The organism is Rhizobium sp. BK538, from assembly GCF_014197575.1.
GTDB lineage: Bacteria > Pseudomonadota > Alphaproteobacteria > Rhizobiales > Rhizobiaceae > Rhizobium.
Map to the genome: position 1 here is coordinate 223,794 of NZ_JACIFT010000006.1, position 54,569 is coordinate 278,362.

Genomic DNA, 54,569 nt, shown 5'->3' on the forward strand with positions numbered 1-54,569 from the left:
AGACTCTTTTTCTCGACAAGCCCGCTGTTCGCTCCGTTAGTCAGAGTGTCGCATCCACGCGCGTAATCGGCGTGCGTGCAAGCACGACAACGGGAGCGACGCTGCGCGAGGCGCTGGCAACCCAGGTGTCGAAGACGAGGCTTGCCGATTTCGAGACGCACGAGGACGGGCTTACGGCGCTGGAGGATCACAAGATCGATGCCTATATCGCCGATCAGGTGCTGCTCATCAGCCTGGCCAAGCGGGCGCGCGATCCGTCCTCGCTCGAGATCGGCGATCGGCTGTTTACGCACGAACCCTATGCGATAGCGCTACGTCGCGACGACGCCAACTTCCGCCTGCTGGCCGATCGTGCACTGACGTATTTCTATCTGTCGGACGATTTTCTGCCGCTGCTGGAAACCTATTTCGGAGCGGAGGCGCCGATGCTGCACACGCAGATCATTATGGAGCATGTGCCCTATTGATATTGGCCAGATCAAGTCAAAGTCGCTGGGCGGCCTGCACCGTAATCTCGCGATATGCATCCGCTACGGGTTTAATGCTGCAACCGCGCTGGTAGCGCCTGCCAAATCCGCAAAAAGCACCTTGGCTTCTTCGTGTCGTGTTCCTATTTTGACGGCATGCGCTTTCTTGCAATCATAGCGATGGTGTTCGCCTGGCTTGCTTACGGCACCATGTCCGCCTGGGCTGGCTGTCCGACATGCCTGTCCATACAAACCGTCGCTTCGAATGCCAGCGTCGAGCATCAGCACATAAGCGGGATGGATATGGGCGAGAAAGCCAAATCGCCGGCGCCACAACAGGATCCCTGCTCAGCCAGCGGCATGGTGCACATGCCTTTCTGCTCGGCCTGTCTTGTCGTGCCGCCGTCGATGACTTTCGCCGCAACCGGCAAGCAACTATTTTCCTATCCTGCTCCCGGACCCGCTCATGCCATGCGGGATGCGCGACCCGCGCCGCTGGCGCCGCCTCCCCGGCTCATCTGACAGGCTTTCATGGACCGCTGCGGTTTCGACCGCGCATTGAATTCCAGTATCAGACAGAGGAAGGAAATCCCATGTCTCTGAAAGTTATCGTCATCGCCACGGCTCTTGCACTCTCGGCCACGTTCGCCGCCGCCGAGGACATGCAAATGGACATGAGCAAGCCGATGGGCGACCACAGCGCAGCAAGCCATGCTTTTGCTGAAGCCAACGCCAAGATGCACAAGGATATGGCGATCACCTATAGCGGTGATGCCGATGTCGATTTTGTCCGCGGTATGATTCCGCATCATCAGGGCGCGATCGACATGGCGAAGATCGAGCTGCAGTACGGCAAGGATCCGGAAATTCGCAAGCTCGCCGAAGCGGTGATCAAGGCCCAGGAGGCGGAGATCGCCGACATGCAGGCTTGGCTCAAGGCACACGGCAAGTAATCGCAAAGGACGCCGGGGTATAAAGCTCCGGCGTCCGCTTCACTAGACTTCGATCAGGCTCTTGGTTCAAATGGTTCCGGTCGGCGACCGGCTCCCTGTCGCGCAAGCATCCAGCCCGGATATTCAGGCGCGAGTTCGCTGACGTCGTCCAGTTTCTTCAGGTCGCCGGCATCGAGTTTCAAATTGACGGCCGCCAGGTTCTGGTCGAGCTGCTCGACGCGCTTGGCCCCGATGATGACAGTCGTCACGAATGGCTTGGCGAGGATATAGGCAAGCGCCACGGTCGCGACGCTCGTGCCGTGCTTCTCGGCGATCTCGCGCATGACGGCAACGCAGGCCCAGGCGCGATCCTTGTCTACCGGCGGGAAGTCGAACGAGGCGCGGCGCCCTTCCCCATTGCCTGGGGTTCCCGGCCCATACTTGCCGGAGAGGAGGCCACCAGCCAGCGGCGACCAGACCATCAGCCCGAGCTTCTCTTCCTGCATCATTGGCACGATGTCACGTTCCAGATCGCGCCCGGCGATCGAATAGTAGGCCTGTACCGTCTCGAAGCGCGCGAAGCCGCGGCGTTCGGAGATGCCGAGCGCCTTGGCGATGCGCCATGCCTGCCAGTTGGAGACGCCGACATAGCGCACCAGACCGCGAGACACGAGATCGTCCAAGGCGCGCAGCGTCTCGTCGATCGGCGTGGCCGTATCGGTGGCGTGGATCTGATAGAGATCGATATGATCGGCCTGCAGGCGCTTCAGGCTCGCCTCGACCGAATCCATGATGTGGCCACGTGAGGCGCCGCGGTCGTTTGGCTTGTCGCCCATGACGCCGTAGACCTTCGTGGCGATGACGACGTCCTTGCGAGGAACGCCCAGGTTCTTCAGGGCCTGGCCGAGCAGCTTCTCGGATTCGCCGAAGGAATAGACGTCGGCCGTGTCAATGAAATTCACGCCAGCGGCAAGCGACCTTTCGACGATCTGGTCAGCTGCCTTCTGATCAACATCAGCAATGGACCCCCAGATATTGCCCTCGCCGGCGGCTCCAAAGGTCATGGTGCCGAGGCAGATTTCGGAGACGAATAGTCCCGTATTTCCAAGTTGATTGTAACGCATGGTCGAAGATTTCCTTGTGTCGACCGCGGGCACTGCCCACGGACAGATGAATTCATTTTTTGGTTATTGGCCTGCGCATGACGGGAACAGCCGGAATACGGCTGCGCGGGAGGCACTATCGATGTAAGGCGAGACAGCGGCATTTCAACATGCCGTGTACTCGCCTCACGGCTTTGCGATCCCCTTGTTTCGCGTCAGTCTTTCAATAGATTCCAATCAGATCACTCGGAGATGGGCGATGACGACTCGCGCGCTGACAACCATCGGCTTCGATGCCGACGACACGCTCTGGCAGAATGAGCAATACTACCGGCTGACCGAGGCGCACTTCACCGAGTTGCTGGCCGATTATGCAGACGGCCCGAGGATCTCGGAGCGCTTGCTGGAGGCCGAGAAGCGCAATCTCCGCCACTACGGCTTCGGCATCAAGGGATTTACCCTGTCGATGATCGAGACGGCGATCGAAGTCACCGAAGGCAAGGTGCCTGCCAGCGTCATTGCCGGCATCCTCGACACCGGCCGCGACCTGCTTTCCCACCCGGTCGAGACCCTGCCACACGTACAGGAGACGCTCGCGGCGCTCTCGGAGAATTATCTGCTGGTAATGATCACCAAGGGCGACCTGTTCGATCAGGAGCGCAAGCTGGCGCAATCCGGCCTCGGCGACTTCTTTCACGCCGTTGAGATTGTTTCCGACAAAACCGCCGTGACGTATCGGCGGATCTTCTCCAAGGTCGGCGGCGGCCCGGAACGGGCCATGATGGTCGGCAACTCGCTGAAATCAGACATTGTCCCGGCAATCGCCGCCGGCAGCTACGGTGTCTTCGTGCCACATGAACTCACCTGGGTGATCGAGCATGTCGAGGAACCGAAGGACGCACCGCGCTTTCGCAAGATCGAACATCTCGGCGAACTGCGTGGGCTGATCGAAGATCTTGGCTAAACCCGTTGTCACTGCCTTGAGGGAAAGAGTGGCGACGGCGATTGCTTCTCGGACGGAGCGGTTGGTTGCGGCGCTGTCGCCTGAGGCTCGACGAGAATGCTGTAGGGTGCGCCAAGGCCGCGGCGCGGCGATACCTTGGAATAGTAAGGCCGCAGCAGCCAGGTGGTGTTGTCCTTCACGGTGATATTGTAGCTGCTGCCATCCTCGTCGGTACCAAAGATTGCCTCCTCATCGGGCGTCGCGAGATCGAATATCGAGAGGAAGGCAAACTTGCTCTTCGTCGAAAAGCTGACCTTCACATGCTGGCCCGCCTTGACCGGAAGCGTGTAGACGCGCCCGTTGCCGAACTTCGTCCAGCCCTTGAGCTCCATGGTTGCGGCCGGAAACTGTAGCTTTTCCAGTCGCTCGCCAGGCTGCAGCTCCGGTGACTGGGCGAATGCCATGGACGCTACCAGGCAGAAGGCGACGGTTGCCGCGAGCGCCTTCATGGGCGCACCAGCGCATCGCGCATCGCCTCTACCTCGACGCGGCAGAAACAACCTTCAACATGATCGTTGACGAGACCCATTGCCTGCATGAAGGCATAAACTGTGGTCGGGCCGACAAACGTCCACCCGCGTTTCTTCAGATTCTTGGAAATGACGACCGATGTCGGCGTTGTCGGGTTGGCCATAACAGCGGCACGGTCGACCACCTTCGGCCGCTCGTTGTGACCGGGTTCAAAGCTCCAGAAATAGCGGCCAAGCGAGCCGAATTCCTGCCGCAATTCAATCGCACGTCGGGCATTGTTGATCGTCGAAACGATCTTGCCGCGATGGCGCACGATGCCGGGATCGGCAAGGCAGCGCTCGATATCGCTGTCGTCGAAAAGCGCAACCTTCTCGAAATCGAAGCCGGCGAAGGCAGCGCGGAAATTGTCGCGCTTGCGCAGGATGGTGAGCCAGGACAAGCCGGACTGGAACCCCTCCAGGCAGATCTTCTCGAAGAGGCGGGTATCATCCGTTACCGGGCGTCCCCATTCCTCATCGTGATATCTAAGATAATCCGGGAGGTTGGCATGCCAGTGACAGCGGCTCTTGCCGTCTTCGCCGATAATAATGCCCGTATCGCTCATGATCCCGCTTCGCTTTCGTGCTGCGAATCCGGCTTTACCATTTGCAAACTCTGTTTCCAAACCGAACGATAACCCTGACGAAAAGTTTATCTCGCGCTTCAGACTTGAATGAACTCAAATTTACTATTCGCTGGCGGGAACGATGGCAGCGTGAAGGCAGGCGGCCGCTGCCGTCCGCGCATTTCGGCCATTTGTAGAGAGTCCGTCCGATGATGAAATCCCTTATGCTCGCCGCAGCGATGCTCGGCGTCTTTTCCACGGCCGCGCTTGGCGACGACCGCTACGCGACACGCCCGCCGGTCGTGCTGAGCCCGGATCTTGCAGCCCCGTGGATCATGCAGCTCGGCGGCAAGGTTCGTCCCGTCGTCTACCAGCGACCGGTCGCCGCGCAGCGCGGTCTGTTCACGTCCGGCGCCTTCGGCCGCGCTCCTGCGGCCAAGGCGCAGCCGGTATCCGCCATCAATCCTGGTGTTCCCGTCATCCGTCGTCAGCTTGAGCCGCAATACCTGCCGCAGATCGTCACCTACGACACCAAGGAACAGCCCGGCACGATCGTCATCGATACCAACAGCCGCTTCCTTTATCTGGTCATGGACGGCGGCAAGGCGCGGCGTTACGGCGTCGGCGTCGGCAAGCCGGGCTTCGAATGGGCCGGCGTGCACAAGATCACCCGCAAGTCCGAATGGCCGGACTGGACGCCGCCTTCGGAAATGATCGGTCGCGAAGCTGCGAAGGGCCACTATCTTCCCGCGCGCATGGACGGCGGTCCCGGCAACCCGCTCGGCGCGCGTGCCATGTATCTCGGTTCGACGCTCTATCGCATTCATGGAACCAATGCGCCGTGGACGATCGGCAACGCCGTGTCCTCCGGCTGCATCAGGCTGCGCAATGAAGACGTTGTTGACCTTTACGAACGCGTAAAGGTTGGAACCCGCGTCATCGTCATGTAAGGGCCTATCAATACCGGCGCGGAGCCGGGAATAGTTGAAATTAGACACCGCAGCTGTTTCATTCCGCGCCCAACATCTTGAACTGGACCGAAGTTCGGGTAGCTTCGGTCCGGTTTTGCTTTGAGGGAATCAACCATGCTGAAATTCGCGACGGCTCTTGCGGCCGCCGGCCTTCTCGTCTCCTCCATGTCCACATCGGTTTCGGCGCAGCCGACTACGCCTGTTCACGATGGCGCACCTGTCGTTCGGGTTGCCTCGCCGCCGAAATCGGTCAAGCCGCAGTTCAAGCGCCAGCGCGTGCGCCTCGTCACGAACGAAACGCCCGGCACGATCATCATCGATACCAACAACAAGTTCCTGTATCTCGTCGAAACCAAGAACCGCGCGACGCGCTACGGCATCGGCGTCGGCCGCGAGGGCTTCGGCTGGTCAGGTGTGGTCAAGATCGGCCGCAAGGCAGAGTGGCCGACCTGGACGCCGCCGGCTGAGATGCGCGTTCGCGAAGCGGCGAAGGGTCATATCATCCCGGCCTTCCAGGAAGGCGGCGAGGACAATCCGCTCGGTGCCCGCGCGATGTATCTCTACAAGGGCGGCCGCGACACGATCTTCCGCATCCATGGCACCAACCAGCCATGGACGATCGGCCTGAACATGTCGTCCGGCTGCATCCGCATGATGAACAAGGATGTGATCGAACTCTACGATCGCGCGCCGGTCGGCACCAAGGTCATCGTCATCGGTCCCGGCAACAAGCAGGGCGAGATCAGCTTCGAGGATCGTGGCATCGACGTGTTGCGGACGCTGTTCGGCGGCTGAGACAAGTAATTAGGCGGCCGGACAACCGGTCGCCTATTTTGATCCGCAGCTGACCTTGCCGGTGGCTGTGAATGGTTTCGCGCCACCTTCGAGAGCGAGTTCATAGGTCCCCGAGAATGCGTTCATGGATTTGCCGAGCTGGCCGGCAATCACGATCAGGCTGATTCCCTGACCATTCGCATCGTCGCCAGCTTCATAGAACACCTCCAGCCGCAATTCGCCGTCATACGACCAATGGTGCGTCAGGTTTTCTGAAGTGACGGCAATCTTCTTAAGCGCTTGCGTGATGTCGCCGCTCTTAATCACCAGTGCGCCGCGAAAATGATTGAGCTTGTGGCCGCCTCCGGCCTCGAAGCCGCTTTCCACCGTGAAGCGCACATCCTTGTCATCCGCCGAGCAGAAAAAGCGAGTGTCTGCATGGGCGGCACTGGCCGCACCACAGAAAACCGTAAGCGCGAGGATGGTGCGATACATGGCGGGCTCCTGAGATCGCCGGACGATCCGGCGCCGCTAAGCTAAGTGCAAACCCTTTAATTTTTCCGGTATGTCCCCGCCATAGGCCCAATCCAGCAGCTGGATCGTGTGGACGATCGGAACGGCGGTCCCGGTCGCAATCTGCATCATGCAGCCAATGTTGCCAGTGGCGATTACATGCGACTTGGTTGCCTCGAGATTCTTGACCTTGCGGGCCTTGAGCGTATCGGAAATATCAGACTGCAGGATGTTGTAGGTGCCAGCGGAGCCACAACACAGGTGACCTTCGGCAGGATCCCGGACATTGAAGCCCGCAGCCTTCAACAGCTGCTTCGGCGCCATTGTGATTTTCTGGCCGTGCTGCATCGAACAGGCCGAATGGTAGGCGACGGTGATGCCCTTCGGCACCTGCGCGGGGAGCTCGAGGGATACGAGAAAATCTGTAATGTCCTTCGCCAGGGACGAGACGCGCGCCGCCTTTTCGGCATAGGCAGCATCAAGCCGCAGCATATGGCCATAGTCCTTGATCGTTGTGCCGCAGCCGGAGGCGGTGATGATAATTGCCTCGAGCCCGCCCCTCTCGATTTCCCGCGTCCACACATCGATGTTGGCACGTGCGCTCGCCAATGCCTGCTCCTCGCGTCCCATGTGATGGACGAGCGAGCCGCAGCAGCTCTCTCCCTTCGGAACGACGACTTCGACTCCGAACCGCGTGAGGAGGCTGATCGTCGCTTCGTTGATGCCGGGATCCAACACCGGCTGCGCGCAACCGGTCAGGATCGCCACGCGGCCACGCTTCTCACCGACCGCCGGGTGGCTCGCCGGCACGGCATAGGCGGAAGCCGGAGGAATGTGGCGCGGCGCCAGCGCCAGCATCGCGGCAAATGGTTTCAATGCGGGCGCACGCTGCAAAAGGCCAGCCAACGGACGGCCCGCCGACGACAGCTTGAGCGCCAGGCGAAATCGATCGGGATAAGGCAGAACGGCGGCAAGGATGGCGCGCACCAGCCGGTTCATGAACGGACGCTTGTAGGTCTTTTCGATATGCGCCCGTGCGTGGTCGACCAGGTGCATGTAATCGACGCCGGAAGGACAGGTCGTCACGCAGGCGAGACAGGACAGACAACGGTCGATATGGGTGACGACCTCGGCGTCCGCCGGGCGCCCGTTTTCCAGCATGTCCTTGATCAGGTAGATGCGCCCGCGCGGGCTGTCTAGCTCGTTGCCGAGCGTCACATAGGTCGGACAGGTCGCGGTGCAGAAGCCGCAATGCACGCATTTGCGCAGGATCTTCTCGGATTCGGCAACATCAGGGTCGGCAAGCTGGGCCGGCGTGAAATTGGTCTGCATTGCCCTATGCTCCTGCCATCTTCCCGGGATTGAAGATGCCGGCGGGATCGAATTTCAGTTTCAGCCGCTGCGACAGCAAGGCTACAGCTTCCTGCTGTGGCTGAAAGGCAGCCGTCATTGATCGCATCTGTTCGGATGCGCGGATGAGCGTGGCGTGACCGCCGCCCAGCGCCTTGATGAAACGACGCAGGAGGTCGGCATCGGCATCTGCCTCCATCCGCATCCAGATCAGCCCACCTTGCCAGTCGTAGAATGCATCGACCCCAGCCTCAAGCCGAAGTGCCGCGACTAGCTGGTGACCGACGCTTGGGGCTACCGAGACACGCCAGACCGGTCGCGGCGTGCCGTCGGCATAAGGAGCAACGTCGCGGATGTCTTTCCAGAGGCGGACACTCTCGCTTTGTTCCAGCCGCGCGACGGATCCGAACCTTGCCATGGCCGCGGCGAGCTTGGTTGCCCTGGCATCGACAGAGCTGGGCAGGCCCTCGATCCGCAGACAGGTCGCCTCGCCTTCAGAGAGCGTGCTGTCGAGAAATTTCCAGGAGACGGTCATCGGCAGGTGCGCGGCGCCGGAGACTTCGACCGGCAAGGCCGTCGCCGCCGCCATGGCGTTGGCGGCTTCGGCATCGTTCAACCCGGAGACGACGATCGTCGCTTCGGTTCGTGGTCGCGGTGGCACGCGGAACGTCACTTCCGTCAGGAACCCCAGCGTGCCGTGTGAGCCGGCCATCAACTTGACGAGGTCCAGCCCGGTGACATTCTTCATCACGCGGCCGCCGGCCTTGATCACCTCGCCCCTGCCGTTGATGAAGCTGACGCCAAGCAGGCTGTCGCGCGCCGCCCCTGCAACGAAACGGCGCGGGCCCGAGACGTTGGCGGCAAAAACGCCACCGATCGTCGGTTCGCCTGCCGTTCCCATGATCGGCCGATGGTCCATCGGCTCGAATGCCATCATCTGACCGTTCTCCGCCAGTGCGGCTTCGATCTCGGACAACGGTGTTCCCGAGCGGGCCGTCAAAACCATCTCGCCCGGATTATAGGCCGTGATCCCGCCGAGATTGGACGACCGCAGGCGGCTTTCCGCAACCACGGCGTTTCCGAAACCGGACCGGGTGTTGCCGCCGCAGATCGCGAGCGGCTTGCCTTCCCGCGCATGGCTGCGGACGATTGCCGCAGCCTCTTCGTCCGCCATAGGCAATAGGTCGATCATGCGGCTGGGCGCCCCTCGAGCGGGAAGACTTTGGACGGATTCAGGAGCCAGGCCGGATCGAAGGCTGCACGTGCTGCCATCTGCTGCGCCAAATCCGCTTCGGAATACTGATGGCGCATCAGGTCGCGCTTTTCGATGCCGACGCCATGCTCGCCGGTCAGACAACCACCGGCATCGACGCACAGCTTCAGGATTTCCATGCCCGCCGCTTCCGCGCGGGCGGCATCTTCCGGATCGTTGGCATTGAAGAGGATCAGCGGATGCATGTTGCCATCGCCGGCATGGAACACGTTGGCGACGCGAAGCCCATAGCGATCGATGATTTCAGAGGTTTTCTTCAGCACATAAGACAGCTGGCTGAGCGGAACGGTTCCGTCCATGCAGATATAGTCCGCAATACGGCCGGTTGCGCCGAAGGCCGACTTGCGGCCCTTCCAGATCAGCGCCGCCTCGGTTGCCGACTGGCACTCACGGACGGTTTTCACGCTGTGCCTGCGCGCGATTTCGACAATGCTCTTCAGCATGTCGTCCATTTGCGCTTCCGACCCTTCAACCTCCACGATCAATAGCGCGCCGACATCAAGGGGATATCCGGCCTTGGCAAAGGCTTCGCAGATTTCGATTGCTGGCTTGTCCATGAATTCGATGGCGACGGGAATGATCCCTGCCGCGATGATGTCGGCGACGCAGGACCCCGCCTCTTCGGAGGTATCGAAACCGAAGAGAACCGGGCGCGCGCCCTCGGGCTTGGCGATCAGCCGAACGGTCGCTTCCGTGACGATCCCAAGCTGGCCCTCATGTCCGCAAACGAGGCCGAGCAAGTCGTAGCCCGCCGCATCGAGTGCCTTGCCCCCAAGATCGATCACGATACCATCCATCAGCACCATCCTTACGCCGAGCAGATTGTTCGTCGTCACTCCGTATTTCAGACAGTGCGCGCCGCCGGAATTCATCCCGATATTGCCCCCGATCGTACAGGCCAGCTGGGAGCTCGGGTCGGGAGCGTAAAAGAAACCATCCGCCGAGACGGATTCCGAGATATTCAGATTGGTGACGCCTGCCTCGACCACCGCCACGCGGTTGGGCAGATCAATTTCGAGAATGCGGTTCATCTTGGATACGCAAACCACCACCGCATCCTCCTGCGGAATCGCTCCGCCCGAGAGCGACGTTCCCGCACCGCGCGGCACCACCGGGACGCCATAGCGATGACAGTATTTCATGACTGCGGCCACTTCCGCGGTGGTCCGCGGCAAGGCAACTGCCAATGGCATCCGGCGATAGGAAACGAAGGCATCGGTCTCGAACGGCATCAGCTCGCGCGCCTCATGCACCAGGCATTCCGGCGGCAGCAGGTCGATGAGATCGGCGACGATCTGCCGGCGGCGGGCAAGCACATCGGCACGCGGGGCGAGAAACGAAATAGTGTCGGACATGGCTCTCTCCCTTCGCTGGCGGCAGCGAAAACCGGACGCCTCCTCCGCGCTGCCGGCTCAATCGGGCTTAGCACTTTCCCCATTATGGCGCAAATGCTAAGCACTTATTCCAAAAGGACAAACAATCAAAGCACATGACCAATCTGGGTGACCTCGAAATTTTCGCAAAAGTCGTTTTGATGGGGAGCATGTCGCTCGCCGGCAGGGCGCTCGGTTTTTCGCCGGCCGTGGTCTCCAAACGCATCAAACGCCTGGAGGACCGGTTAGGCACGCGGCTCCTGCAGCGCACGACGCGGCAGATTTCGCTGACCGAGGCCGGCCAGGGTTTCTACGACCGCGTGCTCGGCATTCTCGCTGGCATCGAGGAGGCCGAATACTACATTTCCGGACGCTCGGCGCAGATGCAGGGAACGCTGAAGGTGACGGCGCCGACCTCGTTCGGACGCACGCATGTCGCCCCGCATCTGAAGTCCTTCATGGACATGCATCCCGGGCTTGCGATCCATCTCGTGCTCAGTGATGAATTCACCGACATCGTCGGCGAAGGCTTCGACCTTGCGATCCGCATCGCGGAACTGACGGACTCAAGCCTAGTCGCGCGGCGACTTGCGCCCGTGCGGCGCCTGCTTTGCGCATCGCCGGATTACCTTGCCGCCAACGGCACACCGCAGACGCTCGAAGACCTCAAGCAACATCGCTGCCTGCCCGCGCACAACAACGATGCCTGGCGGCTCGAAGGACCGGAAGGGCCGCTTTCTCTGCGGCCAGAGGGGATGCTTGTGACGAATTCCAGCGAGGTGGTGCGAGAGGCTGTCATATCGGGGCTTGGCATCGCGCTGCGCTCCACGTGGGACATCAGCCGTGAGCTCAAGGACGGCCGGTTGGTGCACATCCTTCCCGCCTATGAAGGATCGCGCTATGTGGCGCTTTCCGCGGTCTATCCGAGCCGCCAGTTCCTGCCAGCCAAGGTGCGGTTGTTCATCGACTATCTCGCCGAAATTTACGGACCGGTCCCCTATTGGGAACGCTAGAGCCTTCAGGGTTCAATTCGCCAGTCTCTCGATTACGAGATCGAGAAGTGCCCGCAGGCGCGCCTGCCGCTTCATGTCCCGGTGATAGCCGACCCAGGTGTCGCGTCCCGGCGGAGCTTCCCCGAGGTCGACCGGCTCGATGTCAGGGATTGAATCGCCAAGAGGTCGCGGCAGAACCGCCAGGCCGGCGCCGTTTCTGCAAAGAGTCGCCTGCACATCGCGATTGTTGCTACGCATGGCGATCTCCGCCTTCGGCAGAAGGCGCGTCAGCCATGCGACATCTGGCGTGCCGCCAAAGGCCTCGTCCATCGTTACCAGACGCGCGCCTGTGCCGTCGCCTGCTTTTGGATGCTCCCCGCCTCGGCCGACATACAGCCGGTAGTCAATGTGGAGCAGCTTGCGCGATATCACCTCCGGCTCGGTAAAAGGTGCGATCCGAAAAACGACATCCGCTTCTCGCCGGGAAAGGCTCAGCAGGCGGCTATCGGTCAGCAATTCAACGACGATATTCGGGTAGCTCAGCGAGAATTCCGCAAGCACCGGTGAAAGCACGTGTGCACCGAACCAATCCGATGAGGACAGGCGCAGGAAGCCACTCAGTTGGCGGTTCTGCCCGGCGAGTTCTCGCTCAAGGCCAAGTGCTTCCTCTTCCATGCGCTCGGCACGTGCGAAGACGGTGGCGCCCTCATCCGTCAGAACGAAGCCGTCCGCCGTCCGCTGAAAGAGCGTCTGGCCGAGCGAGATTTCCAGCGCACGCAGGCGACGACCCATCGTCGGCTGCGTCAGGCCGAGGCTGCGGGCGGCAGCACCGAGAGTGCCTTGGCGCGCAATCGCCAGGAACAGCTTGAGATCACTCCATTCCACCATCTATCTTCCAAACACAAATGCATGAACTTTATGCAATCTCTTTCATTTCCATTCGCATATCAACGGCGCATTTTCCGTCCCATACAGACGAAAGGAAAGTTGCATGTCTGCGACTACAACGATGAAGGCGCTGCTGATTGACACGCCGAAAGCCGATTTCCGTGCAGCAGAGATCGCCAGGCCGACGCCGCGTGAAGGTGAAGTGCTGGTCCGGATCAAGGCGAGCGGCGTCAATCCGCTGGACACAAAGATCCGCGCCGGCAATGCCGCCCATGCGCGCCATCCGTTTCCGGCCGTTCTCGGCATAGATGTGGCTGGTGTCGTCGAGCAGGTCGGCCCCGGCGTCACCGCGTTCCATCGCGGCGACGAGGTCTATGGCATGACCGGTGGCGTCGGCGGCATCCAGGGCTCGCTGGCTGAATTCGCAGCGGTCGACGCCAGGCTGATTGCGCCGAAGCCCCACAACCTCTCGATGCGGGAAGCAGCAGCCCTGCCGCTGATCGCAATTGCCGCCTGGGAAGGGTTGGTCGATCGCGCCAACGTCGGCAAAGGCCAGCAGGTTCTTGTCCTCGGTGCCGGCGGCGGCGTGGGGCACATTGTCGTACAGGTGGCGAAAGCCGCGGGCGCCAATGTGTTTGCCGTCGATGGTGCCGCCAAGGCTGACTACCTCGCAAGCCTCGGTGCAATGCCGATCGACTACAGGGTAGAGACCGTGACGGACTATGTCGGCAATCACACGGGCGGCAAGGGCTTCGACATCGTCTACGATACCGTCGGCGGCCCCGACCTCGATACTGCCTTCCAGGCGGTCGGCCGGTTCGGTCACGTCGTCAGCGCACTCGGATGGGGCACACACGCGCTTGCCCCGCTATCGTTCAAAGCGGCGACCTATTCGGGCGTATTCACGCTGCTGCCGCTTCTGACCGGCGAAGGGCGAAGCCACCACGGCGAGATCCTGCGTGAGGTCGGCAAGCTCGTCGAGGCCGGAAGGCTGATGCCGAGGCTGGACGCGCGCCGCTTCGGACTTTCCGATGTCGCGGAAGCGCATGCGTTGATCGAAAACCGTCAGGCAAACGGCAAGCTGGTGGTGGAGATCGCTTGAATTCACAAGGTGCGGCGTATGCTCGCCGCACCCGTCTTACCGCGCCAGATCGAGATAGGCGCTTGCCACCATGGCATCGATATCTTTCGGCACCGGAACAATGCAGCTCTCGGCGCCGACCTCGCACCTGGCAACACGTTCGAGGCAGCGCGCCTGCAGCGTGAAGCCCAGGTCCATCGACTCCACGGAATTGCCGAGCGGACGGGGACCGGCGAGGTTCGCCATATGCCCGCCGCCCAGAATATGGAAGCAGCGACCATCCTTCAGGTGCAAAGTCTCGATATGGTCAGCCTCGTAACGATCGATCCGCACTACGTCGGGGTAGTGCCGGAACGCGGCGACGTCGATCTCATGCGGGAAATGTCCGCCATTCATCAGGATGGCACCATCCTTGATCAATGGAAGATCCGCTGCGGTGACGATACCGGGGAGGCCGGTGACGGTGATGAGCACGTCGGCGGAGGCAATCGCCTCGTTGCGCAGCGGCGTGGAAAACCCGTCGAGATGAGCCTCCAGCGCTGTCACCGGATCGATATCGACGACGCTGACGCTTGAGAACGCGTTGCGGAAGTAGGCTGCGGTTCCCTTCCCGCAGGCGCCGTAACCGAAGACCGTCACGCGCTTGCCGTTGGTGGAGCGGTTGGTGAAGCGCATGTAGCTTTCGAAAAGGCTCTGGCCGACGGCATGTCTGTTTTCGGCATACTGCTTGATCGGGCTATCATTGATGACGAGGATCGGCATGTTCAACTTCGCCCGCATCGGCAACAGGCGCGTGCGGCCCGACGTCGTCTCCTCGGTGCCGCCGAGGAGACTGGCGTAAGGGGCCTCGGCCGCGATGGCGAAGAGGTCGCCGCCATTGTCGAGCAGCAGATCCGGCCTTTCGGCGACAACCGCCTCCAGGCTCTTGCGGTGCGCGACAGGGTCCGTCGTCTGAGTCGCAAGCATGGTGATCCCCTGCGCACGGAGAAACTCGACGGTCGAAGGCTGTGTGCTGTTCAGATTGCCGGTGCAGACGAGTCGAGCACCGCCGGCCCTCAGCGTCATCAGCAGCGCCACTGTCTTCGGTTCCAGATGGATACCGGTGCCGATGGTCAAACCGCCGAACGGCTGGGTTTTCTCGAACTCTGCAGCCGTTGCCTTCAGCAATCGGCAGCCGTTGCCAATCCATTCGATGCGGGTTGCGTCTTTCTGCATATCCGTGTCCTTCTGCTCTCAACGCAGTGTTAGACCCGGCAGCAGCTTTCGACCATGGAGATAATTCTTCGCAATAGGGCAGAAAATCTGCCCTATTGCGCGGACGCGTCGGAACGGAGCAGCCAGTCGCGAAGCGCGGTGAAGGCGGGTTTCTTCGCGTCGGTGGCGCGGCAAGACAGGCTATAGCCGGCCGGTCGGCGAATGAAGCCATAGGGTGCTGCGAGCACATTGCGCTGCAAGTCATCCTCAATGGCGGCGCGAGGCGCGAGCACGACACCCACACCCGATCGCGCCGCCCCGAGTGCGAGGAGCAAATCCTCGAACTCCTGCTTGCGCCGGAACGTCACGGCCTGAGTGCCGCTTTCGGCAAACCATTCCTGCCAGAGGGTTGGCGCGCTGCGGCTGACGAGAGCGGTGATCTCCACCATCCGAGCAGGATCGTCGGCGATCATTTCCGTAAGACCCGGCGTGGCAACGGGACCGAAATCATCCTCCATGAATTTGACTGCCGTTATGCCGGTCGCCGACCGGTATTCACCGCCCATGATGATCGCGTCAAGCTCCGGATGCAGCGACAACGGCTCGACGATCGACATCGGCACGATATCGACGTTAACGCTTCCGAGTTCTGCCTGCATATTTGCAAGCCGCGGCATCAGCCACCATATAGCAAAGGCCGAGGGCGCGCCGAGGCGGATGCGGCGATGCTCGCCGCCCGCAAATTCCGCGGCGGCACGCTCCAATACAACCAAGGCCGCGTTGGCCGCCTCCGCGAACCGTGCCGCCTTCGCGGTTGCAGCCAGTTTTCTCCCGTCGTGCGTGAACAGTTTCTCCCCGAAATAGTTCTCCAGGATGGCAATCTGCTGACGCACGGCGCCACGCACGACACCAAGTTCCGCGGCAGCGCCAAGAATGCTGCCGTGGCGACAAACGGCTTCGAAGGCGCGGACCGCTTTTAGGGGAGGAAGACGCATGGTTACCACAGTATTGACATAACAGTGCACGACATGACGCCGTCATTGATTGAAATGCAAGACGGGCCCATATTGAACGCCTGTGCAATGGCCGAATCAGGACAGTATTTGGCGGATCTTCCGAACCGTGGAGAAACGGAAGCTGCCAATTGAACAAGTATCAAATCCCGCTGGAAAACTTGAAACACGTATGGATTGCGCAAGCTTTCCAGTGGATACTAATATAGCGACTTCAAGGAGCTGAACTTAAAAGGTGACCCGACCGTTGACTCTTCTTTCCCGCCTCGCTTCAGACGTACAGCTGATGTTCAGACGCCCTCCGCGTCAACAGTATGCTGCGCTTTGTTATCGGGTGAGGAAGAGGACAAGCGAGCTCGAAGTACTTTTGCTGACGAGCCGCGATACCGGGCGGTGGATCATTCCCAAGGGCTGGCCGATGGACGGGCGTACAGCCTACGAGGTCGCCGCCCGCGAAGCTTTCGAGGAGGCCGGGGTACGTGGGACGGTCGAGAGCGATATACTTGGCACCTATTCCTATCCGAAGGTCTTGAAGAATGGGCTCAGCGTAACCTGCAAGGTTCAGGTTTACACACTCGAGGTCGCCAACATCGCCAAGAATTTCAAGGAGAAAGGCGAGCGCAAGACCGAGTGGGTTTCCTGTGACGAAGCTGCGAAACGGGTTTACGAGCCCGAGCTTCGGGAGATCTTTTTGCTCTTCAAGCGCCGTATGGCGGAGCAGCTTGCGGCAAGGATGTTGAAACAAATTCCAGCGGAATGATACTGCCATCTTGCGCTGCTAAACTTGGCGACGTTAAAGCAGGACTGAACGCCAAGGAATAGCATGCCCGATCGACCAGCCGTCCTCACCAAAAGAACGCTCGACAAGGATCTCGACAAGCTTACGCATGTCGAGGATGCGACGAAATTCGTGTCGCGCAAACTGGTGGCCCCTGGCCTCGGGCTGATCTTCCTCGGACTGGCCATGCTTTTTGCCGGCGTTTACGTCTTTGACCGGCCAAGCGCGATGCTCGTGGTCGCGGCGGCGGCGCTTGCCGCCTATATGGCCATGAACATCGGTGCGAACGACGTCACCAACAACGTAGGCGCCGCCGTGGGCGCGCGTGCGATGACGATGGGACAAGCGCTTGTCATCGCAGCAATCTTCGAAATTCTCGGCGCGACGGTTGCCGGCGGCGAGGTGGTCAAGACGATCTCCTCAAACATCGTGGACGCAGTGCAGGTGCCGCCGGGGACGCTCAGCTGGATCATGATGGCGGCATTGATGGCCGCCGCTTTATGGATCAACCTCGCGACCTGGATGAACGCGCCGGTATCGACCACGCATGCGATTGTCGGCGCGGTGATCGGCGCGGGTATCGGCGCGGTCGGTCCCGAGCCGGTGAACTGGCGGGTGATGATCGAGATCACGTCGGCTTGGGTGACCTCCCCCCTGTTGGGCGGCGTGATCGCCGCCGGCCTCCTTTTCATGGTGAAAACCCTGATCATCTACCGCGAAGACAAGATTGCCGCAGCGCGACGTTGGGTGCCCATCCTGCTCGCGATGATGGTCGGCGGCTTTTCGTCCTACATGATGCTGCAGCTTCAAGCGCCCAGCGAATTCTCCACGCTGACCATCCTCCTGTTCGGGGTCGCGGCCGGCTTCATCGGATGGGCCGCGGCGCGGTCATTCGTTCTACGGCAGGCCGTAGAGCTCGAAAACCGTAACAGCTCGCTGCGTGTGCTGTTTCAAATCCCGTTGATTGGCTCAGCTGCGTTGCTCTCCTTTGCGCATGGCGCCAATGACGTGTCCAATGCCGTCGGGCCGCTTTCGGCAATCGTGCGCGCGGTCGGCGGATCCGCTGAGGGTGCAGTGGACCAGCCTCCGATCTGGGTGTTGCTGATCGGCGCCTTCGGTATCTCCGTTGGACTGTTGCTCTTCGGGCCACGCCTGATCCGGCTGGTCGGTGAGCAGATCACCAAGCTCAACCCGATGCGGGCCTATTGCGTGGCGCTGTCAACGGCCTTCACCGTCATCGTAGCCTCATGGCTCGGCATGCCGGTTAGTACGACGCATATCGCCGTCGGTTCCGTGTTCGGCGTCGGCTTCTTCCGTGAGTGGTATACGCGGCATTCGAAACGCCGTATCGAATACATACGCCGCAGGGCAGAGAGCTGGGCGCTCGACGAACCGGAAGATCCAAACACGCACGAGGTTCGCCGCCGCTATCTCGTCCGCCGATCGCATTTCATGACGATTATCGCCGCCTGGGTCATCACCGTGCCGGCCTCCGCAGCGCTTGCAGCCATCCTCTATTGGGTTATGTTCGCGCTCTTTGTTTGAGCAGGACTTTTCAATGCGCGCCAATTTTCGGATGCAAAGGTTGTTTGTGGACGCCCCCCTCGCTGCCGGAACAACCGTGGAGACGACGGCAGATCACTTCAACTATCTCGCTAACGTGCTGCGTATGGCCGAGGGCGTCGAGTTGCTTGTCTTCAACGGCCGCGACGGCGAGTGGAAGGCGCGTCTCACCTTTCCGACGCGAAAGCGTATTGTGCTGATTGCCGAGGAGCAGACGCGGCCGCAGCCTGTTCCCTCCGACCTGCACTATCTCTTTGCTCCCCTGAAGGTCGGGCGCCTGGACTACCTAGTGCAGAAGGCAGTGGAGATGGGAGCAGGTGTTCTCCGCCCGGTGATGACCCAACACGTGCAGGGCAAGATTACTAATCTCGATAAGTTGAAGGCAAATGTCATCGAGGCGGCGGAGCAATGCGGCATACTTGATATCCCTGATGTTGCCGAGCCTGTGAAGCTGTTCGATCTCCTGGACTCCTGGCCGAGCGACCGCCGCATCATCTATTGCGACGAGGGCGACGCAGGGCAGAACCCGCTGCCATTGCTGTCCAAAATCAGCGAGCGAAAGCTGGCCCTCCTCGTCGGCCCCGAGGGCGGTTTTTCCGAGGAGGAGCGCGCGCGCCTGCGCAGCTTCGATTTCATTACCGCAATCCCGCTCGGGCCGCGGATCCTGCGAGCGGATACAGCTGCGGTTGCTGCCATGGCTGTCATTCAGGCGTCGATCGGCGACTGGAATTAACCTTAGGATCGGTCGCTGCCGAAGTAGGCAGCTATTTTTTTGATGGACCGTTGAAACAATTTCACTTGCAACATACGTGGGAGCGGTCCTAATCACCCTTCCAATTGCCCGGTTTTTTCCGGGCGCTCTCCCATAGCAGGTAGACTTGAATGGCTCGCGATACCACCGACCAGACGCCACTCTCTTCGGTTCAGGAGCTGACCGATTATCTTGCTGTGGGAAGCAAGCCGAAAGAAAAATTCCGCATCGGCACTGAGCATGAGAAGTTCGCCTTCTTCCGGGCCGACAATAGCCCGGTGCCGTACTTCGGTGAGGCTAGTATTTCGGCGCTGCTCAAAGGTCTGCAGCAAAAATCCGGCTGGGATCCGATCATGGATGGCGACAACATCATCGGCCTTGGCGAGCCGAAGGGGATGGGCGCCATATCGATCGAGCCCGGCGGCCAGTTCGAATTATCAGGCGCGCCGTTGGAAACGATCCACGAGACCTGCAAGGAATCGAACGCGCACCTGGCGACATTGCGCGAGATCGCTGAGCCCATGGGCATCCGCTTCCTCGGCATCGGCGGCAGCCCCAAATGGACGCTGGCCGAAACACCGGTGATGCCGAAATCCCGCTACGAGATCATGACCCGCTACATGCCGAAGGTCGGAGCCAAGGGTCTAGACATGATGTATCGCACCTGCACGATCCAGGTGAACCTCGACTTCTCCTCGGAGGCCGACATGCGCAAGAAGATGCGCGTCTCGATGAAGCTTCAGTCTCTGGCAACCGCCCTCTTTGCCTCCTCGCCCTTTACCGAAAGCAGGCTCAACGGCCTGCTCTCGTGGAGGGGCGATATCTGGCGTGACACCGATAACAACCGCTCCGGTCTGCTGGACTTCACCTTCCGCGACGACTTCGGTTTTCATGACTATGCCGAATGGGCCCTCGACGTGCCGATGTATTTCGTCGTGCGCGACGGGCATTATCACGACTGTACCCATGTTACCTTCCGGCAGTTCATGAACGGCGCACTGAAGGGCGAAATCGCCGCCTGGGAGCCGACGATGGGAGACTGGACGAACCATCTCTCGACGCTCTTCCCGGATGTGCGCATGAAGCGCTTCCTCGAGATGCGCGGCGCGGATGGTGGGCCTTGGCGGCGCATCTGCGGGTTGCCAGCCTTCTGGGTCGGGCTGCTCTATGACGAGGCGGCGCTCGAAGATGCCGATATGCTGACCAAGGACTGGACGTTCGACGAGGTCAACGCCTTGCGCGATGCTGTGCCGGCTCAGGGCTTGAGGGCAAAGTTCCGCGGGCATGAGCTCTACGAGACCGCACGTGAAGTCATCGCCGTTTCGAAGGCGGGGCTGAGGGCGCGCAACAAGCTCAACAAGGAAGGGCAGGACGAAACCATCTTCCTTTCGCCGCTCGATGAAGTCATGGCGAAGAAGGCGACCTTGGCCGAGGATCTGCTGGCGCTTTACCATGGCCGCTGGGCCGGTTCGGTAGAGCCCGTCTTCGAAGAGTATCAATACTAAGCCAGGACCTACTAAATTCATCCGTCTGTTTGACGGCATGGGATTGGGTGGAGGTAAGCAAGCGCAAGGCTTGTAGCGCCTTGGCGAGCATTGCTTGCGATCAGACGGCCCATGCCGCCTAACCCGAAGGGCGAGACGGATTTTGCCCCTGACTGCGTCGTAAAGACTTGAAAGTGGTAGGGCACTTCCGACGCCTATCCTTCTTGTCGAAATCAAAATCCGTCAGGCAGAATGGATGAATTTAGTAAGTCATGACCCTAAGCCCTTCTGCAAAAAGCGGTTTGCGCATTCCTTTTTCCGGCTATAGTGACGCAATTAAGCGTTGCGAACCGGGAAGGGGATTTCCATGTTGCCACTCTTCGACATGATAATGCAGGCCCAGAACGGCGCGGCGATGGATGCAGTCTCCAAGCAGTTCAATCTTGCCCAGGAGCAGACCGCCAAGGCGATGGCGGCGCTGATGCCGGCATTTTCCGCCGGCCTGAAGCGGAGCACCAGCAGCCCTTACGACTTTATGGGGCTGATGCAGGCGGTCGCCTCCGGCAACTATGCCAAATATTTCGAGGACATGAGCAAGGCTTTCACGCCGCAGGGGATATCGGACGGCAACAACATCCTTGCGCAGCTGTTCGGCTCCAAAGAGGTGTCGCGCGCGGTGGCTGCGCAGGCGGCCCAGGTGACGGGAATCGGACAGGAAATCTACAAACAGATGCTGCCCGTGATGGCCGATACGCTGATGGGTGGCCTGTTCAAGCAGTCGATGGGGCAGATGACGGCCCCGGTCAATCCGTTCGTCAACACGGCGATGGGCGAAACCATCCAGAAATGGCTCGAAAGTACCGGCTTCGCGCCGAAGCAGAAGCCTACCCCCGAACCAAGTATCTTCGACAACCCTTTCACCCAGGCCATGCAGCTGATGTTCGGCATGCAGAAGCCGGAGGCCGAGAAGACGGTCACTAACCCGTTTTTCGACAACCCGTTCGCAAAGACCTTTCAGGACATGATGGGCTCGCTTGGAAAGCCGGTCGAGCCGAAAGCAGCCGAAGCTCAGAAGGAGCAGGCGAAAGCGGAGACGGAAAGCTACATGGACATGCTGAACAGCATGTTCGACAGCGGGCTCGAGGTGCAGAAGAACTACCAGAAAAACATGGAAGCGATCTTCGAAACCTATATGCCTAAGACGCCTTCCTCCACGCCTCCAAAGGCATAAAAAAAACCCGGAGACGGCTGGGAGGCCGGTCACCGGGCAAGAGGCAGGGCTATTGGCTATCACCCTGCGGGGAAAACTGAGCCGGCCTTAATCCTTTCGGGACCGGAAGAGCGACTTAGGTCCACGATTGCGCGCGGAACGCGTCAGGTGTTCCGACGGATCTTCAAAGAAGGTGGACGCCAGGAACGCCGAGGTCAGATCGGCCCTGGTAAGGCCGATATCCCTCAATTGCTTGTCATCGAGATCGTGCAGCCGGTTGATCTCCATACGGTTGCGGAACACGCGCAGTACGGATGACAACGTTGCAAAGCCATTTGCGAGACGCTGGGAGAACGTCGGGGTGGTCTGGCTGCAGTCGAATTCGAGTATCCGGTCTGTCGTGCGCATGGTTGATCCTTTCATTGGCGCGCAACAACCCACCCCTCCCGCGAGTTCGAGCGGGAAGGCATCGGGTTGAAATCGGAGCGGACAGGCAGGGTGTCTGTCCTTCACTTTGCTTGATTTGCACCCCGAAGATGCCAAACACCTATTGATCAGTCCAACGAATGTTTCTAATGATTATCATCAGAGAACTTTATGGGTGAACTCATGACCGCGCCTCTTGATATTGATCAGTTGCAGACCTTCATCGCGATTGTCGATTCCGGCAGCTTCACCAAGGCCGCCGACAGGGTCTACAAGACGCAATCGGCCGTTTCCATGCAGATGCGGCGGCTGGAAGAGCGCATTGGCAAGCAGCTTTTCATCAAGGACGGCCGCGGCAACCGCCTGACCGCCGAGGGCGAAAAGCTATTGAACTATGCGCGGCGCATCATTCGCCTCAACAATGAGGCGATCGCGGCCTTCGACGACAATCGTCTCGAAGGCACGCTGCGCATCGGCACACCCGATGACTACGCCGACCGCTACATGCCGGAGATCATCGGCCGTTTCGCCAAGACACACCCGAACGTCGAGCTCTATATCGTCTGCGAGCCCTCCGTGGGTCTCGCCGAGCGCATGAATCGCGGCGAACTCGACATCGCGCTGGTGACACACAATCCGCGCGAGCGCATGTCGGATGTCGTGCGAACGGAACCGCTCTGCTGGGTCGGCTCGGCCAACCATCCCATCCGTGACGACGCGCCAGTGCCGCTCGCCGTCGGTCGTCGCGACTGCCAGTGGCGCCAGCTCGCCTGCTCTGCGCTCGATGCGGTCGGGCGCGAGCACCAGATCCTGTTCACCAGTTGGTCGTGCACTGTCGTCGCGGCCGCAGTGCTTGCCGGCATGGCCGTTTCGGTCATGCCAGAATCGGCGCTGCGTACAGGGATGAAGGTGCTGAGCCAGGCAGACGGTTTCCCTGCCCTGCCCCCTGTTCAGATCGGCATCATGAAGCGGCCGGGTGTGTCGATCTCACTGATGAACGCTATTACCGCGCATATCACCGCCTGCCTCGACAACATCACGCCCGCCGTCGTCGACGACAATCTCGAACCTGAGGTGAAGAATGCCTATGGGCGGGTGCAACCCCGCCTCAAGATCGCCAACATCGTACCGAGCTGGTAGACGTCACGCAGCAGCCGGCGAGAGGAAAGCCTTGCGGATCACGCGCTTCCACTCGTCGAGAATGCGTCTGGCAAGCGAGTCCTCGCTGACGACGGCAAGGCGGATCGAGGCCCCTAGCAGGTGGCTGAACAGATAGCTACGGGCCTGCATGTCGGCTACCGAGAGTTCCGGTGCGACGCGGCGGACCGTATCCTGGAAAATGTCCGCAATCCGCTTGCTGTGCTCGATGTTGAGGCGCAGCAGATCGTGATCGGTTTCAGTGCCCATCCAGATGCCGAGATAGGCGGCATCGTTGCGGTAGTCGTCATAGTGCCAGTCAATCATGGCGGCGAGTACCTCGAGCGCATGGTCGACGGAGTGCACAGACGCAAAGGCATCGGCTATCCGCGTCTGGATCGTCAATGCCTGGCGGTCAAAGAGAGCTTTGACGATCGCGGCCTTCTCGGGAAAATATTGATAGACGGAGCCGATCGGCACTTTGGCGGCGACGGCCAGTTCCGTCATCCGCATGGCGCTCACACCCTTCTCGGCAATGATTGCTGCAGCAGCCGACAAGATGAGGTCGAGCCTCTGAATACTGCGTTCCTGTTTCGGCTTCCGGCGGAGGCCAATACGATCCAAACTTCCGACCTTCATGTCGTTCCCATTTGTTCTATTTGAAGCGACGGAGTGGTTCATGCCGGCGCCATTTGGCCGATATGACATGCAGGTCTTCACGACTCGTAAACGAGATAGATCGGATTGTCTGGATTGGGAAAAGTATAAAAAAATCGGGGTGATACGCCCCGATTTGGCCAGCTTCCGACTGCGAACTTACTCGGCTGCCTCCGGCTCAGCACCGATCGCGGCGATCTTGTAGCCGTCCTGGACGCACGCGCGATTAGCATCCGCTTGAGCGCGCTTGAAGTGTGCCTGTTGATGATTGTCGCCCCGCACCACCGGAATGGTTGTCCATTGACCTTCGATAATCTCCAGTCGTATTCATTAAGAGATTCGATTGGAAGAAATTATCATGCTGACACTTCGACAGATGCGCTACTTCGATGCGCTGGCAACGACGCGCCATTTTGGCCGCGCCGCCGAAATGGTCCACATCAGCCAGCCCGCGCTGTCGACCCAGATCATGGAGATGGAAGAGTATCTTGGCGCCAAACTCGTCGAGCGCACTCGTCAGAATACTATTCTGACGCCGAAAGGCGAAGAGGTGCTGCACTACGCCCGCGCCATCCTGCATCAAGTCGACCTGCTCGAGCAGACGGCCCGAAAAGGCGGCGGAACACTTGAAGGTCTGATCCGGATCGGAATTATTCCCACCGTCGCGCCTTACCTCGTCCCGCAGTTCGTGCCACATCTGCGCAAGACATACCCCAGCGTCGAGGTGGAGCTACGGGAGGCGGTAACCGATCGACTGATGGCAGATCTTCTGACAGGGAAACTGGATGCCGTGATCGCGGCGTTGCCGCTCGACATCGAAGGCATCCAGACGCGGCCGCTCTTCACCGACCGCTTCTTCATGGCCGTGGCCGACAACGGCGAGGCGGTGCTGATGTCACCGCTGACCGAGCATGAGGTTAATGTGGACCGCCTCCTGCTGCTCGAGGAGGGACATTGCCTACGCGATCAGGCGCTCGCCGTCTGCAGCGCCGGCAAGCGCAGCCTTGTGAACTTCGGCGCGACGTCGATGGCGACGTTGCTGCAGATGGTGTCGCACGACATGGGCATGACGCTCATTCCTGAAATGGCCATTCCGACGGAGACCAGTCGCAATTCGATCCGCATCGTCCCGTTTGCCGACCCGCAGCCGTCGCGCGAGATCGGCCTCGCCTGGCGGCGTAGCAATCATCGTGGCAAGGAGATGGAGGCGCTGGCAGAGGCGATCATCGCTGTCGCCCCTGCCCCGCACGAATTGGCCGCCTGATCAGGCCAAGTTCTTCTTCAAGAATTCAACCGTCCTGCTCCAGGCAAGATCTGCAGCCTTCTTGTCATAGCGAGCCGACGACGTATCGTTGTTGAAGGCGTGGTTGACGCCGTCATAAACGAAGATCTGGAAGTCCTTGCCGTTCTCCTGCAGCGCCTTCTTGTAGGCATCGATGCCGGCATTGATGCGGTCGTCGAGACCGGCATAGTGCAACATCAAGGCAGCCTTGATGTTCGGCACATCGGCCGCCTGCGGCTGCGCCCCGTAATAGGCGACGCCGGCCTTCAGCTCCGGCGATTTGGTGGCGAAGTCGTTTACCAGCCCACCACCCCAGCAAAATCCGATCACGCCGACCTTGCCGTTGGAATTGTCGAGCTTGGTCAGATAGGCGAGCGTTGCCTCGGCGTTCGCCACCGTGGCGGGCCGGTCCAGCGTGCTGAACATCTCGCGGGCCTTGTCTTCGTTCTCGGGGGTGCCACCATTGGGCGAAAGGAAATCCGGCGCCAGCGCGATGAAGCCTTCCAATGCCATGCGGCGCGCAACATCACGGATATGCGGGTTGAGGCCGCGGTTCTCGTGGATCACGATCACCGCGCCGAGTTTGCCTGAAGCATCCTTCGGCTCGACCAGGTAACCCTTCATCTCGCCGGCACCGCCGGGATAGGTCACGTTTTTTGCGACCAGCCGTTTGTCGTCGGCGGCGATCATTTCCGCGCTCGCCTTATTGGCGGCGAGCATCGGCGCGATGACCGCGGCGGCGCTAGCCGAGCCAGCCAGTTTCGTCAGCTTATCCATGAAGCTGCGGCGGTCGAGTGTCAGATGCGTGTATTCGTCGTAGGCGCTAATCATCGCCTGCGTGATTTCCGGCTTGCTCATTTGGGTCCTCCTGCTCCCTACTTGTTGGCTTTCGCCTGCCGGGGAAGATAGGTCAGCCGCCGGTAACGCAGGAACAAAACTACGTTACTTCAAGTCGCTCAGCCGTTCGGGAAGGCCATCCAGACGGCAAGCCACAGCCACATGGCGCCGAGCACCACATAACCGGCTGCAAAGAGCGGGCTACGGTAACGGAGGTCGTTGCTGGTGACATGGACGAAGGCGTGCAGGTAGCGTAGCGCCACGAAAACCCAGGCAAGGACGACGGCAACGAGGTTGTCGGCCTCCGTGATATAGAGGAGGAAGCAGCACGCGTAGAAGAGCACCGGCAACTCGAACTGATTGGCGAGACAATTCTTGACGACGAGGCCTTCCGGCGGCTCGTCGCGATTTTCGCGGTAGTTCGAGCGGTGCACCTTTCCGACCTGCACCAGTTTCTGGCGGCGATAACCGAGAAGCATGTAGAGGAAATAAACCAAGGCTACGTGGGCGATTGCGGGCCAGAACATTTCGTAGCCGGTCATGCTGTCTCTTCCTTGCGGCTTTCCGTTTGATTTCCGTGCTGTAGAGGAAAAACAGCAAGGCCGCAAATGCCCGCCACAGTTCTGCGGCGGGCGCGGCGATGTCAGACTTGAGCAATGCCGCCGTCGGCCGCGGTGAGACTATCACTCGCTCTCTTCGCTATGCATCGCGCGCACGAGGGCGAAACGGGCAATGACGATCACACAGATGGCTAGACTCGCAAACTTCAGTCGCGTCATCCACGGCAATAGGTCAGCGGCCTGATCCGTCCAGGCGCTGTCTCCGAAAGCAACCAGGCTGGAGATGTTCTCGCCGTAGTCGGAAAGGCCATAGATGAAGGGAAGCGCATAGACGAGCTTGGTCAGGGAAGGACGGATCGGGCGATTGAAGTATGAGCCGCTGGGCCTCAACCTCATCAACACCAGCAGCAGAAGTGCAGTCAAAAGCGCCGGGAAGATCAGCTCGGGACCGGCATACATCGCCCGCAGCAAATTGTTGGCGATCTCGTTCTCGCCGAGGAGTCGCTGCATCCGGCCGATGGTCAATTCGTCGTAACCGGCGAAATAGATATCGAGAACCGCCTGCCCGGTCTCATGTTTGAAGGGGACGACAAAGCCGAATGTCGTCCACGCAAGCACGCCAAGGCAGATGGCCGCGAGCAGCGCGATAATCCAGAGCGGAATACGGCTGCCCGCGTTCATTGTCAGCCGCCGGCGCTCGGATAGTTGGGGCTTTCGCGGGTGATCGTGACGTCGTGGGGATGGCTTTCGCGAAGGCCAGCGCCAGAGATGCGGACGAAGGTCGCGCGCTCCTGGAACTCCTTGATATCCTTGCCGCCGACATAACCCATGGCCGCCTTGAGGCCGCCTGCAAGCTGGTGGAGGACGCCGGAGACCGGACCCTTGTAGGGAACCTGGCCTTCGATGCCCTCAGGCACGAGCTTCAGCGTGTCACGCACTTCGGCCTGGAAGTAGCGGTCTGCCGAGCCGCGCGCCATGGCGCCGACGGAGCCCATGCCACGGTAGGCTTTGAAGGAACGGCCCTGGTAGAGATAGACTTCGCCCGGGCTTTCATCGGTACCGGCAAGCAGCGAGCCGATCATGACGGCGGAAGCGCCGGATGCGATCGCCTTGGCGACGTCGCCCGAGAACTTGATGCCACCGTCCGCGATGACGGGAATGTCCTGGGCCTGGGCTGCCTCGACGGCCGACATGATGGCGGCGAGTTGGGGAACGCCGACACCGGCGACGATGCGTGTCGTGCAGATCGAGCCCGGGCCGATACCGACCTTGACGGCATCCGCACCGGCATCGATCAATGCCCTGGTGCCTTCCGATGTCGCCACGTTGCCAGCCATGACGCGCACGGAGTTGGAAAGCTTCTTTACGCGTGCCACGGCATTGAGAACGCCTTGCGAATGGCCATGGGCGGTATCGACGACCAGAAGATCGACGCCTGCCTCGATTAAGCGTTCGGCACGTTCGAAACCATCGTCACCGACGCCAACGGCAGCAGCGGCGCGCAGGCGGCCCTGCGCATCCTTGGATGCGTTCGGGTTCAGCTGCGACTTTTCAATATCCTTGACGGTGATAAGACCGACGCAGCGACCTTCGCCGTCGACCACCAGCAGCTTCTCTATGCGATGCGCATGAAGCAGACGCTTGGCTTCCTGCTGGTCGACGCTTTCCTTGACGGTGACGAGGTTCTCGCGCGTCATCAACTCGTAGATCTTCTGCTTCGGATCCGACGCGAAGCGGACGTCGCGGTTGGTCAGAATGCCGACGAGACGGCCGGACTTTTCTACGACCGGAATGCCCGAGATGCTGTAGGTCTTCATCAGGCCCAGCGCATCGGCGAGCGTCGCATCAGGGCCGATCGTCACCGGGTTGACGACCATGCCGCTTTCGAACTTCTTGACCTGGCGGACCTGCTCGGCCTGCTCGGACGGCGTCAGGTTCTTGTGGATGACGCCAAGACCGCCGGCCTGCGCCATGGCGATGGCAAGGCGGCTTTCCGTGACGGTATCCATGGCCGAAGAGATGATCGGGATGTTCAGCTCGAAATCAGTGGCGATGCGTGTTGCAACGCTCGTCTGACCGGGCAAAACCTCGGAATGACCGGGCTGCAGGAGCACGTCATCGAAGGTGAGTGCGTCCAAACCGGTGGGCGTTTCTATGATGCGAGCCATGGCCAATTTCCTTCAATTAAGAAAATGCAACGCCTCCCGGAACGAATCGTCCGCACCGGCGGTGTGCAAGGGTTGCGTTGGAAGTTGGCGAGGGCTGGTAACACGTCTATGACAGGAAGGGAATAGCAAAAAGCCCGACGTGTCCGCCGGGCTTGGTATGGCTGCCATGCAGCGACCTCACAGGTCGAACTGATAGGTCTTCGGAACGAAGCGATAGCCGTCCTCGTATGTCTCGACAAAGCCGACGGCCGGGAACGGAATGTGGTAGCCGAGGAAGGCAACCTTGTCGGCGGCGATCATGCCGAACACCTTGCGGCGCGTGGCTGCTGCCTGCGCCTTGTCCATATCGAAGCGAACCTCCCAGTCCGGTTTCTGCAGCGACAGAATATAGTGATTGGCAGTGTCACCCGTCGCCAGGAGGCGCTTGCCCTCGGATTCGACATGGGAAAACCATGTGGCCCTGCGTGTGACCCGGCGCCAGCATCGCGGTGATACCGCCTGCGACTTTGCCGCCATCGCCGATGAAGGTCGCTTTCTCTGCAAGGGGCACCACATTGGCGAGAACCGCCTTGTGGCCACCTTCGGCAGGCGTGCCCTCGCGGGCCTTATCGGTCCAGAAATCAAATTCGATCTGGCCGATGACATAACGCGCATTCTTGAAGGCCGGAGCGCCACCTTCCATCAGGCCGCCGATATGATCGCCATGCAAATGGGTCAGTGCGACCAGCGTGATGTCGTCGGGCGTATAGCCGGCAGCCTTGAGCCCCTCGCGAAGCTGGCCGCTGCCGCGGGCGCGGCCGCCTTCGCCAAAGCTGGTGTCGACGAGGATGACATCCGATCCGGTATCGATCAGCGTCGGGGCATAGGTATTAACGAATTTATCGGTCGGCAGGAAATTCTTCGCGAGCAGCTCCTGGACCGTTTCCGGCTTCTGGTTAGTCCCGAAGGTGTCAAAAGGCTTTTCGGCAATCGTGGCCCCGTCCTTGAAGACAGTAAACTTATAAGAGCCGAGCTTGAATTGATTGAACTGGGGCTGCGTCGTCGCATCCATCTTGGTCTTTTCTCCACTTGCGGCCATTGCGGCCGTCTCTCTCAAAATCATCGGCGCCGCCAGCAGGCCGATGCCCGAAGCAAACAAAGTGCGCCGTTCCCCGACGGTACTGCCATATCCAATCCTTCCAATAACGTGCGACCTCTTTACCGACACCCCCAATGACGAACCGACCGCCGCGTTTCTTGCAGCTGGTCCAAACAAACTTATGTCAATCTTGACCGTTGAAATTGCTGAGCAAGCCGTCTCACGCAGACGTGATGCAAACGTGCTTCAGAAGCGGAAAGAGAGGTTGGCAGAGCCTTTCCCGAGGACTACAGAGCACTGGCTTCCCGAGCCGCCTTCGCAAGACCTTCAAGGCATTCGCGTATGAACCGCATCGTCCCGCTGATCCTCGCCGTCGCTCTCTTCATGGAGCAGATGGACTCCACCGTCATATCGACCGCCCTGCCAGCAATCGCCAACGATCTTCACGTCGGGCCGATCACTTTGAAGCTGGCGCTGACCTCCTACATGGTGTCGCTCGCGGTCTTCATTCCGATCAGCGGCTGGATGGCGGACCGGTTCGGCGCCAAGCGCATCTTCCGCCTCGCCATCTGCGTCTTCGTCGTCGGCTCAATCTTCTGCGCAATCTCGTCTGGCCTGATCGAGTTCGTCTTCGCCCGCTTCCTGCAGGGCATGGGCGGTGCGATGATGACGCCGGTCGGTCGCCTCGTGCTTCTGAGAACGACGAAACGAAGCGAGCTTGTCTCGGCAATGGCGCTGCTGACCATTCCGGCGCTCGTCGGACCGTTGGCCGGCCCGCCGCTCGGCGGCTTCATCACCACCTATTTCACCTGGCACTGGATCTTCCTGATCAACGTGCCGGTTGGCATCATCGGCGTCTGGCTCGCAACGATCTTCCTGCCCGAGGTGGAGGCGACGGCGCCGCCGAAGCTGGATCTTATCGGCTTCCTGCTGACGTCGTTTTCGGCCGCCGGCGTCGTCTTCGGCCTTTCCGTCGTCAGCCTGCCGGCGTTGCCTCCTATTATCGGCATCACGGCGACGGCAATCGGTCTCGTCTGCGGTTTTCTCTACGTGCGCCATGCCAAACGACATCCGGCGCCGATCCTCAACCTGAACCTCTTCCGAAACCCGACCTTCCGCGCATCGACAACCGGCGGTACGCTGTTTCGCATCTGTATCGGCGCCATGCCCTTCCTGACGCCTTTGATGCTGCAGCTCGGCTTCGGCCTGACGCCCTTCCGGTCGGGTCTCATCACCTTTGCCGGCGCGATCGGCGCCATCACCACCAAGTTCATGGCTCGCCGCGTCTTCGCGGCGGCCGGCTTCCGCACCACACTGCTTTCGGCGGCAGGCGTGACGACGATCGTGACGGTCACGACCGGCTTCTTCACGCCGCAGACGCCGCACCTCGTCATCATCGCCATTCTTCTGATCGGCGGCCTTTCGCGGTCGTTCTTCTTTACCGGCGTCAACGCCCTGGCATACGCCGACATCGACGACGCGCAGGCGAGCCAGGCAACGTCGATGAGTTCGGTGATGCAGCAGATCAGCTTGGCACTGGGAGTTGCTGTTGCCGCCGCGATCCTGGAGACGTCGATCTATTTCCGCGGCGAGGCGCTGCAGGTGGCCGACTTCCACATTGCCTTCTATGTCATCGCGATCCTGACCGTCGTGGCAACCATCCCCTTCATCCGGATGGACAAGAGCGCCGGCGCTCTCGTTTCCGGCCACCGGGCAAAGCGTCTCGCCCCAGCGACGATCGAGGCGGAACAACAGGCCGTGAAGTAAGGGCTATTCCGCGTTCTCACAGACGGCGCTCAACTTGTTGCCATCCGGATCGCGGACATAAGCAGCATAGAAATTGGCATGGAACGGTCGCAATCCCGGCGCGCCTTCATCGACACCGCCAGCGGCAAGCGCTGCGGCGTGGAATGCGTCCACGTCAGCACGGCGCTCGGCATGAAGCGCGACCATCGAACCATTTCCGCTCGACGCCCGCCTGCAGTTGAATGGGGTTACGATCCAGAGCCGGCAGCGGGTATCCCCATCTGCGGCATAGCCAATTTCTTCTTCGGAGTAGCGCTGACGGCGGTAACCGAGCAGCGGCAGGACGATGTCGTAGAACCGCCTCGCCTGATCGATGTCGTTGGTTCCGAGGGTGACGTAGAGGAGCATGGTAGCCGGGCATTCCAAGTCTTGGGAGGCCGATCATCACTCAAGACCGACCCAAAGATCAAGCTTCGGGAATGTCGGGCTCCGCTTGGCGACCCTTGAAGCCTTTCGCCAGCAGGAACATTTCGACCGACTCCGCCCGCGAGGACGCCGGCTTGACGTGAACGACCTGCTTGAAATGCCGCTTCAGCATGTTGAGAAGCTCGCGTTCCGTGCCGCCCTGGAACGTCTTTGCCAGGAAGTGACCGCCCTCACCTAACACTTCGACAGCAAAGTGGGCCGCTACTTCGCAGAGGTGCATGGTGCGCAGATGGTCGGTCCGATGATGGCCGGTGGTGGGCGCCGCCATATCCGAGATTACCAAATCCGGCGTGCCGCCGACGGCCTCGATCAACTGAGCCGGTGCTGACGGATCGAGGAAGTCCAGCTGCAGGATCTTCACGCCCGGCAGTTGAGTCATCTCCAAAAAGTCGATCGCCGCGACACGGATATCCTCATCGGTCGAGCCGGTGACCTTGGCAGCGATCTGCGACCAGCTTCCGGGTGCAGCGCCAAGATCGATGATGCGACGAGCACCCTTCAAGATGTTGTGCTTCTCATCGATCTCGAGCAGCTTGAAGGCTGCGCGCGCGCGATAACCCTCGAGCTGGGCGCGCTGCACGTAGGGATCGTTGATGTGACGCTGCAGCCATTGCCGCGACGACGCCTTCATCTTCTTGTTCTTGACGCGCTGGCCGAGTTTGCGGCCGGTGCGGTTACCCGCAATGGTTGGCTTCGCCATGCTTGTCCCCTATTTGCCGCGCTGGCCGCGGCGGTTGCGGTGGCGCCGCCACACGCCGTCGTCCGCCATCATGTCCGTGAGCAGGCCTTCCCTCAAGCCGCGATCGGCAACGCGCATGCGCGGGCTCGGCCAGCGACGGCGGATCGCCTCGAGAATGGCGCAGCCTGCAAGCACCAGATCGGCGCGATCCGGCCCAATGCAGGGATTGGCAGCGCGGCTTGCGAAATCCCACGACAGCAGCTTTGCCTGCATCGCCGAGACCTCGTCATCCGAAAGCCAGATGCCATCGACCTTGCGTCTGTCATATCGCGGCAGGTCGAGATGAACGCCGGCGAGCGTCGTCACTGTTCCCGAGGTGCCGATGAGGTGGAAATCATCCGCATGACCGATGTCGATCACAGGGCAATCGAAGCGGTCAAGCATGCCTTCCACCTCCCCCACCATGCCCTCGAAGACATCCGGCGTGACATCACGTCCGCCATGGCGCTCCGAAAGCGTGACGACGCCGACGGGAAGCGAGGTCCAGTGCGTGATGTGGTTGGCGAGGCGATTGAAGCGGTTATCACCGATGCGGATGACCGCGATTTCGGAGGAGCCGCCGCCAATATCGAAGAGAACGACCGAGCGTGTCTCGCGCCCGACAAGCGACGAGCAGCCGGAGACGGCCAGCCGCGCTTCCGTCTCCCGATCGATAATCTCAAGTTCGAGCCCAGTTTCGGCAACGACACGGTCAAGGAACTGGGCGCCGTTGCTCGCCTGCCGGCAGGCCTCGGTCGCAATCAGCCGCATACGGCGGATTTCGCGGTTCTTCAGCTTTGAAGCGCAGACGCGCAGCGCATCGACGGCGCGATCCATCGCATCGTCGGAGAGGCGACCGCTTGCCGCCAGCCCCTCGCCAAGACGCACGATCCGGGAGAAGGCGTCAACGACGCGAAACTGGCCCGGTCGCGTCGGCTGGGCGATCAGCAGACGGCAATTATTGGTGCCGAGATCGAGAGCGGCATAGAGCTCGTCCGGCCACGGATGTTCGCCCGGGCTGCGCTGCCCGCCGTCGGATTGGCGTGCCGTACGATTGTCGTTCTGGCCGGTTCGCGATTCCGCAGGTCCGTTCCGTCCGGCCGGCACTGGCTGCTGCGGCTGGACCGCGTGTCCGACCGGCGGCTTTTCGTGCGCCAGCGGACGCCCCTGGAGGCCGCGCTTGCCGCGATGCTTGCGGCGATTGCGTCGGCTCGGCGCCGATTCGCTGTCGCCGGGAACGGTGCGTCCTGCGGTTGCGGAGATTTCGTTGTTTGCCCGTTGCGGCTGCTGCACGGCTTCGCCTGAAGCGCCCGCGCCACGGCGGCGACGCTTTCGCTTGCGCGCCGCGTTGCCGGCTTCAATTGGGCGCGCCGCCTCTCCGGTATCGCCGGAGAGGACATGCTGAGCGGACTGGTTCGCATTGCGGGATTGCCCGCCACGCTTGCCCTTGCGGCGCCTGGATTTCTTGCCATCCCTGCGCCCTACCGCCGACGCCCCGTTACCTTGCGGCGTTGAGCCGCCTTCGGGGTCTTCCACGTTCTTTTTCCACCGCGCCGCGCAAGTCCAAAGGTATGCAGCAGGCGCTCGTTCGATTTTGCGTTGGCGCGAAGATACCAGCGCACGGCGAAATCGCCAAATTCTTTTTGGCAGGCGGGATATTAGACCTCCCAGATGACACCAAAAACCATCCGAACGTCACGTGGATTTTTTTCGAAACAGGTATTTGCAATCCTCGATCTTTTGTTTATAAGCGCCGCACACCAGCGGAGCCGCTTCGAGCGCCGCACCTGCTGGGGAATAGTTCAATGGTAGAACAGCGGACTCTGACTCCGTCGATCTTGGTTCGAATCCAGGTTCCCCAGCCAATCAATTTCATCAATGATTTCCGGTAGATACTAATTGCGTTCAGGCAGATTTGTCTCATTGTCATGTCGCATCATGTTGCAACCTATTGCGCTTGGTTTTCAGGCATTTCAAAGAGGTAGCGGCTACTCCATGCAACATGGAATGCAACATGCGACATGACTGGCAGATTGCCTTGCGAAGCGCGGCGATCGAATATCTCGATGGGATTCGGCCGACAGCACCTGCCGGACGAATGACGAGGAGGTAAAATGCGACAACGTGATGAACCCCTCACTTCGGAGGATTTGACCGTCTGCGATGAGGTGTTGCAGCGCATCACGGAAAAGCACGCGATCAACGATCACAACACCACAGTTCATCTGGCATCGATCATCATCGAGATCTACCGGCAAGGCGTAGATGACACTGAGCAACTGGCATTGCTTGCTGGAGCATCCTGCGAAGCGATGCTTGAAATGAGGCAGCTTGGTCCTAGCTCAGATCCGGCGCCGCTCCATCGGGCCGCAAATATCAGGGGGTTGGAAAGCGACAGGATGGAAGCAGCTGATAACCAAATTCCCGGGAAATGCGGAGCGGATATTTGAGCGCTTCTAGGCGCTTTTTGTCGCGGCCGGCACTCCAAAGGACATGGCACTGTTCTCGCGAACATCAGACGACTTCCAACACGAGATTTATCTACTGTCGCCCGCTACCACAGGCTTCTCTGATGGACTCGGGGGCGAGTGGACCGACTGTAATCCTTTCGAGAATAAATGGGCCGTTTGCATGGCGAATGGCGACGTCAAGGAAACGTTTGGCATCGCCCACTGACAGCAAGCTCGGTTCGCCAAGGAACGACACGCCGGACATCATCGTGGAGATCGATCCTGACCCCGAACCGCCGATGATCTGATCGGAGGCAGGCCAGTGCGCTCTAGTCGCAAACGTTCCTGTATCGCACCACCCGATGGCCATAGCGGTATCTGTAGTATTTCTGTGTCCAGCACCGTTGGCCATAGCGATAGTCGTCATCGTCGTCATCGTATGCATAGCGTGGCGAGTAGCGATAGTACCGTGGCGCTGGTGGATCATCGTAGTAGCGAGGTCCTGCGCCATACTCAAAGTAGATCTGAGAGAATGCCGGCGACGCTGACAACGCAGTCGCGAACGCTAGCGCTGCGATAGCGAGCTTTTTCATTTTTCATTCCCATTCCGGTTTACGCATAGTCATTGGCAAGGCTGTGTCTCAAGCCTAGGATCCTTAATACGTCATTAGCGTTGTTCCTGAACATCGGACCTAAGTCCGAGATTGATCGGACTTCGGCTCGGGCGCCTTCAGGACCTTTGTCCGACTGTTCAAGCCGCCCCTGTCCTGCATAATTTGTGCTGTCCCAACCCCATCGGACACCGGAATGCTCCGGGCGCGCCCCTCGCGTGCCACACCCGGAGCCTTCCGGATCTGATAATGGTCACCGTTCCCAATTGACAGAATCGGGAATATTCTGACTATCTCCCTCTAAAGTTGCGGGAATCATAAAATTTCAACCGTTTTGCAGTTTTGCGGCAGTCCTTGTCGGACTTCTCGTCGCGCAGTCGGCGTTGGCTGAAGAGTGGATGTTACCTGAGCCAACCTGCGTCGATGTAATTGAAGCATACGTCAATACCCGCAAAGGCAGCGAATACCGCGAGTTGATTTACCAACCCATGAAGAGCGGGAAATTAAGAGAATACGATCCGGCGAGCTCGGTCGTGTCTCCGTATCTGAATGGAGATTAAATGCGTGACCAACGTTGAAAAGCTGAAAGCGCGCCGCCTCGAGCTTCAATTCGAGATCGACCGCGCGGAGAGGCATCGATCCGGGGAAGCGAATGAGTACCAGGTTGCGAAGAGATTTTAGCAGGACATTCCGGATGTCCGCCTATCTTCGGCGAAGTCGCACGCCTTGACTATAACGGCGACAGCCACAAGCTTTGATTGGCGAGGAGGCTAGTCATGTGCGGGCGCATCTAAATCAAAGCAACGCTCGAGGAGATGCTGCAGAACTTTGCCTTCGCAGGTCGCGGCGACGTGCGAACATCGTTATCATCATCGATGGGTACAACTTCGACGGTTTTGCCGTATCGGGAGGAGAAGAATTAGCGCTCCCGCTCACCACGCCTAATTCCTTGCGAGAAGAACAACGTTCTCGTTCGACAAGGTGACAGCCACAGGAACGCCATTGATCCGAATGGTAACCTCTCCCTTTTCATCATCCACGGCAGTAATCTCGCCAAATAGACTGACGCGGTCTTTTATACTGAAATTCCTGCCTGCTGTGTCGGAACGCCACATCGAGTCGTCCCAATATAGGTCGAGTTCCGATATGCCGACGCTCGTGAGAAAGCTAGCCTTCAGGTTTTGCTCCAACCACTCTGTCGAACAGCCAAGGGCGGTCGCGGCCGCTTCAACGTCAGAATAGTCGTTCTCACCGCCCTCGCCCCAGGTAACCTTGACGGACTCGCCCCTGTCTGGATTTCGATAGATCCGAACGTTCTTCTGTCTCATGCTTCGATCTCCTATTGGCTCTGGGTGACCGTTGTCGTGCGCGCCTTCTTTCGTACTGATTGCTTGTTAATCCACCGGGCAAAGATTGCGGATAAGCGATCTATTGTAAAGGCACTAATCTTCTTGTGCAGGTTGTCGGAGCCATAGTTCGTGACGCTTAGGGAGAAGATCAGTTGCGGGATTTTGATTTCGGGCATGGCGCCGACGATGCCCCTAGGCTTCATCCGGCGTCGCGACGACGGTTGCGGCCATCGGTTCAGGCTCCGCTTCAGTGTCAGCGGTCCCGTTTTGCTCTTCTATCCCGAGCTGCGCTGCCAGAAGGACTGAAACGATTCCATGGAGCGGTTGGAGATGCCGAATGTCGCATATCTAACTGGCCGAAGCAGCCGGACGTGACATTTTAGCTTTGCACAAGAGCGGACATTCCAACTCCTCCGCCACACCGCCTTAAGCGCTCAACGATATCGCGCGACAGTCGAGCCATCTTTTTCCAGCCGGCCCAAGCTGGGTTCACAGCACAGGGACTTCGAGGCCAGCCTTGATACGGTCCATCGCTACAAATGTGCGGAACCGTTTGACGTTGTTGTTTCCAAAGAAGAGCTGCTTGGTCAGGGCCTCGTACGCAGTCATTGAAGGTACGACAATGACCAGGACGAAATCCGCCTCGCCCGTCACGTAGTAGCATTGCTGGATCTCGGGAGTGGTGGCGAACTCGCGCTTCGCATTTTCGATCTGCTCCGCCGTTTCACTGATGACTTCGACCTCGACGAAGATGGTGATCGGATGGCCGAGCGCAGCGGGATCAACGATCGCGACGTTCGCTTGGATCACGCCAGCCTCCGTCATCCTCTTCATCCGGCGCTGGACCGCGGGAGCGGACAGGTTCACCGCCTCCCCGATCGTCCGTTGCGGCGTCATGTTGTCCTTTTGCAGGATGGCGAGGATCTGCCGGTCGAAATCATCCAATGCCACCCGGCGTGCAGTCGCACCCATTTGGACCTCCAAGCGAAACAAACTTGCAAAATTTGCCCCGAGATACAGCGCACTCTGCGTGTGAGATGCAATATATTTCCCCTCGAACTTAGCGAGGTCCATCATGTTTCTCAAAAATTTGAATGTTGCATACAAGACTCCGCTCGATCCGCGTGACTCGGAAACGCTTGGCGTAGAAGCCGTGACAGAGGTTCAGCGGTTCCTATCCTACCGGGAAAACAACGCGGAGACGCCTCTCGTATCCCTGTCCGCGCTCGCTCACGAGCTCGGCGTGTCCAGCATCCACCTGAAGGACGAAGGATTCCGGCTCGGTCTCGGCAGCTTCAAGGCGCTCGGTGGATCGTACGCCGTGATCCGGCTCGTCCTCGAAGAGGCCAGCAGGCGATTGTCCCGGCAGCTCGACGTGTCGGAACTTCACACGCCTGACGTCGCCGCAATCACGCAAACCATGACGGTCGCCTGCGCCACAGACGGCAACCATGGACGTTCCGTCGCGCAGGGCGCTCAGCTTGTCGGCGCGAAGGCAGCCATCTTTGTGCATTCCGGTGTCAGCGACGAACGGGTCGCGGCGATAGCCCGGTTCAGCGCGGACATGATCCGGGTGGAGGGCACTTACGACGACTCCGTGAGAGAAGCATCCAAAGTCGCTGCCGAACGCGGATGGACGATCGTGTCAGACACGTCATGGCCCGGCTATGAGCGTATTCCCGGCCTTGTGATGCAGGGCTACACCGCGATCATCCAGGAGGCGCTCAGGAAGATGCCGGAGCCTCCGACACATGTGTTCGTTCAGTCTGGCGTCGGCGGCATCGCCGCGGCCGCCGCCGGCCATCTCGCTATCGTCCTGGGTGACGAACGACCGGTGTTCACCGTCGTTGATCCGAGCCGAGCCGCTTGCATCGTCGAAACCGCCAAGGCGGGACATCCTGTGATCATCCCCCATGGCGAACCGACGGTCATGGCGATGCTGGAGTGCTACGAACCCTCATTGGTGGCCTGGCGTATCCTCTCGCGCGTGGCCGACGCCTTCATGACTGTGGACGAGGATGACGCCATCACCGTGATGAGGAAACTGGCGTATCCAACCGCGGGCGATCCGGCGGTGGTGGCAGGTGAAAGCGGAGGCGTAGGCCTGGCAGGGTTGATCAAGGCAATCGGCGATCCGGCGAGCAAGGCCGCCTTGCAGCTTGGCCCGTATTCGCGGGTTCTCGTGATCAACACTGAGGGCGCGACCGACCCTGTCAAATACGAGGAAATTGTCGGGGAAGCTCCCGGCGCCGTTTTGTCGAGGAATGCGGAGGCAGTGGCATGACTGGATCATCGGTGAATGCAAAGCGTCTGCTCGGACGTCTCCTCGAACTGGGGTCAATCGGCAGAGACGATAATGGACGTCTGATCAGGCTTGCCGCATCCGACACCGACAAGCTCGGTCGGGATTGCTTAACCTCTTGGATGCGGGAGGCGGGACTTGAGGTCGCAGTGGACCGCATCGGCAACGTCTTCGGCATCTGGACGCCATCGGGAGCGGCCGGCTCTACGAAGCCCTTGATGCTGGGGTCGCATATCGACACGGTCATCAATGCCGGCATTTTCGACGGATGCTATGGCGTCCTTTCCGGACTTGAAGTGATCGAGACCTTAAAGACAGACGGGTTCGATCCCGTCCGCCCGATCGTGGTCGGCGCATTCACCAATGAGGAAGGCGTTCGCTACGCACCCGACATGATGGGCTCTCTCGTCTATTCGGGGGGACTTGATGTCGATGAAGCACTTGCCACTGTTGGCACAGACGGTTCAGTCCTTGGGGACGAGCTTGCCAGGATCGGTTATGCGGGAACGCATGAGCCGGGCTTCATGCAGCCTCACGCCTATGTAGAACTGCACATCGAACAAGGCCCGCTGCTCGAGCGTGAAGGGGTTCCGGTTGGAGCCGTCGAGAACCTCCAAGGTATTTCCTGGCAGAAGGTGACGATCGAAGGTGACGCCAACCACGCGGGCACTACTCCGATCTCGATGCGCCGGGATGCAGGCCTGGCTGCGGCGCGTGTCATTACCTTCCTGCGCGAACGGGCGAAGGCGTCGAACACGCCGACGGTGGCGACGGTCGGCCGCATGGAGCTCGAACCAAACGCGATCAACGTGATTCCATCGAAGGCGACGTTCACCGTCGACCTCCGCGATCCGGACGAGGATCGTCTTTTGGCCGAGGAATCCGCCCTTGCCGAGTATCTCTACAAGTTGGCCGCCGAAGAGCAGGTCACGATCTCCACGGAACGTCTGGCGAGGTTCAAACCCGTGGCATTCAACAGCAGCATCGTGGCTGCTGTTGAGGTGGCCGCGGCCGCGCGCGGATTGAAATCCAGGCGGATGACATCCGGAGCAGGACACGACGCCCAGATGATCGCGCGGATCGCGCCGTCGGCGATGATCTTCGTGCCAAGCATCGCAGGCATCAGCCATAATCCGAAAGAACACACGCCCGACGCCGATCTGATTGCGGGTGCCAACATCTTGCTTGACGTGGTCCGCAAGCTCACCGCGTCGGAGGATTAAAGCGATGACCGACATCAAGACACTTCACGCGGAAATGACCCGATGGCGCAGGCACCTGCATGCCAATCCCGAATTCGGCTTCGAGGAGAGGGCGACATCCGCATTCGTCGCCGCCAAACTGAGGGAGTTCGGCCTAAAATGACGTCACCGAGGGCGTCGGCGGCACAGGCGTGGTGGGAACTCTCAGGCGCGGTACCGGCAATCGCGCAATCGCCCTGCGCGCCGACATCGACGCACTGCGGATCACCGAAGAGGGCGCGCCGGACTACAAATCCCGGAACGACGGTGTCATGCACGCCTGCGGTCACGACGGTCATGCCGCAATGCTATTGGGCGCCGCGAAGCTGCTCGCCGAGGAAGGTGGTTTCAACGGCATCGTCCGGTTCGTTTTCCAGCCTGCCGAGGAATGGGGCAAAGGCGCGCTGTCGATGATGTCGGACGGCCTGTTCGAAAAGCATCCCTTCGATGAAATTTATGGCATCCACAACATGCCGGGGCTTCCGGTCGGCAACTTTGAGACCAAGGCTGGAGCCTTCATGTCGGCCGAAGACAATTTCGAGATCACTTTGAGGGGCGTGGGTGGCCATGCCGCACGTCCGCATTGGGGCAATGAGGTGCTGGTGGCAGCATGCGCTCTGGTGACGAACCTCCAGACGATCGTCGCAAGGCGCATCGACCCCGCCGACATCGGCGTCGTCTCCGTGACCGAGCTGATCACCGACGGCACCAGAAACGCCCTGCCCGGTACGGCGCAAATTCTGGGCGACTGCCGCAGCTTCAGAAGCGAGGTCAGCGAGCGTATCGAAAAACAAATGCGGGTGATCACGGAAGGGACTGCACTCGCCTTCAATATCGAAGCGGACGTCCACTATACCCGGGAATTCGTTCCCCTGCTGAACGACGCCGCCTTGACCGATGAGGCCATGGCCGTTGCGACAGAGCTTTTCGGGGCATCACAGGTGCGGACCGCCTCGAAGCCCATGACCGCATCGGAAGACTTCGCGCAGTTCCTCAGCCGTGTCCCTGGATGCTTCGTCTTCCTCGGTAATGGGAAGGAGTCGGCTCCACTTCATAACCCGAGCTACGACTTCAACGACGAGGGCCTCGTCCACGGCATGCGCTTCCACGTAGGAATCGTGCGTCGACGACTTCCGGCCAATTGAACTCACACCGCGGGTCCGTCAGGGTGGAGAGTGTTCGCGATATTGCACCGTAGCGGAAATAATTGCCGCTCGTCCCCTGTGTTGACTGAGGCCCAAAGCCGGGGCACAAAGCTGGCATCCACGGTCGCTCGCGGCGGAAAAACAGAGGGAATTTCAAGCTTATTTCGCTAAACCTTTGAAATTGTGTTAGAATCAAGACTCCCCTAGCCAATTCTCTCTAATTTCCCTTGGATGCTTGCTCTCTCCGACGGGACAGATCCCGTTTAGGCGTCGATAGCGGCAAGCAAGGGCAGTGTCCCAGGTGGCATCAAAGGATGCGCGCGATAAAGCGAGCATTATATCGATGACGTAGGTGTCACCCTCACCCGACGATCAGCAGCGCGACACCGGTGCCAAGCAGCACCAGCGTCCATACGAGATCCACGTTGATCCAGGCACTGCGCAATATCTCGAGCCCGACCCAGCGATAGACCGCCAGGGCAACGAGACCTGTGACCGCCAACATCGCAAGGGTGTGGACACCGACCGCTGCGATCGTCATCGCCGCGGACCCAACGCCGCCGATTTCGCGCAATGGCGACTCCGTGAGGCAGAGGGGCATCAAGGCCGGCAGAACCATGAGCCCCGCACCATGGGCCGTCGCCATCAGGAACGACCAGAAGGCAAGGCCGGCAAGCCCCGTGCGCAAGCCGATGCGAACGCGGCGGGTGTGGCCGAAGACCTGATGCCAGATAGCCCATACAACAAGGGCCCCACCGGTGGCCGTGCGTACAGCATCCTGGTTCACGAGCAGGCCGGCGGCGACAACGGTTCCGGCGACCAATGCGATGGAGACAGCATGCCCGAGGGCGATGGCGGGTACCGCCTGGACTACCGCGGCCGAACTCTGCCGGTGAACGCCAAGTGCGACGGCAAACAGCCATCCCATCGCCGGATTGAGACCATGGAAGGCGCCCAGTCCCGCCAGCAGCATCCAGGGCCAGAGCTCGTTCATGGGCGCCTCATCTGGCTGACGTCATTTTCCCTACGGGTAACAGTAAGAATCTGACGAGCAATCTCCACCCTGCAGACGGACCTGGTGCGGGCGATGTGACTTCGGCCATTCGACGAAGAATTTCTCGTCAAAGGCAATGCCGCCGTCCGGTTCCGCGTCAAGTTTCACCATCCAGCCAGAGACGCCGTCGGGATAGAACTGCTCGTCGATCGCCCCATAGAGTGAGTTCGTGAAATAGACGCGGCGACCGTCTCGGCTGATCTCGACCATTTGCGGGCCACCATTCAGCGCGCCGTTATTCGCCCCTGGATGCGAAGCACGCGAAACGATACCGCCGATCCGGACCTTGCCAGTCAGCTTCGGCTTGAACGGATCGGAGACATCGTACTGACGCAGGTCGCCGGTTCCCCAGCAGGACACGTAGAGAAATCTGTCATCCATCGAAAGATCGATGTCGGTGACGAGCGGCGGCACGGCATTGAAACCCTTCAGCACCGGCGGCAACAGGTCCGGATCGGCGGGCTCGGCCGGAATATCTATCACCTTTGTTACCCCCCACTTCGCGCCGTCGCGGTGCCAGACCCAGATCGAGGAGGAGAGGTCCTCGAGGCTGAGCACGCAGTTGACAAATCCATAGGCCTTGGTCGGGTCGTGCGCGGGCCTGAGTTCGAATACAAGCTGATATTTGTCGCCAAAATCGATGCTCTGCAGGTGCTTGCGCTTGTGCAAATCCCAAAAATGCAGACGGCGGCCGTATTTCGCGCCGAGCAGAATTTCCGGGATCAAGCCGTTTTCGAACGTATCCGGCGTGCCCCACTCGCTGGTGACGAGCGTATCGTGGCCAAGGTGCCACCAGACGTCATAGGAAAGCTGTTGCGGCCCCCGATCCATTTCCCACTGGCCGCGGACCTCGAAGGTCTCGTGATCCATTAGAAAAATGCCGCCTGGGGCCTTGCCTTCGGCATTACCAAGTGCGGCAACATAGATGCCCTCCGGGCCGCAATGAATTGTGTGCGGCCGGGAATAACCAGCCCGTTCGGCCACTTCGCCGGGCTCGATCACCTTGACGATGGACGGGCTCCTGCCATCCGGTTTGGTGTCGATGATATGGATGCGGGAGGATTTTAGTCCCGGCACGACCAGATAGCGGCGCTCCGCATGCGGGTGCGGTGCGTTCGGACATAGACAGGACGAGCAGGCGTTCCAGCCGAAATGATGCAATTCGTCGCCGACATTGGGCATCGCGAGGTTATTTACGATCTGCCCGTAAGAAGCCGATTTCGGATCTACATCGACGACCGCCAGCTCGTCGGGAACCGCTCGCGCCGGATCGAAGGCGACGACGTAGGCAAGCGTCTCCGGCGCGGCTTTCATGGCCATTCGCGGTGACGGATAAAAGCTTGGATCGGGTTTCCACGTTACCATGTGAAGTGCTCCTGGCTCGCGTTTGCTGAACAACAAAAAATGTTCGCTAGATGCTTGCCGACAGCCGACTCACCGCTGCGGACGGGGCAGGATCCAAGGACGTTTCGACGAGATATCGATTCGAAACCGGCTGAGCGAGCCGTAGAGGCAATCCTCCCCACGCAATTGTCTCAAATAATGCCGGGTTTGGGCAGTCCCTTTTTCGCCGCTCTCGCGCGGCTTCCACCTCATCAACGGGACTTTGAGATGTCAGAGCAAAAGAAATCGATAGCAACAGGCATTGGCATAGAGGTGTTGCGGCACGGGCCGCCGCAGACGGCAATGTCTCTTAGCCGTAAAGATAGTTCGGAAGCCACAGTGTCATGCCCGGCCATACATACATGATAATCATGCAGAGGATGACGATCAGCATGTAGGGCATCATGCCGGCGAAGATCTGGTTGAGGGTGACGTGCGGTGGCGAGACGCCCTTGAGATAATAGGCTGACATCGCCACCGGCGGCGACAGGAACGCCGCCTGCAGATTGACGAAGACGAGCACGCCCCAGAGGATCGGATCTATATCGAAGTGCCTCAGCATCGGAAGGAAGATCGGCACGAAAATGATGATGATCTCGGTCCATTCGAGCGGCCAGCCGAGAATGAAGATGATCGCCTGCGACAGAATCATGAACTGCACGGGCGTGAGATCGAGCGCCAGCACCCACTCTTCAACCAGTGCCTGGCCGCCGAGGATAGCGAAGACAGCGGAAAAGAGCGCCGAACCGACGAAGAGCCAGCAAACCATGGCCGTGGTCTTCGCTGTCAGGAAGACCGCCTCCTTCGTGCGTTTCCAGTTGAGCGTCCGGGCCTGGAACGCCAGCAGAAAGGCGCCGGCGGCCCCAACCGCGGCGGACTCGGTCGCCGTCGTGATGCCGAACAGAATGACGGCGAGCACGACAACGGTTAGGATCCCGAGCGGCATGACCGACGAAACCAGCAGTTTCACAACCTGCAGCCGCTCCGCACTCATATTCCTGTAGTAGCGCAGGAGTACCGCCGCTGCGATTGCGGCGATGATCCCGAAGGCCACGTAGAAAGTGGTTGCTGGCCCGTTCACCGCCACCGGCTCGGCGTCAGATGCGGGTGCGCCGAGTTGTTCCAGCCCTTCCGGTGCTTCCGCCACTGCCGATGCCTGAGGATAGATGACGACATACCACCACACGAGCGCCAGAGTGAATGCCGTCAGCGAGAAGGGCACGAGCGCAGCGCAAGCATTCTTGACCAGCTTCCAGTAGCTGAGCCGCCCCTCGCCCGTCTCGAGCGCCATCGCCTTTGATGGCGAGACCAATGCGCGGAGAAGCCCGACGAGCATGTTGTGGGAATAGAGCGCCTGAAAACGCTCCATCCAGCTGGGCACGGGGACTCTCGTCTGTTGCTCGGGCAGGGCGGGCGCGATCTTCGGACTGATGGTCGCCCAGCCGAGGATGTAGGCGAGATAGAGAAGCGCGAGAAAGAAGCCGGGAAACATCGCGGCGGCATAGAGTTTGACGACAGATTGTCCCGCAACCGCAGCATAGACAATGATCATCACGGATGGCGGGATCAGAATGCCCAGCGTGCCGCCGGCGGTGATCACTCCAGAGGCCAGCCTGACGTCATAGCCGGCGCGCAGCATCGGGTTCATTGCAATGACGCCCATCAGCACCACCACCGCTCCGACAAGGCCGCTGGCAATGCCCCAGAAGGTGCAGACGATGAGGGTCGCAACGGCAAGCGAGGCGGGAATCCGCCGGAAGGAAAGCTGGATGCTGTAGAACATCTTGTCCACCAGCGCACCACGCTCCATCACGTAGCCCATCAGCACGAAGAGCGGGATGGAGATCAGGACATCGTTGGTCATCGCCCCATAGGTGCGCTGAACCATCAGGTCGAAGACGCGGTTGTCGATCCAGTGCTCGGCCGGATTGTAGAATGCGTAGAAGCCGAAAATCATGCCGAGCCCCATCAGCGTGAAGGCTGTCGGGAACCCCATGACGATGACGACCACGATGAGAATTAGCATCGTCAGTCCGAGGAACGGATCAGTCACGTCTCGATGTCTCCTCCCCGGCCCCGTTGCCGCGCCGCCCTGTCGATATCCTGGGCGTGCTGGATCGCCGCCTCGCGCGTTTGCGCGTCTATGTGCTCGCTATGCGCAAGCTGTTCGGCGACAACGTCGATGTCCTCCACATCCTTGAGCCGGCGCGGCCATTCTCCGGTCCTCAGGCAGAGGATGCAGCGCGCGATCTCGGCGAGCCCCTGAATGAGGACAAGTACGCCCGCTACCGGAATGACGGTCTTGAAGTAGTAGATCGGCGGGCCTTCCGCCGTGACGGTCGAATGCTCGCCGATCCGCCAGGATAGCCCCGCATAGTGGTAACCGGCATAGATGAGCGCGGCGACGCCCGGCAGGAAGAATAGGATATAAAGAAGGAGATCGAGCGTCGCCTGTATGCGAGGCCTGAGCGAGCTGTAGAGAAAGTCGCCGCGTACATGGGCATTCTGCGCCAGCGCATAGGCTCCGGCGAGCATGAACAGGGTGCCGTAGAACATATTGCTAACATCGAAAATCCACGCTGTCGGCATGTTCATGATGTAGCGCTTGAAGACTTCGATGCAGACGAGCGTCATCAGGCCGATGATCAGCCACGCCGCAGCCTTGCCGACCCACACGCTGATCGCATCGATCCTGATGAGAAACTGCTGAACGTCCACGGGTGCCCCCCGAGATAGCTTATACCTTCGTTAGAAGCACCGTTGTCCGGTGATAACGTTATAGTTCCTTCGCAACTCCGTTCGGGCCGAAGTAGTGATCGAAGGCTAGCCGGCGGTTGACGACGGTATCCTGTTCCCACCGCGTTGCCCGCGCCGCAAAAGCTATTTGCGACTGGATAACCTCCTTGAACAGCGGGTTTTCCGCTGCCTTCTTCTTCACGACCTCGTCGTAGACGTCCAGTTGCCGTTTGAGGATCGCTTCCGGCGTCTTGTAGAACTTGACCTTGTCGGTTGTTTGCATCTCCGCGTAGTCGGTCGAATAGCGGTCGATCGCCTTCCAGTGCATGTCCTGAGAGGCGGCCTCCGCGGCATTGGAGATGATCGCCTTCATCTGGTCAGGCAATGAATCGTATTTCGCTTTGTTGAACAGCACCTCGAACTGCTCGGCATTCTGGTGATAGCTTTGCAGCATGCAAATCTTAGAGACGTCAGGGAAACCCAAAGCCCGGTCGGACGACGCGTTGTTGAACTCGGCCGCGTCGAGCAGGCCGCGGTCCAATGCCGCCACGATCTCGCCGCCAGGCAGCGCATTGACCGCGGCACCAAGGCCGGTGAACACATCAATGGAAATGCCGACGGTGCGGAATTTCAGTCCCTGAAAATCCTCCACCTTGGCGACCGGCTTCTTGAACCAGCCGAGCGGCTGTGTCGGCATCGGCCCGTAGAGGAACGAAACCACATTGGCCCCGATCGATTCATAGAGCTTTACGAGGAGGTCCCTGCCGCCGCCGTATTTGTGCCAGGCGAGCAACATGTTGGCATCCATGGCAAATCCCGGCCCCGAGCCCCACAGAGCCAGCGCCGCCTGTTTGCCGTAGTGATACGCAACCACGCCGTGCCCTCCGTCGAGCGTCCCCTGGGAGACCGCGTCGAGCAAGCCGAAGGCAGGCACCACCGCACCTGCCGGCAGCACTTCAATTTTGAGATCGCCGCCGGTCATGTCAGTGACCTTTTTTGCGAAATCAAGCGCGAATTCGTGAAAGATGTCCTTGGATGGCCAGGTGCTCTGCCAACGCATGTTGACCGGCCCCTGCGCCTTGACGACGCTTGGTGCTGCGATCATCGCCGCACCGGCCATGGCTGCCCCGCTTAGAAATTTACGGCGCGACGGTCTCCCCCTGATCTGCATGTGTTTCATCTTTTCCTCCCGAAGTACGGGCTTCCTCGTCCTTATGGGCCAACTGCGGAAAAGGGTTCTGCAGTTTTCCGCTCGTTCCCGCTCATAATTTCTATTTTAGATTTAGATAATACTCCTCAATGAGCTCCAACTACAACACCTGTGCGTCCGCACCTTTCCCTGACTACCAGCTCCCGAAGCGCCATCTGGCTGGCCCGTTAGAACTGCCCGGCGTCAACCCCGACAGCGGCGGTTAGGGCGTGCATGCACTAACGATGGAGGCGATTGTTGGAGGCGTCGACTGGCGATAGTTGATAAGCATCCCCGGCTGATTTAAGCCACGCTGCTTCCGCTTTGCGCCAGAGGCGATCATCGCTCACGATCGGAAAAAACATAGGGAATTCAGAGGAAATATTGTTAGTCTTTGAAATGCGGAAACCCGGAGTCATCAGCCAAATTCCCTCCTGAGCATCACGCTAAGGTCTTTTTCCTCACATCCTCCGCCAGTTCCTGCATGCGGTCGATCGGAATGCGGCCGATCAGCATGAAGGCATGCGTTGGATTTGACCAGTAGACAACGTTCAAGCCGTGTCGGCCTTCGACGTCAGGCTCCTTCGTACCGACAGCCGAGCGGACAATGCACAGCGCCAGCGGCCCCGTCTCGGGGTCTAGATAGGCAATCTGCGCCAGCGGCTTGTCGTCATACTGCAACAGCTGAGCACGCTTGAACTCGATACCCGGCAGCGACACCGTCTGAGGTGAAAGGGAAAGGCCAAGCTTGTCGTCGAGGAGAGCCAGTTGCGCGGCCTGCGCGTCATCGGACGGCGACGGGCCGGCCAGAGTATCCGCGGTATAGAGGGTAATGTATTCGGCAACCACAGTGCGCCATTCGCTGTTTTCATGAGGCGCATGCAAGCGATTGCGAATGCCGATGAAGGCCCGGTCGGCGACAACACCCGCGACGAGGCAGACGGCAATCGCGCTAAGGAAGCCTCGGCGACTGGGGCGCGAAGGAGCCGGCTTTGCATCGCCCGGCACAATGCCGAGCATAGCATCGAGTTCGGTCTTCGGCGCCGCGGTAAGCAGCGGCTCGAAGGCTTGCTTGAACTGGAGGCTGCTACGCGACAGGAACTTCAGCCTTGCGCCCACACGCTCGTTCGAATGGAGAAGCGCCTCGATGCGCGACACTTCCGCATCCGACAGTTCGCCGTCGATATAGGCCGTTAACTCCTCATCGGAAAGGATCGGGTTCTTGTCGTTCATGTCGCCCCCTCTCCCGAGACATTGGCTGCGATCTTGGCGCGCGCCGCGGCAAGGCGGCTCATCACGGTTCCGATCGGGATATCCAATATGCTTGCTACCTCCCTGTAGGAAAGGCCTTCCACATAGGCGAGGAAGACGGCGGCCCGTTGCGCATCCGGCAGCGCATTGACCAATCGTAGAACCTGGTTCGCCATGACATGCGTTTCCGTGTCATGGGCTCCATCGACGACCAAGGCCTCGTTAGCATCGACAAAGCCCTGACCGAGGCGCACCCGCTGCGATCGGATTTCATTCAACCAGATGGAATGCAGAATAGAGAACAACCAGCGGTCCAGCCGCGTTCCGGCCTCGAACTGTTCAACGCGCTCAAGGGCACGCAGGCAGGTCTGTTGCACGAGATCGTCGGCAATATCGCGGCGATGCGAGAGCACGAGGCCATAGCGCCACAGCCGCACAAGATTATCCGCCAGGCCGCTCCTGATGTCGGCTTCGCTTGCGATGAGAGCCTCCGCCACGGGTTTTCCTTCCAAAGCCGCCGGTTGCACCGACGGCCTCGGTTTTGCGCGACTATAGGCAGGAAATGTGGTGTATGCGACCGGCATTTGGTAGTTCCCGTTCAACCGAAATTGCACATTCCCGCTTTACGTCAGCGTCATAGCTCCTACGGCTTGAGGATCGCTTCGTTGAGATCGCGATACGCCTCGCATTCGGTGCCGCAGATCGTCTTGATCGTTTCGAGCTGCTCCTTGGCGAGATCAAGACGTCCTTTGATGACGTAGGCTTCGCCGAGATATTCGCGAACCTGCGCATAGTTGGGATCAAGCTCGACGGATTTCAGGTAGTAGGAAATTCCCTCGTCCGTGCGGCCAAGCTTGCGGGTGGCGTAGCCGCGATAGTTCAGGGCCTCGGCGGTATTCGGGTTCTTCAACGTATCGAGCATGGCAAGCGCTTCTTCGTAGCGGCCGGCCTTTGCCAGCGAATAGGCATAGTCCGTGCGGTTTTCTTCCGTCACGTTGGCGCTACTCTGCTTGACGCACCGCTTCGTTTTCTTGTCATACAGCTGGCCCTTCTTGCAGGTCGGCATGGTGCCGCTGCTGCCGCCAGAACTACCGGCGCCACTGGAGCCACTTCCGCTGCCGCTGCCACCGCCGCCTATCGCGAAGGCAGGGGCAGAAAGCGCGAAAGCGGCAATGCAGCCGCCGACCAGGATGGAAGCAATACGAACAGTCGCGATCGTCATGGGATATCTCCTAGGAAAATGACGTTAGCGGCGAGTGAACACTGTTGGCTGCCACTTTATTCGATTGCGTGTTCTTCTTTTTTCTGGCGTCGCAGCTCCGGCGCCAGCGAATAAATGCAGGTCTGAGGTGTTAGCCGCTCACGCGCCGGCCACAAGGAGCATTCCGTGAGTGATACCGTAAAATTACTGAGTCTTGCCGTTGCAACGCCGGAACATGTCATCACACAAAAGGAAGCGGCGGCGACTTCCGCCCGTTTGTTTTCATCACGCTTCAAGGATTTCTCCCACCTTGCCAGCGTCTTCGACAATGCCGGCATTAGGAAACGCTATGCCGCTCGTCCACTGGAATGGTTCATCGAGCCGCATGGCTGGCAGGACCGGATGGAAGCCTACGGCGACGTGGCGCGCAGCCTGTTTTTCGAGACAGCCACCAATGCGCTGATGAAGGCGGGCCTGCGAGGGTCCGACGTCGACTGCATCGTCACGATCTCGTCCACCGGCATTGCCACACCGAGCCTTGATGCACAGCTCGCACAGAAAATGGGCTTTCGCTCGGATATCGAACGTGTTCCGGTTTTCGGACTCGGCTGCGCGGCCGGTGTTTCCGGCTTCGCCATCGCCTCGCGGTTCGCCCGGGATCGGCCAGGCGCAACAGTGCTTTTCGTGGCAATCGAACTTTGCACGCTGGCGTTCCGTCTGGACGAACTGACGCGCGCGAACATCATCGCCACGGCGCTTTTCGGCGATGGCGCGGCAGCCTGCATACTCCGGGCAGGACCGGAGGGAAAGGTGGAGGTCGAGTCGACGGGTGAGCATCTCTTCCCCGATACGCTCGGCATCATGGGGTGGAAGATTGACGACACCGGCTTCGGTGTGGTTCTCGCTCAATCGTTGCCGCCCTTTGCCGAAACGGAACTCGGCCCGGCTGTCGACGGAATACTGGCGCGCAACGGTCTTTCTCGGGCCGACATCGATCGCTTCATCTGCCATCCCGGCGGGACGAGGGTGCTGACTGCCCTTGAAAGCGCGCTGTCACTTGAAGCAGGAACCCTGGACCACGAACGCGCGGTGCTTGCCGAATACGGCAACATGTCTTCGCCCACGGTGCTCTTCGTGCTCGAGCGCGCCTTGAAGGCGGGGCTGCCGGAGCGCAGCGCGATGGTCGCGATGGGGCCGGGCTTTACGGCAAGCTGCGTGACCTTAAAGAGGGTCGCATGATGTGGCCCTCAATTGCACTCCTCGTCTTCGTGACGGCACAGCGCCTCGCGGAACTTGCTCTTGCCCGCCACAATACACAGGTGCTTCTGAGCAGCGGCGCGAAGGAGGTCGCGCCGCTGCACTATCCTTACATGGTGGCCCTGCATAGCTGCTGGATCACCGGATTGTGGCTGCTGGCGATCGGCCGCCCGGTCGACCCGCTATGGTTTGCCGTTTTCATGGTCCTGCAGGCAGGTCGGCTCTGGGTCATAGGCACGCTCAAGGGACGATGGACGACACGCATCATCGTGCTGCCGGGCGCTCCGCTCGTCAGCAGTGGACCCTACCGGTTCCTGGCCCACCCCAACTATGTCGTCGTGGTAGGCGAGATCGCCATCCTTCCTCTGGCCTTCGGCATGCCCGTCTACGCAGCGATATTTTCGGTGCTCAACGCCGCAGTGCTTTATGTCCGCATCAAAGCTGAAAACGAGGCACTGAAAACGACAATGTTTTTGAAATGAAACGAAATTTTTCGTTTGCCTGTAGCTTGTCGGAGCGGCATTTTCATTGCTTGCAGTAAGTGGAATGCATGGCAATGACAAAGAACGCAATCGTACTTGGCGCCGGTATCGTCGGCGTATCGACGGCCATTCACCTGCAGCGCCGGGGGCTGCAGGTGACGTTGATCGACCGCAAGGCGCCAGGCAATGAAACCTCGTTCGGCAATGCCGGTCTCATTCAACGCGAAGGCGTCGTGCCATACGGGTTTCCACAGCAGCTCGGCCTTCTAATACGCTATGCCTTCAACAACCGGATCGACGCCCACTATCACCTCAAGGCGTTGCCCGGACAATTGGCGTTCCTTGGCCGCTACTGGTGGAATTCGAACGCCAGGCGTCACGAGATGATTTCTCGTGCCTATGCCCCGCTGATCGAGCACTCGATTTCGGAGCACAATGATCTGATCGAAGCGTCGAATGCGCAGCATCTGATCCGGAAGGATGGCTGGATGGAGATCTTCCGCACAGCCGGTCGGCGCGATGCCGAATTCGCCGAGGCTGAGCGGCTACGGGCCGAGTTCGGCGTCATGCACGAGCAGCTGGATGCCGCCGGCGTGGCGCGGCTCGAACCCAATATCAAGGGAGATTTCATCGGCGGCCTGCGGTGGCGCGATCCGTGGTCGGTGCTCGACCCGCACGGATTGACGATGGCCTACCGCTCCTATTTCGAGAGTCTGGGCGGAAGGTGTGTCACTGGTGACGCCAACTCCCTCGGTCGTTCCGGTGCGAGCTGGAGGGTGGTGACCAGCGAAGGCTCGCTGGACGCGGAGGATGTGGTTCTGGCGCTCGGCCCCTGGGCCGCGGTCGCTACACGTCGGCTCGGCTATGCCTTTCCGCTCGGCGTCAAACGCGGCTATCACATGCATTATGCCACGACAGGCAATGCAACCCTCCACAACTGGACGCTGGATGCTGAACGAGGTTACTTCCTTGCACCGATGAGCCGCGGCATCCGGTTGACGACAGGCGCTGAATTCGCCGCGCTGGACGCGCCGAAGACGCCGGTGCAGCTCGACCGCGCCGAGAAAGTAGCGCGCACAGTCTTTCCGCTCGGCGAGAGGCTCGATCCGGAGCCCTGGATGGGCGCCCGCCCCTGCACGCCTGATATGATGCCCATCATTGGAAGGGCGCCGCGACACGACGGTCTATGGTTCGCGTTCGGCCACGCCCATCACGGACTGACCTTGGGGCCGGTCACTGGGCGCGCTCTGGCGGAGGCCATTGCAGGCGAAAGGCCATTCATCGATATTTCCGCCTATTCGCCGCAGCGTTTCACCTGAGCAACGTCATCGCGTTTGCCTGCGGTCATACGTCCTCTTCAAGAAGAAGGTCCTGTTGCGGACCGATGGCTAAGCGACGCCCAACGACTTGAGATCGCGGAGCGCCGCCTCCGCGATCCCTTCGATCGTATCGTCGATATCGACGGTCACAACGCCAGGTTCTCCAGTCGGCACTTCCATCGTTGCGAGTTGGCTCTCCAGCAGCGACATGGGCATGAAGTGGCCCTTGCGCTCGCCCATTCGTTTCGCCAACAGCTCCTTCGAGCCTGACAGATAGACGAAAAGGAGCTTTCCATTTGCCGCCTTGCGCAGTCGGTCGCGATAGGTGCGCTTCAGCGCCGAGCAGGAAACGATGACGCCTTGCTCGCGATCGAGCGATGCCTTCATCGTTTCACCGATGAGATCGAGCCAAGGCATGCGGTCGTCATCCGTCAGCGGAATGCCTTTCGACATCTTCTCGACATTCGATGCCGGATGAAGCTGGTCGCCCTCGACAAATTGCATGCCGAGGGCGTCCGAAATCTTCAGCCGATGGAGGATTTGCCACAACCACTGACCCCCATAACGATAATGGCGCAAGGGTCCCGATTAGTCTCTGGCATCGTTTATCGCTCCGGCACCGATCGTGCCCCGGGAGGTGGTGTAGGTCGCGGCTGAAGGCCGTGCTTTCCGACATAGAGCCGGAGGGATATCAGCGGGCCACAGCGGGCAGACTG

At 60.1% G+C, this 54,569-nt stretch carries 51 protein-coding genes, 1 tRNA gene and 3 pseudogenes (1 of these 55 only partly in view); 23 read left to right on the top strand and 32 right to left on the bottom strand.

Annotated features, from left to right (window positions below; all coding sequences use genetic code 11):
- Positions 1–467, top strand: the 3' portion of a protein-coding gene (locus FHX09_RS09720; RefSeq protein ID WP_244423799.1) for an amino acid ABC transporter substrate-binding protein. The gene continues 406 nt to the left of window position 1, outside the view; 467 of the gene's 873 nt are visible here — the last part of the coding sequence; the start codon falls outside the window, past its left edge; the stop codon is at positions 465–467.
- Positions 468–1,060: 593 nt separating this feature from the next.
- Complete coding sequence (locus FHX09_RS09725; protein WP_132588401.1) at positions 1,061–1,420, top strand: DUF305 domain-containing protein; 360 nt, start codon at positions 1,061–1,063, stop codon at positions 1,418–1,420.
- A gap of 53 nt (positions 1,421–1,473) precedes the next feature.
- Here the strand turns inward: FHX09_RS09725 and FHX09_RS09730 are convergent, their stop codons facing one another.
- A complete protein-coding gene (locus FHX09_RS09730; protein ID WP_132588400.1) occupies positions 1,474–2,523 on the bottom strand; it encodes an aldo/keto reductase in 1,050 nt (349 codons plus the stop codon).
- Positions 2,524–2,761: 238 nt separating this feature from the next.
- Between FHX09_RS09730 and FHX09_RS09735 the strand changes: the two genes are divergently transcribed.
- On the top strand, positions 2,762–3,466 hold the full coding sequence (locus FHX09_RS09735) for an HAD family hydrolase (protein WP_132588399.1): 705 nt from the start codon (positions 2,762–2,764) through the stop codon (positions 3,464–3,466).
- Between the two features lie 8 nt (positions 3,467–3,474).
- Here FHX09_RS09735 and FHX09_RS09740 read toward each other — a convergent pair whose 3' ends face one another.
- Positions 3,475–3,954 carry a hypothetical protein gene (locus tag FHX09_RS09740; RefSeq protein ID WP_184449834.1) on the bottom strand — a complete coding sequence of 160 codons (480 nt, stop codon included), beginning with the start codon at positions 3,952–3,954 and terminating at the stop codon, positions 3,475–3,477.
- Positions 3,951–4,580 carry a DNA-3-methyladenine glycosylase I gene (locus FHX09_RS09745; protein ID WP_184449836.1) on the bottom strand — a complete coding sequence of 210 codons (630 nt, stop codon included), beginning with the start codon at positions 4,578–4,580 and terminating at the stop codon, positions 3,951–3,953. Before FHX09_RS09745 ends, FHX09_RS09740 begins: the two co-directional genes overlap by 4 nt.
- A gap of 209 nt (positions 4,581–4,789) precedes the next feature.
- Between FHX09_RS09745 and FHX09_RS09750 the strand changes: the two genes are divergently transcribed.
- Both FHX09_RS09750 and FHX09_RS09755 read left to right on the top strand, forming a co-directional pair.
- Positions 4,790–5,530 (top strand): L,D-transpeptidase, encoded by a 741-nt coding sequence (locus FHX09_RS09750; protein WP_132588397.1) that lies wholly within the window; start codon positions 4,790–4,792, stop codon positions 5,528–5,530.
- Positions 5,531–5,665: 135 nt separating this feature from the next.
- The gene (locus FHX09_RS09755) at positions 5,666–6,346 is read left to right on the top strand and encodes a L,D-transpeptidase (protein WP_184449838.1); all 681 of its coding nucleotides are present in this window, start codon (positions 5,666–5,668) and stop codon (positions 6,344–6,346) included.
- A gap of 33 nt (positions 6,347–6,379) precedes the next feature.
- Here the strand turns inward: FHX09_RS09755 and FHX09_RS09760 are convergent, their stop codons facing one another.
- The 4 genes from FHX09_RS09760 to FHX09_RS09775 are packed head-to-tail and all read right to left on the bottom strand — an operon-like array spanning position 6,380 to position 10,816.
- Entirely contained in the window at positions 6,380–6,820 is a 441-nt protein-coding gene (locus tag FHX09_RS09760; RefSeq protein ID WP_132588395.1) for a hypothetical protein, read from the bottom strand.
- A gap of 36 nt (positions 6,821–6,856) precedes the next feature.
- Complete coding sequence (gene glcF, locus FHX09_RS09765) at positions 6,857–8,170, bottom strand: glycolate oxidase subunit GlcF (RefSeq protein WP_184449839.1); 1,314 nt, start codon at positions 8,168–8,170, stop codon at positions 6,857–6,859.
- Between the two features lie 4 nt (positions 8,171–8,174).
- Positions 8,175–9,380, bottom strand: a complete 1,206-nt coding sequence (glcE, locus tag FHX09_RS09770; RefSeq protein ID WP_132588393.1) for a glycolate oxidase subunit GlcE — start codon at positions 9,378–9,380, stop codon at positions 8,175–8,177.
- On the bottom strand, positions 9,377–10,816 hold the full coding sequence (locus tag FHX09_RS09775; protein ID WP_184449841.1) for an FAD-linked oxidase C-terminal domain-containing protein: 1,440 nt from the start codon (positions 10,814–10,816) through the stop codon (positions 9,377–9,379). The genes glcE and FHX09_RS09775 overlap by 4 nt, the downstream gene beginning before the upstream one ends.
- 134 nt (positions 10,817–10,950) lie before the next feature.
- Here FHX09_RS09775 and FHX09_RS09780 point away from each other — a divergent pair, with 134 nt between their 5' ends.
- Positions 10,951–11,847, top strand: coding sequence for a LysR family transcriptional regulator (locus tag FHX09_RS09780; protein ID WP_184449843.1), 897 nt, complete (start codon positions 10,951–10,953; stop codon positions 11,845–11,847).
- A 12-nt stretch (positions 11,848–11,859) separates the two neighbouring features.
- On the opposite strand, the gene FHX09_RS09785 is transcribed toward FHX09_RS09780, so the two are convergent.
- Positions 11,860–12,711 (bottom strand): LysR family transcriptional regulator, encoded by an 852-nt coding sequence (locus FHX09_RS09785; RefSeq protein WP_183718942.1) that lies wholly within the window; start codon positions 12,709–12,711, stop codon positions 11,860–11,862.
- A gap of 106 nt (positions 12,712–12,817) precedes the next feature.
- Between FHX09_RS09785 and FHX09_RS09790 the strand changes: the two genes are divergently transcribed.
- A complete protein-coding gene (locus FHX09_RS09790) occupies positions 12,818–13,816 on the top strand; it encodes a zinc-dependent alcohol dehydrogenase family protein (protein ID WP_132588390.1) in 999 nt (332 codons plus the stop codon).
- Between the two features lie 36 nt (positions 13,817–13,852).
- Here the strand turns inward: FHX09_RS09790 and FHX09_RS09795 are convergent, their stop codons facing one another.
- Both FHX09_RS09795 and FHX09_RS09800 read right to left on the bottom strand, forming a co-directional pair.
- Positions 13,853–15,010, bottom strand: coding sequence for an adenosylhomocysteinase (locus FHX09_RS09795; RefSeq protein ID WP_184449845.1), 1,158 nt, complete (start codon positions 15,008–15,010; stop codon positions 13,853–13,855).
- Between the two features lie 92 nt (positions 15,011–15,102).
- The gene (locus FHX09_RS09800; RefSeq protein WP_184449847.1) at positions 15,103–15,984 is read right to left on the bottom strand and encodes a LysR substrate-binding domain-containing protein; all 882 of its coding nucleotides are present in this window, start codon (positions 15,982–15,984) and stop codon (positions 15,103–15,105) included.
- 265 nt (positions 15,985–16,249) lie between these two features.
- Between FHX09_RS09800 and FHX09_RS09805 the strand changes: the two genes are divergently transcribed.
- From FHX09_RS09805 to FHX09_RS09825, 5 genes are all read left to right on the top strand, one after another.
- Entirely contained in the window at positions 16,250–16,762 is a 513-nt protein-coding gene (locus FHX09_RS09805) for an NUDIX hydrolase (RefSeq protein WP_184449849.1), read from the top strand.
- A gap of 63 nt (positions 16,763–16,825) precedes the next feature.
- Complete coding sequence (locus FHX09_RS09810; RefSeq protein ID WP_184449851.1) at positions 16,826–18,325, top strand: inorganic phosphate transporter; 1,500 nt, start codon at positions 16,826–16,828, stop codon at positions 18,323–18,325.
- Between the two features lie 13 nt (positions 18,326–18,338).
- Positions 18,339–19,076, top strand: coding sequence for a 16S rRNA (uracil(1498)-N(3))-methyltransferase (locus tag FHX09_RS09815; protein ID WP_184449853.1), 738 nt, complete (start codon positions 18,339–18,341; stop codon positions 19,074–19,076).
- A gap of 149 nt (positions 19,077–19,225) precedes the next feature.
- Positions 19,226–20,599, top strand: a complete 1,374-nt coding sequence (locus FHX09_RS09820) for a glutamate--cysteine ligase (protein WP_132588385.1) — start codon at positions 19,226–19,228, stop codon at positions 20,597–20,599.
- Between the two features lie 346 nt (positions 20,600–20,945).
- Positions 20,946–21,809: a DUF937 domain-containing protein gene (locus FHX09_RS09825; RefSeq protein WP_132588384.1), complete on the top strand. Its 864-nt coding sequence runs from the start codon at positions 20,946–20,948 to the stop codon at positions 21,807–21,809.
- A gap of 87 nt (positions 21,810–21,896) precedes the next feature.
- On the opposite strand, the gene FHX09_RS09830 is transcribed toward FHX09_RS09825, so the two are convergent.
- Entirely contained in the window at positions 21,897–22,196 is a 300-nt protein-coding gene (locus FHX09_RS09830; RefSeq protein ID WP_184449855.1) for a DUF1127 domain-containing protein, read from the bottom strand.
- A 201-nt stretch (positions 22,197–22,397) separates the two neighbouring features.
- Between FHX09_RS09830 and FHX09_RS09835 the strand changes: the two genes are divergently transcribed.
- Positions 22,398–23,354 (top strand): LysR substrate-binding domain-containing protein, encoded by a 957-nt coding sequence (locus tag FHX09_RS09835; protein ID WP_037083705.1) that lies wholly within the window; start codon positions 22,398–22,400, stop codon positions 23,352–23,354.
- Positions 23,355–23,357: 3 nt separating this feature from the next.
- Here FHX09_RS09835 and FHX09_RS09840 read toward each other — a convergent pair whose 3' ends face one another.
- Positions 23,358–23,990, bottom strand: a complete 633-nt coding sequence (locus FHX09_RS09840; protein ID WP_132588383.1) for a TetR family transcriptional regulator — start codon at positions 23,988–23,990, stop codon at positions 23,358–23,360.
- Positions 23,991–24,366: 376 nt separating this feature from the next.
- On the opposite strand from FHX09_RS09840, the gene FHX09_RS09845 reads away from it, so the two are divergent.
- On the top strand, positions 24,367–25,272 hold the full coding sequence (locus tag FHX09_RS09845) for a hydrogen peroxide-inducible genes activator (RefSeq protein ID WP_007799291.1): 906 nt from the start codon (positions 24,367–24,369) through the stop codon (positions 25,270–25,272).
- On the opposite strand, the gene FHX09_RS09850 is transcribed toward FHX09_RS09845, so the two are convergent.
- The 5 genes and pseudogenes from FHX09_RS09850 to FHX09_RS09870 all read right to left on the bottom strand — a co-directional run bounded on the left by FHX09_RS09850 (position 25,273) and on the right by FHX09_RS09870 (position 29,957).
- Complete coding sequence (locus FHX09_RS09850) at positions 25,273–26,148, bottom strand: dienelactone hydrolase family protein (RefSeq protein ID WP_132588382.1); 876 nt, start codon at positions 26,146–26,148, stop codon at positions 25,273–25,275.
- A 98-nt stretch (positions 26,149–26,246) separates the two neighbouring features.
- Complete coding sequence (locus tag FHX09_RS09855; RefSeq protein ID WP_007799294.1) at positions 26,247–26,669, bottom strand: MAPEG family protein; 423 nt, start codon at positions 26,667–26,669, stop codon at positions 26,247–26,249.
- A gap of 141 nt (positions 26,670–26,810) precedes the next feature.
- On the bottom strand, positions 26,811–27,368 hold the full coding sequence (locus tag FHX09_RS09860; protein WP_132588381.1) for a hypothetical protein: 558 nt from the start codon (positions 27,366–27,368) through the stop codon (positions 26,811–26,813).
- Between the two features lie 2 nt (positions 27,369–27,370).
- Positions 27,371–28,855 carry an IMP dehydrogenase gene (guaB, locus tag FHX09_RS09865; RefSeq protein WP_007799299.1) on the bottom strand — a complete coding sequence of 495 codons (1,485 nt, stop codon included), beginning with the start codon at positions 28,853–28,855 and terminating at the stop codon, positions 27,371–27,373.
- Between the two features lie 177 nt (positions 28,856–29,032).
- A pseudogene (locus FHX09_RS09870) lies at positions 29,033–29,957 on the bottom strand (MBL fold metallo-hydrolase).
- Between the two features lie 318 nt (positions 29,958–30,275).
- Here FHX09_RS09870 and FHX09_RS09875 point away from each other — a divergent pair.
- The gene (locus tag FHX09_RS09875; RefSeq protein WP_132588380.1) at positions 30,276–31,700 is read left to right on the top strand and encodes an MFS transporter; all 1,425 of its coding nucleotides are present in this window, start codon (positions 30,276–30,278) and stop codon (positions 31,698–31,700) included.
- A gap of 3 nt (positions 31,701–31,703) precedes the next feature.
- On the opposite strand, the gene FHX09_RS09880 is transcribed toward FHX09_RS09875, so the two are convergent.
- From FHX09_RS09880 to FHX09_RS09890, 3 genes are read right to left on the bottom strand one after another with little or no spacing between them, the layout of a single operon-like run.
- A complete protein-coding gene (locus FHX09_RS09880; RefSeq protein WP_184449858.1) occupies positions 31,704–32,087 on the bottom strand; it encodes a VOC family protein in 384 nt (127 codons plus the stop codon).
- A 58-nt stretch (positions 32,088–32,145) separates the two neighbouring features.
- Positions 32,146–32,865: an RlmE family RNA methyltransferase gene (locus FHX09_RS09885; protein WP_007799307.1), complete on the bottom strand. Its 720-nt coding sequence runs from the start codon at positions 32,863–32,865 to the stop codon at positions 32,146–32,148.
- A gap of 9 nt (positions 32,866–32,874) precedes the next feature.
- Positions 32,875–34,419: a Ppx/GppA phosphatase family protein gene (locus FHX09_RS09890; RefSeq protein ID WP_132588377.1), complete on the bottom strand. Its 1,545-nt coding sequence runs from the start codon at positions 34,417–34,419 to the stop codon at positions 32,875–32,877.
- Between the two features lie 255 nt (positions 34,420–34,674).
- Between FHX09_RS09890 and FHX09_RS09895 the strand changes: the two genes are divergently transcribed.
- Together FHX09_RS09895 and FHX09_RS09900 are read left to right on the top strand one after the other, a co-directional pair.
- Positions 34,675–34,748 (top strand) — tRNA-Gln (locus tag FHX09_RS09895).
- 249 nt (positions 34,749–34,997) lie between these two features.
- Positions 34,998–35,333, top strand: coding sequence for a hypothetical protein (locus FHX09_RS09900; RefSeq protein WP_184449860.1), 336 nt, complete (start codon positions 34,998–35,000; stop codon positions 35,331–35,333).
- Between the two features lie 329 nt (positions 35,334–35,662).
- On the opposite strand, the gene FHX09_RS09905 is transcribed toward FHX09_RS09900, so the two are convergent.
- From FHX09_RS09905 to FHX09_RS09915, 3 genes are all read right to left on the bottom strand, one after another.
- Positions 35,663–35,926 carry a hypothetical protein gene (locus FHX09_RS09905; protein WP_007799367.1) on the bottom strand — a complete coding sequence of 88 codons (264 nt, stop codon included), beginning with the start codon at positions 35,924–35,926 and terminating at the stop codon, positions 35,663–35,665.
- A 959-nt stretch (positions 35,927–36,885) separates the two neighbouring features.
- The gene (locus FHX09_RS09910) at positions 36,886–37,272 is read right to left on the bottom strand and encodes a hypothetical protein (RefSeq protein WP_132588376.1); all 387 of its coding nucleotides are present in this window, start codon (positions 37,270–37,272) and stop codon (positions 36,886–36,888) included.
- A gap of 510 nt (positions 37,273–37,782) precedes the next feature.
- Positions 37,783–38,265 carry an Lrp/AsnC family transcriptional regulator gene (locus FHX09_RS09915; protein WP_132588375.1) on the bottom strand — a complete coding sequence of 161 codons (483 nt, stop codon included), beginning with the start codon at positions 38,263–38,265 and terminating at the stop codon, positions 37,783–37,785.
- A gap of 103 nt (positions 38,266–38,368) precedes the next feature.
- On the opposite strand from FHX09_RS09915, the gene FHX09_RS09920 reads away from it, so the two are divergent.
- From FHX09_RS09920 to FHX09_RS09930, 3 genes and pseudogenes are all read left to right on the top strand, one after another.
- Positions 38,369–39,577, top strand: coding sequence for a diaminopropionate ammonia-lyase (locus tag FHX09_RS09920; protein WP_132588374.1), 1,209 nt, complete (start codon positions 38,369–38,371; stop codon positions 39,575–39,577).
- Complete coding sequence (locus tag FHX09_RS09925; protein WP_132588373.1) at positions 39,574–40,818, top strand: Zn-dependent hydrolase; 1,245 nt, start codon at positions 39,574–39,576, stop codon at positions 40,816–40,818. The genes FHX09_RS09920 and FHX09_RS09925 overlap by 4 nt, the downstream gene beginning before the upstream one ends.
- Before the next feature lie 4 nt (positions 40,819–40,822).
- Positions 40,823–41,981 (top strand): annotated as a pseudogene (locus FHX09_RS09930) (M20 aminoacylase family protein).
- Positions 41,982–42,342: 361 nt separating this feature from the next.
- On the opposite strand, the gene FHX09_RS09935 reads toward FHX09_RS09930, so the two are convergent.
- The 8 genes from FHX09_RS09935 to FHX09_RS09970 form a co-directional block, all read right to left on the bottom strand.
- The gene (locus FHX09_RS09935; RefSeq protein WP_007796851.1) at positions 42,343–42,975 is read right to left on the bottom strand and encodes a hypothetical protein; all 633 of its coding nucleotides are present in this window, start codon (positions 42,973–42,975) and stop codon (positions 42,343–42,345) included.
- Between the two features lie 30 nt (positions 42,976–43,005).
- On the bottom strand, positions 43,006–44,400 hold the full coding sequence (locus FHX09_RS09940; RefSeq protein WP_132588371.1) for a selenium-binding family protein: 1,395 nt from the start codon (positions 44,398–44,400) through the stop codon (positions 43,006–43,008).
- Between the two features lie 328 nt (positions 44,401–44,728).
- Positions 44,729–46,471, bottom strand: a complete 1,743-nt coding sequence (locus FHX09_RS09945) for a TRAP transporter large permease subunit (protein ID WP_132588370.1) — start codon at positions 46,469–46,471, stop codon at positions 44,729–44,731.
- Complete coding sequence (locus tag FHX09_RS09950) at positions 46,468–47,136, bottom strand: TRAP transporter small permease subunit (RefSeq protein ID WP_132588369.1); 669 nt, start codon at positions 47,134–47,136, stop codon at positions 46,468–46,470. The genes FHX09_RS09945 and FHX09_RS09950 overlap by 4 nt, the downstream gene beginning before the upstream one ends.
- Positions 47,137–47,194: 58 nt before the next feature.
- Positions 47,195–48,334 carry a TRAP transporter substrate-binding protein gene (locus FHX09_RS09955; RefSeq protein ID WP_132588368.1) on the bottom strand — a complete coding sequence of 380 codons (1,140 nt, stop codon included), beginning with the start codon at positions 48,332–48,334 and terminating at the stop codon, positions 47,195–47,197.
- Positions 48,335–48,784: 450 nt separating this feature from the next.
- Positions 48,785–49,576, bottom strand: coding sequence for an anti-sigma factor (locus FHX09_RS09960; protein ID WP_184449862.1), 792 nt, complete (start codon positions 49,574–49,576; stop codon positions 48,785–48,787).
- The gene (locus FHX09_RS09965; RefSeq protein WP_037083343.1) at positions 49,573–50,178 is read right to left on the bottom strand and encodes an RNA polymerase sigma factor; all 606 of its coding nucleotides are present in this window, start codon (positions 50,176–50,178) and stop codon (positions 49,573–49,575) included. Before FHX09_RS09965 ends, FHX09_RS09960 begins: the two co-directional genes overlap by 4 nt.
- Positions 50,179–50,237: 59 nt before the next feature.
- A complete protein-coding gene (locus FHX09_RS09970) occupies positions 50,238–50,816 on the bottom strand; it encodes a tetratricopeptide repeat protein (RefSeq protein ID WP_132588365.1) in 579 nt (192 codons plus the stop codon).
- Between the two features lie 165 nt (positions 50,817–50,981).
- Here FHX09_RS09970 and FHX09_RS09975 point away from each other — a divergent pair, with 165 nt between their 5' ends.
- The 3 genes from FHX09_RS09975 to FHX09_RS09985 all read left to right on the top strand — a co-directional run bounded on the left by FHX09_RS09975 (position 50,982) and on the right by FHX09_RS09985 (position 53,853).
- Complete coding sequence (locus tag FHX09_RS09975; protein WP_132588364.1) at positions 50,982–52,034, top strand: type III polyketide synthase; 1,053 nt, start codon at positions 50,982–50,984, stop codon at positions 52,032–52,034.
- Positions 52,031–52,534, top strand: a complete 504-nt coding sequence (locus FHX09_RS09980) for an isoprenylcysteine carboxylmethyltransferase family protein (RefSeq protein WP_132588363.1) — start codon at positions 52,031–52,033, stop codon at positions 52,532–52,534. Before FHX09_RS09975 ends, FHX09_RS09980 begins: the two co-directional genes overlap by 4 nt.
- Before the next feature lie 74 nt (positions 52,535–52,608).
- Positions 52,609–53,853, top strand: a complete 1,245-nt coding sequence (locus FHX09_RS09985; protein WP_007796819.1) for an FAD-binding oxidoreductase — start codon at positions 52,609–52,611, stop codon at positions 53,851–53,853.
- Positions 53,854–53,922: 69 nt separating this feature from the next.
- Here FHX09_RS09985 and FHX09_RS09990 read toward each other — a convergent pair.
- Positions 53,923–54,455, bottom strand: a pseudogene (locus tag FHX09_RS09990) (gluconokinase).
- Positions 54,456–54,569 lie beyond the last annotated feature (114 nt).

Coding starts and splice junctions, on each gene's coding strand:
- FHX09_RS09985 (WP_007796819.1), top strand. CDS start 52,609: ATGACAAAGAACGCAATCGTACTTGGCGCCGGTATCGTCGGCGTATCG.
- FHX09_RS09780 (WP_184449843.1), top strand. CDS start 10,951: ATGACCAATCTGGGTGACCTCGAAATTTTCGCAAAAGTCGTTTTGATG.
- FHX09_RS09915 (WP_132588375.1), bottom strand. CDS start 38,265: ATGGGTGCGACTGCACGCCGGGTGGCATTGGATGATTTCGACCGGCAG.
- FHX09_RS09970 (WP_132588365.1), bottom strand. CDS start 50,816: ATGACGATCGCGACTGTTCGTATTGCTTCCATCCTGGTCGGCGGCTGC.
- FHX09_RS09900 (WP_184449860.1), top strand. CDS start 34,998: ATGCGACAACGTGATGAACCCCTCACTTCGGAGGATTTGACCGTCTGC.
- FHX09_RS09800 (WP_184449847.1), bottom strand. CDS start 15,984: ATGCGTCTTCCTCCCCTAAAAGCGGTCCGCGCCTTCGAAGCCGTTTGT.
- FHX09_RS09740 (WP_184449834.1), bottom strand. CDS start 3,954: ATGAAGGCGCTCGCGGCAACCGTCGCCTTCTGCCTGGTAGCGTCCATG.
- FHX09_RS09965 (WP_037083343.1), bottom strand. CDS start 50,178: ATGCCGGTCGCATACACCACATTTCCTGCCTATAGTCGCGCAAAACCG.
- FHX09_RS09875 (WP_132588380.1), top strand. CDS start 30,276: ATGAACCGCATCGTCCCGCTGATCCTCGCCGTCGCTCTCTTCATGGAG.
- FHX09_RS09855 (WP_007799294.1), bottom strand. CDS start 26,669: ATGACCGGCTACGAAATGTTCTGGCCCGCAATCGCCCACGTAGCCTTG.
- FHX09_RS09905 (WP_007799367.1), bottom strand. CDS start 35,926: ATGAAAAAGCTCGCTATCGCAGCGCTAGCGTTCGCGACTGCGTTGTCA.
- guaB (WP_007799299.1), bottom strand. CDS start 28,855: ATGGCTCGCATCATAGAAACGCCCACCGGTTTGGACGCACTCACCTTC.
- FHX09_RS09815 (WP_184449853.1), top strand. CDS start 18,339: ATGCGCGCCAATTTTCGGATGCAAAGGTTGTTTGTGGACGCCCCCCTC.
- FHX09_RS09955 (WP_132588368.1), bottom strand. CDS start 48,334: ATGAAACACATGCAGATCAGGGGGAGACCGTCGCGCCGTAAATTTCTA.
- FHX09_RS09790 (WP_132588390.1), top strand. CDS start 12,818: ATGTCTGCGACTACAACGATGAAGGCGCTGCTGATTGACACGCCGAAA.
- FHX09_RS09840 (WP_132588383.1), bottom strand. CDS start 23,990: ATGAAGGTCGGAAGTTTGGATCGTATTGGCCTCCGCCGGAAGCCGAAA.
- FHX09_RS09820 (WP_132588385.1), top strand. CDS start 19,226: ATGGCTCGCGATACCACCGACCAGACGCCACTCTCTTCGGTTCAGGAG.
- glcF (WP_184449839.1), bottom strand. CDS start 8,170: ATGCAGACCAATTTCACGCCGGCCCAGCTTGCCGACCCTGATGTTGCC.
- FHX09_RS09730 (WP_132588400.1), bottom strand. CDS start 2,523: ATGCGTTACAATCAACTTGGAAATACGGGACTATTCGTCTCCGAAATC.
- FHX09_RS09725 (WP_132588401.1), top strand. CDS start 1,061: ATGTCTCTGAAAGTTATCGTCATCGCCACGGCTCTTGCACTCTCGGCC.
- FHX09_RS09825 (WP_132588384.1), top strand. CDS start 20,946: ATGTTGCCACTCTTCGACATGATAATGCAGGCCCAGAACGGCGCGGCG.
- FHX09_RS09750 (WP_132588397.1), top strand. CDS start 4,790: ATGATGAAATCCCTTATGCTCGCCGCAGCGATGCTCGGCGTCTTTTCC.
- FHX09_RS09775 (WP_184449841.1), bottom strand. CDS start 10,816: ATGTCCGACACTATTTCGTTTCTCGCCCCGCGTGCCGATGTGCTTGCC.
- FHX09_RS09755 (WP_184449838.1), top strand. CDS start 5,666: ATGCTGAAATTCGCGACGGCTCTTGCGGCCGCCGGCCTTCTCGTCTCC.
- FHX09_RS09850 (WP_132588382.1), bottom strand. CDS start 26,148: ATGAGCAAGCCGGAAATCACGCAGGCGATGATTAGCGCCTACGACGAA.
- FHX09_RS09830 (WP_184449855.1), bottom strand. CDS start 22,196: ATGCGCACGACAGACCGGATACTCGAATTCGACTGCAGCCAGACCACC.
- FHX09_RS09940 (WP_132588371.1), bottom strand. CDS start 44,400: ATGGTAACGTGGAAACCCGATCCAAGCTTTTATCCGTCACCGCGAATG.
- FHX09_RS09935 (WP_007796851.1), bottom strand. CDS start 42,975: ATGAACGAGCTCTGGCCCTGGATGCTGCTGGCGGGACTGGGCGCCTTC.
- FHX09_RS09795 (WP_184449845.1), bottom strand. CDS start 15,010: ATGCAGAAAGACGCAACCCGCATCGAATGGATTGGCAACGGCTGCCGA.
- FHX09_RS09920 (WP_132588374.1), top strand. CDS start 38,369: ATGTTTCTCAAAAATTTGAATGTTGCATACAAGACTCCGCTCGATCCG.
- FHX09_RS09760 (WP_132588395.1), bottom strand. CDS start 6,820: ATGTATCGCACCATCCTCGCGCTTACGGTTTTCTGTGGTGCGGCCAGT.
- FHX09_RS09960 (WP_184449862.1), bottom strand. CDS start 49,576: ATGAACGACAAGAACCCGATCCTTTCCGATGAGGAGTTAACGGCCTAT.
- FHX09_RS09835 (WP_037083705.1), top strand. CDS start 22,398: ATGACCGCGCCTCTTGATATTGATCAGTTGCAGACCTTCATCGCGATT.
- FHX09_RS09860 (WP_132588381.1), bottom strand. CDS start 27,368: ATGAACGCGGGCAGCCGTATTCCGCTCTGGATTATCGCGCTGCTCGCG.
- FHX09_RS09845 (WP_007799291.1), top strand. CDS start 24,367: ATGCTGACACTTCGACAGATGCGCTACTTCGATGCGCTGGCAACGACG.
- FHX09_RS09885 (WP_007799307.1), bottom strand. CDS start 32,865: ATGGCGAAGCCAACCATTGCGGGTAACCGCACCGGCCGCAAACTCGGC.
- FHX09_RS09980 (WP_132588363.1), top strand. CDS start 52,031: ATGATGTGGCCCTCAATTGCACTCCTCGTCTTCGTGACGGCACAGCGC.
- FHX09_RS09735 (WP_132588399.1), top strand. CDS start 2,762: ATGACGACTCGCGCGCTGACAACCATCGGCTTCGATGCCGACGACACG.
- FHX09_RS09745 (WP_184449836.1), bottom strand. CDS start 4,580: ATGAGCGATACGGGCATTATTATCGGCGAAGACGGCAAGAGCCGCTGT.
- FHX09_RS09910 (WP_132588376.1), bottom strand. CDS start 37,272: ATGAGACAGAAGAACGTTCGGATCTATCGAAATCCAGACAGGGGCGAG.
- glcE (WP_132588393.1), bottom strand. CDS start 9,380: ATGATCGACCTATTGCCTATGGCGGACGAAGAGGCTGCGGCAATCGTC.
- FHX09_RS09925 (WP_132588373.1), top strand. CDS start 39,574: ATGACTGGATCATCGGTGAATGCAAAGCGTCTGCTCGGACGTCTCCTC.
- FHX09_RS09810 (WP_184449851.1), top strand. CDS start 16,826: ATGCCCGATCGACCAGCCGTCCTCACCAAAAGAACGCTCGACAAGGAT.
- FHX09_RS09880 (WP_184449858.1), bottom strand. CDS start 32,087: ATGCTCCTCTACGTCACCCTCGGAACCAACGACATCGATCAGGCGAGG.